This window comes from Mesobacillus boroniphilus JCM 21738, assembly GCF_000517385.1.
GTDB lineage: Bacteria > Bacillota > Bacilli > Bacillales > Cytobacillaceae > Mesobacillus > Mesobacillus boroniphilus.
In genome coordinates this window covers 1-55,072 of record NZ_BAUW01000010.1, presented here as the reverse complement: position 1 = coordinate 55,072, position 55,072 = coordinate 1, and the positions used below count along the sequence as shown (strand labels likewise).

The window sequence follows — 55,072 nt, the reverse complement described above, 5'->3', positions numbered from 1 at the left end:
AACTGGAAAAAGGAAAGGTTGTGGCTACAATGCCTGTCGATGACCGTACAAGGCAGCCATTTGGCCTGCTGCATGGTGGTGCCTCTGTAGCCCTGGCAGAAACGGTCGCCAGCGTAGGAGCATTCGAACTAGTCGATAAGGAAAACGAAGTGGTGGTCGGCCTTGAAATCAACGCGAACCATATAAGGGCAAAAAAGGACGGACAGGTTACCGCTGTCGGCACTGTTCTCCACCAGGGAAAAACAACTATGGTTTGGGATATAAAAATTACCGATGAAGAAGAAAAGCTTGTGTGCATTTCAAGATGTACGATAGCTGTCATAAAACGCAAAAAATGAACCAGCCAATTTTGGCTGGTTTTGCTTTTGGACAGGCTTGGAAAGGAATTGTGCCTAAGTCGGCGATGTCCGGTTGTAATTGTGACAGGTTTGGAGGGGGAGGAGAAAAGCTGTCAAAAAAAGGTGGTGATTGTAACAGGTTGGGAGATGAAGGAGCAAAGCTGTCAGAAGTCAGCTCAAGTTTAGACAGCTTTCACGGGAAATCAAGGAAAGGTGTCAAAAGTCATTCCTGTTACAATGCATCCATATCTTCTTCAAGTTCAACCACCCGTCTCAGCTTTGCATTATGGTATGAACCAGGTGTCATCTTAAGAAGTTTATTACGGAGTGAGCAAAGTACAGGGAAGTCCATCCTTGCAGCCAAACCGTAAATTTTCATTTCATCTTTGACTAACTTCTTGCGCTCCTGCCTGTGTGTTTCATACTTGAAGAATGCCTTTCATGGACAAAAAAAGCCATCAGGTGGATATACCTGATGGCTGTTCATAAACTTTATTTCAGATGTCCTTCAGCTTTCATCTTTTTCCGTGCTTTTGCAAGGTCGTCCTGGACAGTACGGTCCGACAGCTTAGCCCCGCTGTTATAGGCGGCCCTTGCAATCAGATGTCCAGCAACAGGAGAGGTGAGGAAGATGAACAGAACTCCCAGCAATAAACGGGAATTGAAATGATGTTCAATCAACCAGAAGTAAAGAAAGGTACCGAGCAATACGAGCATGACTCCCATAGTGGCACTTTTCGATGCTGCATGGTTCCTTGTATAAACATCTGGAAGCCTGATCAGCCCGAAAGCAGTCACAAGATTTAGGAAGGCACCGAGCAGGATGAACAAGCCTGCAAAAAACTTAACGATTTCTATTTCTGTCATATTCCATGATTACTCCCTTCTCAAGGAATTTAGAAAAGGCAACTGTTCCGATGAATGCTAGGATACCGATCAATAAGATGATATCAAGAAAAGCACTGGTTTCCAGAACAATTGATACTAGAGCAATCACAGAAACAAGGCTGATGCCGATGGCGTCAAGGGCAACTACCCGATCTGCTACGGTAGGCCCCTTAATCACTCGATAAATTAGGCCGATCATCGCAAGTGATATGAAGGTAACTGAAATCCACAAAATCGCTTCAAACATTATCGGCTCACCTCCATAATCGCTTTTTCAAAGGTATTTTTGATACTTTGGATCGCTTCTTCCGCATTATTCATATCCATGGCATGGATATATAAAACTTTGTTGTCAGATGAAACATCAACGACAAGTGTACCAGGCGTCAAAGTGACCAGGATTGAAAGCATCGTAATCTCCCAGTCTTCCGTCAATTCTGTCGGAAATGCGAAAATGCCAGGCTTGATATTAAGTTTTGGCCTAAGTACAGCCTTTATAACTGCTATATTCGAAAGAATCAGTTCCAAAGTAAAAATATAAATCAAGTTCAACACGGCCACTACCCTCAGTAAATAGAAGCGGGAAGTGAAGAACCGCCTGAAAATATAAATGATGAGCAGGCCGAAGAAATACCCGACAAAAAAGGAGGCCGGGGAGTAGGATGTCTTAAGGAACATCCAGACAAAGGCCAGTATAAAATTCAGCAAGATTTGAAAAGCCATGGCTCATCACTCCTTCAAAACAGCATTGATGTAGATTTCCGGATTGGCAAGCGTTTCGGCGGCTGTTGAAATAACCGGATAAATAGCCTCAGTTCCGAAGCCGTATAACACAGCGAACACAGTCAGAATTGCAGGTGCAACGAGCAGCCATTTTACAGGAGCTCTTTCTTCATTCTTATAGGGTATTGGTGTTCCCCAGAAGCCTCTGATAAAAATCCTCATGACTGAAAACAGAACTAGCAAGCTCGACATCAGTACCACGAAAGCACCAACATAGTTCTCAGTTTCAAATCCAGAGCGCACAATCATCAGTTTGCCTGCGAAACCGCTAAGCGGCGGAATGCCGGCAAGTGCGGCTGTAGCAATGAAGAATGTCCACCCAAGTGCAGGGTATCTGTTGATCAGACCGCTGATTTTCTCAAGGTCGCTTGTTCCGGTAATCACGACGATAATCCCAATCAACAGGAATAATGCGGCTTTGATGTTCATGTCGTGCATCAGGTAAAAGACAGATCCAGTGAGAGATTCAGGTGTCAGGACAGATACCCCGAATAAGATGACACCGACTGCAACGATGATGTTATAGATAATGATTTTTTTGATATCGGTATAAGCCAGTGCCCCGATGACTCCGGCAATGATTGTCATGACAGCGAGGATTTGCAGCAATTGATGCGTATAGCCGACATCATGGTAAAAGAACAATGTGTATGTCCTGGTGATCGAGTACACGCCAACCTTGGTCAAAAGTGCACCGAACAGGGCCATTACTGGAGCTGGCGGTGCATAATACGAACCTGGCAGCCAGAAATAAAGCGGGAAAATCGCGCCTTTCAGTCCGAATACAATCAAGAACAATACGGCAATCACCGTGATGATCCCTGCATTCCCAACTTCGCTTAGTCTCACCGAGATATGTGCCATATTCAGCGTCCCTACCACAGAATACAAATAGGCGACAGCGATAACGAACAAGGCGGATGAAATAACGTTCACGAGTATGTATTTAATCGATTCGCGGAGCTGTATTTTCGTCCCGCCCAATACTATCAATACATACGAAGACATCAGCATCACTTCGAAAAATACAAACAAGTTGAAAATATCGCCCGTCGTAAAGGCTCCATTAACTCCGACGATCAAGAAGTTGACGACTGGGTAATAGAAAAATCTTTCACGAGCTTCTCCTATTGATTTGAAGGAGTAAAACAATGCCGCAAAAGCATGATACTTGTCGTCAATACAAGCAGGGCAGAAAGCATATCCGATACGAGTGTGATGCCGTATGGTGCTTCCCAGTTACTGAGATCCATCGTCTGGATGCCATTCCGATAAACATGGTTTGCCAGCATGAAGGAAGCAATAATCGTGAGCAGTCCGCTTATTGCTGAAATCCATCGCTGTGCCATGATGTTCTTTGTGAAAAAAATAAGTACAACCCCTGTAATCAGAGGAATCAAGATGGGTAATATGATTAGATTATTCATGTCCTTCCTTTCCTCTCAAGCGATCCATATTATCGGTTCCAAGCTCCTGGTAGGCGCGGTAGGCCACAACCAGGAAGAATGCTGTAACACCAAAGCTGATGACAATCGCTGTCAGGATCAATGCCTGTGGCAGCGGATCGGCATAGGATGGGGCATTTTCACCCAGGAGCGGGGCTGCACCTCTTTTTAATCCTCCCATTGTCAGGAGGAGAAGGTGGGCACCGTGACTTAACAGCCCTGTCCCGATAATGATCCTGAGCAAGCTTTTTGAAAGCATGAGGTAAGTGGCTGTCATAAATAAAATGCCAATTAGAAAAGCCATTAAGATTTCCATTATTCGCTCTCTCCAATCGTTTGAATAATGGTCATTGTCACACCAATGACGACAAGGAAGACCCCTGTATCAAACAAAACCGCTGTATGCAAAGATGTCTTGCCAAGGAGCGGCAAATAAGCGTAAGTATATGCATGTGTCAGGAACGGCATATTGAAAAATAACGCACCAGCACCTGTTCCGATCGCAATGAGCAGACCGACAGCGACAACTTTAATATAATCAAACGGCAAAATCATTTTGACTGTCTTGATATCGAATGCCAGCAAAAGCAATACAATCGCTCCAGAGGTCATCAATCCGCCGATGAATCCACCGCCCGGATAGTAGTGGCCTGCGAAAAACAGATGGATCGAAAACAGGATGATGACGAACAGGACGAACTTTGTAACAGTCTGGAGTATGACATCATTTGTTTTCATCCAATTCTCTCCCCCTTGTCAGCCGAAGCTTGATCATCGCAAAAATACCAAGGGCAGCAATGCCAAGAACGGCAATTTCAAACATTGTATCGAAGCCGCGGAAATCAACGAGGATAACGTTGACCATATTTTCACCGCCAGCTTTTTTATAAGTATTTTCAACATAATACTCTGAAATTGAGCTAAACATCTTATTGCTGTGAGCAGATAAGGCGATCATCGTCACAATTGCCCCTACGCCAATAGAAATCAGCGCGTTTGTAGCCCTAAAGCGGATACGCTCCTCATCTCTCCTGATTTGCGGCAGGTGATAAAACGCCAGAAGGAACAGTGCTACAGATACAGTTTCAATGACCAGCTGTGTCAGTGCCAGGTCAGGCGCTCTGAATAGTACGAAGAACAGAGCTACCGTATAGCCAACAGCGCCAAGGAGGATGATAGAAGTCAGCCTTGATTTGGCAAACAAGATTGTAATCGCTGATACGGCCATGATCAACACGAGCACGACTTCAAAAAAGCGGATTGGTGCAACATCGCTCAAATCCAGTTTGAATGCGTTTTTGAAAATGAGTGTCGAAGCAAGAGCCAAAATAAAGAATGAAAAAATATAAACGAGATACGTCCGGATAAAACCCGTCATATAAGACTTCGTAATATTTTTAGACGCTATCTCAATAAGTTCCAGTCCGCGGTCATAGAAACGGTTGAATGACATGCGTGAAGGAAGCTTGCTATAAATCCCTGCCCATTTAGGCATGAACTTGTAGAGCAGCAACCCGAATGTAATAACGCCGATTGTCATGAACAGTTCAGCTGTTGGCCCGTGCCAATGAGAGATATGGACATCGAATCCTTCACCGTTTTCAAGCAGCGATGGAAGAATGGCCCCCATTGCAGGCGAGATGATGTTATGTGACAGTACATTTGGAAAGATACCGAAAATGATGACAAGCGACGCAAGAATAACCGGTGAAATCAGCATACCGATCGGTGCCTCATGTGGTTTCTTTTCCAATTTCTCAGGCTGGTACTTGCCTGAGAAGGTCTTGAATACATACATCATACTATAAAGGAATGTGAAAACACTTGCTGACCAGGCAATGATAGGGAACAGTATGCCCCATGTGTCCATATTGAAAATATCCATTTCCGCAACGCGCAGCATGCCGGTGAAGAACATCTCCTTGCTCAGGAATCCATTGAATGGCGGAATTCCAGCCATTGAAAATGTTCCGATGATAGCAAGTGTAAATGTGATTGGCATGAAATTCATCAAACCGCCAAGCTTGCGAATATCCCTTGTCCCCGTTTCGTGGTCAATAATCCCTGTCACCATGAACAAACTTCCCTTGAATGTCGCATGGTTGATCAGGTGGAAGACCGCGGCAGTGACCGCAACAATATAATAGCCGTCTTCTATCGTGCCATAATGAAGTGCTGCTGCACCTGCTCCAAGAAGTGACATGATCATTCCCAGCTGGCTGACAGTTGAAAAAGCGAGGATCGCTTTTAAATCGGTTTGTTTTACAGCTGAGAAAGAACCCCAGAATAGCGTGAGTACCCAACTCCGGCAACGAGCCAAACCCATGTGCCTGAATGTGCGAACACTGGCGTCATACGGGCAACAAGATAGATACCCGCTTTTACCATCGTTGCAGAGTGCAGGTACGCACTGACAGGCGTAGGTGCTTCCATCGCGTCAGGCAGCCAGATGTGGAATGGAAACTGAGCTGACTTTGTAAAAGCCCCGAGCAAGAACAAAATCAGTGTCGCCGTAAATAATGGATGGTTTACAACTTCGTTGGACATTTGGATTGTTTCAGTAATGCTGAAGGTCCCTGTAATGATATAGAGCATCAGGATTCCGCCGAGCATGGATAATCCCCCGAAAACAGTGATAAGCATTGACTTTTGGGCCCCATAGCGGGAACGCTCACGATGGTTCCAATATCCAATCAGCAAGAATGACGAAAAGCTGGTCAACTCCCAGAAGGTATAAAGAACAATCAGGTTGTCGGATAAAACGACTCCGAGCATCGCACCCATGAACAAAAGCAGATAGACATAGAAAGTATTCAGCCTTTCCTTGTCCGGATTTAAATAATAAATCGAATACAGCACAACCAATGCGCCGATTCCGGTGATCAGCAGGGCGAATAAAAGCCCAAGTCCGTCAACTTTTAGCGTGAAATCAATCCCAAGAGAAGAGATCCAAGGAACAGTTTCCATAACAGTCCCGCCATGGCTTGTCGTGCTGATGAATTGCAAGAAATAGGCAAACAGCACGGCTGGCAGCGGCAAAAGAAACCAGCCTGTATGGATGTTCTTGAAATACTTATGTAAAAATGGAATTAATATCGCGAGTAAAAGCGGTGATAAAACTGCAAGGTGAAGTAAAGACAAGTGATAATACCTCCTTATTTAATTCCAAATACATGGCTTAACATTATATTTTTTGCCAATTTAATCAAGTTCATGCCCCCAACTCACTGATGTAAAAATTATATCGTAAAAAAGTTGCAGATGCATGTCATCGACCTTGATTATTAAGGCTTTTGTCAAACCTTGAATAAAAATGTCGTTCTTTCTGCATACTAATAGTGAATAGGGGGGATAAGCCATGGCCCGAAAGCTGATTGTATGCATTGGGATATTCCTTAGTTTATTTTCGGGGTTCATGTTTCTTGATAACAGGGATGACAAAGGGTTGTCAAAGCAAGGACCTGGGGTGCTGAAAGTCCAGCAGACAGAGTTGGACGAGGTTGAAACTGCCAAATATGTACCATTCGGTTCAAGAGAATACGTCCGGATTGTGCCACAATAACGCCAAACTGTTCATACGGACGAGGTGCTAAAAAGGTTTCAAAAAAATTAAAGTTCCTGAAAAGGGGCTTTTTTTCTTTTTGTTGCCGGTCTGTAGGATTTCTTTCATAATACTTAGTAGGAAATGAAAGAATTGAGTGAAGTGTCCTATGAGGAACCCATATTTAACAAGCTACTTCCCGCTGCTGTCCATCATTATGTTTAGTTTATCATTATCTGTGCGCACGGAAATCGAGTTGGTCTCCATCCTGAAAAATGCAGGGATATATGATGGAATGCTTGAATTCTTTTCTGACACGGGGATTAAATTATCACTGCTGGCTTTACTGATGGTGGTGTATTTCATGGTGTTTGCGGCCATGAAGCTTATTGCCGATACGATAAACGAGGTCAGCCTCTTGTTTTTCTCGAAGGATCATGAAGGGAGAGCCTGTATCTGATTCGCCATGGCGCAACGATTTATTTTGTGGGCAGCGTATTATCCTTGCTCAGTTTCTGCACCTTTATCGGAATAATGGCTATTTTCGCTGTTGCAACAATGGTATATTTCATTTATTTTGTCTATAAAATAAGCCCCAAGCTCACAATGGCTGGATTGATCGGAATCGTGTTCTTCCAGGTCATTCTCTGGAGTACGCTTGTCCTTGGCATCATTTATCTTGCGGTAAAAGTGTATAACAGCCTTATTGCAAGCTTGCCTATTTAAGTGCCGATGTTAATTGGTGGAAACAGTTTTTATACACCCAGAGTAGCTTACCTGTAGTCGCTCTAGTCATAAGGGCGATGACGGACAAAAATGGGCGAGAAGCAAGAAAAAGTGTCCGTCATAAGGGTGATGACGGACAAAAATGGATGAGAAGAAAGAAAAAGTGTCCGTCATAAGGACAATGACGGACAAAAATGGGCGAGAAGCAAGAAAAAGTGTCCGTCATAACGGTGATGACGGACAGAAATGAGCGAGAAGCAGGGAAAAGTGTCCGTCATAAGGGTGATGACGGTCAAAAATAATAAACCCAATGGAACCGGGCGGAAACTCTGCCCGGTCTATTTTTTACGATGTCGCTCCAGATTAAAAGATGTGGCGACTGATGATTGATATTTTCCATGCTCTCTGGCTTGTCTTTGCCCACCCACACGCCTGCAGTCAGCGGCCCATTGAAGCCTATGAACCAGAAATCTCTGAAGTCATTGGTCGTTCCGGTCTTCCCTCCAGCACCCTGGCCGGCACCCGCCACTTTTCGTGCTGTTCCTGAAGTTACAGTCTTCTGCAGGAGTCTTCTAACTTTTTCGGCGGTGCTGGGATTCCAGACCTGGACAGGTTCGTCTTTCCATTTATAAAGTACTTCTCCGTTAAAACCTGTTACCTTCGAGATTGCCCTTGGCTTTAGGAAAAGCCCTTTATTGCTGAAGACGGTATAAGCTGATGTCATTTCAAGCGGGCTCATTCCAGTTGTGAACCCGCCGACTGCTGCCGCCAGCACATGGTCTTGCTCTGTAACTTTTCCAAATTTGAATGCTTTAAGGTCGCCGAATGCTTCGTCTGCGCCAACTTGCTGTAAAATTCTCACGGCAGGTGTGTTGTAGGAGTTAATGAACGCCCTTTCCAGTGTAACCATGCCATAATTGGAACCTCCGTAGTTTTTCGGACAATATCCTCTGATGCAAAGGGGACCTGCGTTAACTCGAGAATCCCGGTTTGCATCAAACCTTTCAAAGTATGGGGCATAAACAAGCAATGGCTTGATTGACGATCCCGGCTGGCGAAAAGCCTGGTAGCACGATTGAAGTCGCCGGTCTTATAACCCTTTCCACCTGAAATAGCGACAATCTGCCCAGTCTCATGGTTGATCACCGTGGCAGCTCCCTGCACCTTTGCGTCTGGCAGATGATCTGTGACTGCCTGGACTGCCCGTTTTTGCATACCAATATCAAGATTTGTATGGATGGTCACCCCTGAACGAAGCAACTCCTCAATTCTAGCGGTTAAATCATCAATGCTATCGAAACTCTCCTGTTCAGAAATCAGTTCTCTCAGTTCATGTAATGCAAAGGAAGAATAATCAGGATATGAATTTTTCCGGGAATCGACTTTCAGGGTGATTGGTTCCTTTTTAAACTTTTCAGCAGCTTCAGGTTTGATTTTTCCATGTTGGGCCATCCGGTCAATCAGCTGTTCCTGGCGCTTCTTTGTTCGTTCAAAATGGTTGATTGGGTCATAATAGGACGGATTATTAGGTATGGCAGCGAGAAATGCCTGTTCTGCTTCTGTTAATTTTGCAGGCGTTTTTCTAAAATAAAGATCCGCCGCAGTCTTAATTCCATAAGCATTATTGTGGAAATAAATCGCATTCAAATACTGCTCGAGAATTTCTGCCTTTGAAAAAGACTTCTCCAGCTGGTATGCATATAAAACTTCGCTCAGCTTGCGATTATAAGATTTGTGATGGTTTAAGTATTGATTCCGTGCCAGTTGCTGGGTAATGGTGCTCGCACCCTGTTCAATGTCGTCAGAGTGAATATTGATTGCCAGAGCGCGGCCGATAGCCGGCAGGTCAAAGCCAGGATGCTTTTCAAAATTACGGTCTTCAGAAACAATAAACACATCTTTTATAAAATCAGGGATTTCATGCCCCGCAGCATAGCTCCTGTTCATCGGTCGATAAATCTCGGTGATGACCTCACCGTTATTGGCAAGGATTAAACTGGTTTGAGAAAGTTTCGTCTCTGAAAGATCGATCTTTTCATCAAGAGTATCGCTGAAGCTGACGGCATTGCCTGCTTCGGTATAAGTTAATATGACAACTGCGATAAACGCTGGAATCAATAGTAAAATCAAAAGATAGCCTGCTATAATCCTCACGGTAATTCCTTTCTGCCTCAAAGTATTTTTTATTATTCAACATACTATCGGAACGAAAGAGCAATTTTTCACTTCTTTTTCTGATTTACCTTCCGTTCAAAAAAATGTAAAGTCTAAATTGCAGAAAATTTAAAAATTTATCAAGAAACGTGATATAATAGAAAAAATAATCGACCGAAAAGCATATACTGGTTACATACAACTACTGGCTTTTCAGAAAGTTGGGGAAGCATGAGCGAAAAAGAAAGGACAACATTATTTATTGATTTTGAGTTTACGATGCCTGACCGCAACAGCAGGAGAAGGGGCTTTTACCCGGAAATCATTGAAGCTGGCGCAGTTCTCGTCGAGGGCGGCAAGGTGGTGGAACAATTTTCTTCCTATGTACGGCCGCTGGCTTTTCCAATTTTGACAGAACGCTGCCGTTCTTTCCTGAACATCTCTCAGGAGCAGGTGAATTCAGGTATCATGTTCAAGGCTTTGGTAGATAAGCTTAAGTCAATGGGTGGAAACAAGAATTGCCAGATTGTCACCTGGGGCAATATGGACATGAAGGTATTGCAGCAAAATTGCCAGCAGGCTTCTGTCGCTTTTCCGCTGCCAGGGAAGCAGATCGATCTATCGATGGAGTATAAGCGTTTCTTTGGCGACCAGAATCAGACGGGTCTATGGAAGGCCGTTCAGGAGTATGGAAGAGAAGGGACAGGAAAACATCACCGCGCGCTCGATGATGCTTTGACGACCTACCATATTTACAAGCTCGTGGAGAAAGATAAACAATATCTTCAAAAACCAGAACCTGCAACAATTGGGGACATGGTCGATTTTTCCAAACTGCTCAATAAATTCGCATAAAAAGCCAGATTGGATAATACAATCTGGCTTTTGGCGTTGTTAGTCTTTATTTCTAATTTTTAAAATAGTCCTTTTCCAGTGACTCTAAATTTCTCAGGCTTTGCTGTGCCCAGGCAGAATCGTCGCCTTGCAGTTCGGCACGAAGCTTGCTGGTGGCTTCTTTCAATGACTGGGTGTACTCAGGGATGTCCCCATCGAATGGCTTGACCATTTTTTCCGGAATGTTTGCTTGTTCGCGGTAGGAAAGTGCTTTTCTTTCATGGAAAAAGCCAACTGCCGCATCCTTTGGGTTATGGAGGTCGCCCTGCATCGGGTGTTTTGCGACAGCCAATACTCGGACAAGGTAGTGCTGTGGCCTGCGTTCCGTGATTTCGCCTATGTATTTGCCGGTCTTATAAATGGCGGTTACCTGATCGCCAATGTTCAATTCTGCCATGTTGGAGCTCCTTTCGGGTTCGAGTTAATTTCTTTTATTATAGCAAAAAAGACAGATGCAAAACATTTTGTAATCGTTTAAAGTGTCTAATAGGAGGGATACATACAATGACTAAAAAAATAATCTCAATTTTATTTGCAATGATGGTTGTACTTGCAGGCTGCGGAACGGCTGATGAGAAGCAGGAAGCAGACAAGCAGAAGGAAGAAACGACTAATGGTGGACAAGCTGGCGAGGCCGAGGAAGATCTTGATTACCCTCAAGCGACAGCCGAAGTCCAGGATAATGAAAGACTTGTGGAAATGGTTACTTCAATGGGGACTGTTAAAATCAAGCTTTTCCCTGAGCAGGCTCCAAAGGCAGTTGAGAATTTTATCAAGCACAGCGAAGAGGGCTATTATGAAGGAGTCATCTTCCACCGGGTTATTGATGGGTTCATGATTCAAGGCGGCGACCCTGAAGGAACTGGAATGGGCGGCGAAAGTATTTACGGCGGTCCGTTTGAAGATGAATTTTCACGGGAGCTTTTCAACATCCGCGGAGCACTGTCGATGGCTAATTCAGGACCGAACACGAATGGCAGCCAGTTCTTCATCGTCCAGAATAAAGAGCTTGATGCTAGTTTGCCAGAGAAGATGAAGCAGGCAGGCTACCCCGAAGAAGTGCTGAAAATGTATGAAAATGGCGGGACACCACATCTTGATGGCGGACATACCGTCTTCGGCCAGGTTGTCGAGGGAATGGATGTTGTTGATAAAATTGCCGCTGCTCCAACAGGTGCTGGGGACAAGCCAGAGGTCGTCATCAAGAAAATCAATGTATTGAAATAGGCGATGGCATCTTGTTGGACGGATTCGTAAAGCTTGATATAATGTTTTGAGAGCTTAAGAAAGGAAGATGAGAATGAGTAAGTGGTTTGTCATCTCATTGTTTTTATATTTTCCAGAAGACAAGTCTGAATATATACCAGCCGCGATCACTTCACTCGTTTTCCTGATTGGAGCGATCCTGACGATGAGATACATCATCAAAGTTTCCAAAAGGGAAGCACAGAAAGCAAAGGAACACGAGCAGGCAATCATGAAACAAATGAATGATACAAAGGAGAACAGCTGATTTATTGGCTGTTCTTTTTTGGATACAAATATAACTGGAAAAAAACGCGCGGAATTTCCAGTTCGCGGAATTATGATGGAATTTCGCGGAATTCCGTTTGTTTTTCGCGGAATTAAGCAAAGATTTCGCGGGATTATCTTCCTTTTTCGCGGAATCAAGCACAGACTCAGGGGATAAACCTCCATTTTCGCGGAATCAGGCAATTATATTGTTCCAAAAAAGGTTTAACGCATTAAAAACCGGGGTAAAAGTCATGTTTTAATTATTTTACAAAAGCGTTATAATACAATTTATATTCTAAAATCAAGAGTAGGGGTATAAATTGAAGAACTTACAGATAGAGAATATTGTCGAAACAATTCTAGTTCGATCTGGCAGCAGTGTTCAAGTTGAACTTGAGGATTTTTTCCCCGGAGACCGGTTTGCGGGCGGAAAATATAATTTTGGGACTCATACAATTACTTTATATATTGAAGAGATCAAGGCTCAATGCCTGCAGCTCTTTAAGTCATTAGATCACTTTGAGGACTATCTTGAGGTCGTCTTTGCACATGAAATTGGCCATGCCGAGGACCGCGAACTTGCGGAATTAGTTCAGAAGATGAACGAAACCAATCATGACTTCACGCGGAAGGGTATCGCCCTCAATATTGAAGAAAATGCATGGAATTATGCACGAAAGCTGATTCCGCAAAACCTTCATCCATTTATGGATACCATCATCCATTACTCATTGCAGCCATATTACGAAGCGCTGGAAGTGAGCGCATAAAAATGGAGCCTGCCCGAATGGGACGGCTCCATTTTTGTTTTCTAAAAGTCTAACTGAATGCCTTTTTCAGCCTTTCCAGTCCATCATTCAACGTTTCGCGCGGACATGCGAGATTCATCCGTACAAAGCCTTCTCCGCCTTCACCGTACTTCGTTCCAGGTTCAAGTCCAAGCTTGCCTTTATTGAGCAGCGTATCCTTTATCTCCTCGTCACTCAACAAGTTCGCGGCAGTCGATCCATAAAAGGTAAGTGGCATCAGCTTCATCGGCTTGAGTGCAGGCAGGTGTTCTGCCATGAAGTCTGTAGCTATTTTCATATTCTCATCCAGATAAGCTAATAGCTCTTCAAGCCATTGCTCCCCGCCGCGATAGGCTGCCTCCATTCCGGCGACCGCAAAGGCATTCAATGTGAAAAAGCCCTGCTGCTCCTGGATCTCCTTGAACTTGGCCTTCAAATCCTTGTTGGGAATCAATGCGGCGGATGCCTGCAGGCCAGCAAGGTTGAAGGTTTTACTTGGCGCAACGAATGTTGTCGTGATTTCCTTGAACTCATCTTTAATTGAAGCAATCGGGATGTGGACGTTCGGCTTGAACACTAAATCGGAGTGGATTTCATCAGAAACGATCAGACAGTCATGCTTTACACACAGGTCGCCGATTTTCTCCAGTTCTTCCCGTGTCCAAACTCTGCCGCCCGGATTATGCGGGTTGCAAAGTATGAACATCTTGACTCCATCTTTCAGCTTTGCCTCAAAGTCGCAAAGTCGAGCTCGAATCGCCCATTTTCATATAGCAGGTTGGACGTTACAAGTGTTCGCTCATTATTTTTAATCATGTTGAAAAATGGTGTGTACACAGGCGAATGAACAAGCACCTTGTCGCCTTTTTCTGTAAATGCCCGAATTGCGGTACTGATAGAAGGGACGACCCCTTCACTAAAAACGATAGATGATTTCTTGAACTCGCAATCGTGGCGATTTTTCATCCAATCCTGGATGGCTTCGGTCACAGACATCGGTACAAAGGTATAGCCGAAAATTCCGTGTTCAATCCGGTCCTTCAGCGCATCGGTAACTGCCTGTGGAGGATGGAAGTCCATATCCGCGACCCACATTGGCAGGACATCATCTTTGCCAAAAACTTTGTCAATTGCATCCCACTTCACTGAATGCGAATTGTTCCTGTCCACGATCTTGTCAAAATCTATTCTTTCCATATGTACGCACCGCCTTTTCCTGAAAAATTTATCTCTCACTAGCTTTATGATAAGATATTTTTAAAAAATAATCAGGTGATTGAATTTGGAATCTAGAGAGCTTAGCTATAAATTGATTCATGTTTTAAATAAATGGGACCCTTTCAAAGTAGGAGAAGGAGAATTCGACCCGGAAATCGCTGATATTCTCCAGGCTGTCCACGATTATGACGAAGCAGATAAAATCGCCCGCAGGATCCAGTCTATATTTGAATTTTCTTTTGAACAAGTTTTGCCATACCAAGAGTGTCATTCAATAGCAAACACCTTGCTGGCCATCAAGAACGAAGACGTTTGTTCCTTATAAAACTGCACATAACGCACTAGCAGAAACGGCAGCCATCAAAGGCTGCCGTTTGCTGTTGCTTCTGTTGTTTCCTCAGCTGCCATGAACCTGTTGATCAGCTGATGGACATCTTCAGGGCGTTCCTCCGGGACAAGGTGGCCAGTTTCCTTTAAAATGACCAACTCAGAATTCTTCAAATCCTTATTCAACTTCCTCCCGATACGGACCGGGACAACTTTATCATGTTCACCCCAGATCAGCAGGCATGGTGCATCAATTTTTCGCAATTCCTCAGCTGTAAGATCGCCCTCCCGGTGGCGGATCATCATCGTCAGTGCTTTGAAAATATCATCCTCTAAAAATGGAGAGAGATAGCCATACAGCATCTCATCATTGATCATTGAATGGTCATAGACGACGTTCTGCAAATTCTGCTTTACCCCAGAGCGTGCCAGATGGAACTTCACATAGAGGTGGAAATATGGAATGTAGCTTGAAAGTACAAGCGGCAGCTTTGCCTTTTTCAAATATCCTGAACTGCAAAGCAGAATTCCCTTTTTAGCATATTCCGGGTGGTGCAGCAGAATGTTCATGCAATTTGGCCGCCCATTGAATGCCCAACGACATTAAACTCCCGGATGCCAAGGGATTTCATCAATTCAACAACAGTTGCGGCAAGGTTTTGATAGGAATATTTAAAGCTGGAAATCTTGCCGCTTTTCCCAAAAGGGGGAAGGTCTACAGAAATGACGTTATAATCCTCTTTTAACAAGGGGACCAAATGCCTGAAGCTGAAAGTGGAGGAAAGAAATCCATGAAGCAAAACCAGTGTTTCCTTCGAATCCGAGTTCTGGTAGTGCTCATAGTAAAGATCGATTCCTCTTACGGTTTTATTCCTGGCGAATTCCATTGGCTTTCACTCCTGACATTATTAGCGAATTAGGCAAGGTATGCCATTTATTTTCCCCGCAAATTCCAACTTCACACAAAAAATACAAAAAATATGGACACCAGTACTGGTGTCCATTAAAAAGGGGGGAATACTAGAAAGCCTTATGGGACTAGGATAGCCAGATTGGCAGAATAGTATACATTAATTTTCGAACCTTTTTTTTATAAAAAATAAAACAGGCAGAAAGTCTGCCTGCTAAGGTGTATGATGATATTCAGATTACAGGCTGCTTGGTCTTTGGTCGAGTTCTGGCGGTGCAGCGTGATAAATTTCTCCCATTAACTCTGACGCAGGGACATCGAGGCTGTCGAGATCTTTAAAATCGTCTGCAATGTAGGTGTCTGCTCGCCGCTTTCGTATCTTTGGATCGTTCGCGTACCTACCCTGATTTTCAAAGCGAGCTCCTCCTGTGAGATTCCGATTCGTTCACGGCACATCTTGATATTCTGTCCAATTGCAGTCATCGCTCATCACCTCCAAAAATTAAATTTCTCTTACTATAAGTTTATCATTAAATTTTTGAATATATCGACAATAATGTGAACGTTTTCTTAACTTTAGATTATACCAATCGATTGTAAAAACACAATGCCAATACCTATTGGCACGATGTAGCGGATGGCAAAGTACCAAATGTTGAATAATAACGGACTTTTCTCAGTGCCTTCTTCCATTTCGCGTCTGACCATTTTTCGAGGGAGTACATAGCCAACGAATATGGCGATGAAAAAGGCGCCCAGAGGCAGGGCGATATTGCTCGTCAGGAAGTCAGCAAGATCAAAGAAGGTTTTCCCGAAGAATTTCACATCAGACAAAACACCAAAGGAGAGGGCATTCGGAATTCCTGCGGCAAAAACAAGCAAACCAGCAATCCATGAAAACTTCTTACGCTTATTTTTGTCTCCTTTAGACAGGACTGCGACGATGATCTCAAGAATCGAAAATGCTGAGGTCAGTGTCGCGAAAAGCAGCAAAATCAAGAAAATCGTCAGGAACAGCCCGCCAAAAGCTATTTCATTAAAAACGGCAGGCAGGACAACGAATACAAGTCCAGGTCCTGCTTCCGGCTCAAAACCAAGAGCGAATACAGCCGGGAAAATGACTAGGCCGGCGAGCAGCGAGATAAGAATATTCAACCCCACTACAGAAAACGCGGATTTTGCGAGGCTCTCACCCTTGGATAAATAAGAAGCATAAGTCACCATTACTGACAGTCCGACACTTAAAGCAAAAAAGGATTGTCCCAGTGCCATCAAAATGGTTTGCCCGGTTACAGCTGACCAGTCAGGCTTCAGGAAGAACTCTACCCCGGCCATCGCTCCATCCAGTGTCAAAGACCTGATTACGAGGATGATAAATAGGATGAACAGAGCAGGCATCATGTATTTGCTCGCCTTTTCAATGCCCTGCTGGATGCCGCCCTGTACGACCCAGATAGTTAGAATCAGGAATAAAAGCTGAACTACAACTGCCTCAATAGGATTGGATATGATGCTTTCAAATGTTGCACCGTATTCTGCCTGGGTCAAACCTGAAAGTGATCCGGTGAAGCTCCGCGCTAAATAAGAAAGGATCCAGCCGCCAACTACACTGTAGAAAGACAGAATCATGAAGGAAGCAATGACACCGCCATATCCAAGCAATGGCCATGCACTTTTCGGTGCCAGGTGCTTATAAGACATAACGGCGTCCTTTTGGCTGTTGCGGCCAATGATGAATTCAGCCAGCAAAATAGGTGCCCCTATAAAAATAGTCATCAGTAAGAAGAAGATAAGAAAAATGCCGCCTCCATTTGTACCTGCCATATAGGGGAATTTCCAGATTGCCCCGAGCCCAATGGCTGATCCCGCTGCAGCCAGGATGAATCCGAGCTTTGAAGTCCATTGTTCGTGCTGTTTCATAAGAAAACTCCTTTTGAAAAAATCTGAATATTAATATTTTCTGACAAAATAAAAAAATACCTTTTCATGTTACTATTTTTTAAGGTAAAAGCATAGCATTTTCAGGCTTAAAACAAATATTAAGCTTTTTGTTATTTTTTTGAAACAAAAACAAAAACGCGCCGTTTTATAGATAAAGTGATTCTCGCTTGAAGAGATGGAAGTGCAAGGGGCGCGCAACGGTCTCCGTTAAAAAGAAAAAAGATAAGTTATTTCAATGATCGCCCAGATGCTCCATTCTTTCAGATTGTTCAGGAGGACGGCTTCTGGAAAGTCCAGTTTTTTCCATTACAATAATGGAAACACTCTTATAGAATTATCTTATTCCTTTTGATAAATGCTATAGAATATGATATAATTTTTAATTGCGTATTAATGAGATAAAATAAAACAATATTTAGGAGTGTTTCCATGTCAGAAAATATTCAAGTAGGCAGCGTTTTAACAGGTAAAGTTACAGGAATCCAGCCATACGGCGCTTTCGTAGCATTAGATGAAAATACACAAGGTCTAGTGCACATTTCAGAAATCACACACGGTTATGTTAAGGATGTTAACGAGCACCTTACAGTTGGCGATGAAGTGAAAGTGAAAGTTTTGTCAATTGATGAAGCTGCTGGAAAAATTGGTTTATCAATCCGTGCTACTGAAGAAGCACCAGAACAACCACAACGCGCTAAGAAGCCACGGAGTGCTAAGCGTCCAGCTGCTGTAGTTCAGTACCAGGATGACTCAGCTCAAGGCTTCAACACTTTGAAGGATAAGCTTCAAGAGTGGATCAACCAGTCAGATATGGCTAAGAAATAAGTTTTAATGCAAAAACCGGACATTTCGTCCGGTTTTTTTTATGCATGGAAATGCAAAACTTGAGGTAACTTCGGACAGGTTCAGGAAAGTCATGAAAAGCTGTCCGAACATATAGCTGCTGCAGACAAGTTCCGCGGAAAAACTGCCCATAATCTTTTTTAGGGGGTTAAAATGAAAGAGCTTACAGGTTACAATATGATTGTCTAACCAATTTTTTCATTGGAACGGAGGAAGGTTCATGGCAACAAAAACTAGTTCTTTGATCGAGCAGACTCAAAAGTATGGTGCGAATAACTATCATCCGCTGCCAATTGTTATTTCAAAGGCAGAGGGAGTTTGGGTAGAGGATCCTGAAGGCAACAAATATATGGACATGCTAAGTGCGTATTCAGCTGTCAACCAGGGGCACCGCCATCCTAAGATAATCCAGGCGCTTAAAGACCAGGCTGATCGTGTGACTCTTACTTCAAGAGCATTCCACAATGACCAGCTGGGTCCATGGTATGAAAAGATTTGCAAGATGACGAATAAAAAAATGGCTTTGCCGATGAACACTGGAGCGGAAGCAGTTGAAACGGCTATTAAAGCTGCTCGCCGCTGGGCATATGATGTAAAAGGTGTTGCGGACAACCAGGCTGAAATCATCGCTTGTATCGGCAACTTCCATGGCCGCACAATGACAGCGGTCTCGCTATCATCAGAAGAAGAGTACAAACGCGGCTTCGGCCCAATGCTTCCAGGGATCAAACTGATTCCTTACGGCGATCTTGATGCACTGAAGGAAGCGATTACTCCTAACACTGCAGCATTCTTAATCGAACCGATCCAGGGTGAAGCAGGAATCGTGATCCCGCCAGAAGGGTTCATGGAAGCTGCATACGATGTATGTAAAGAAAACAATGTCCTGTTCATCGCTGATGAAATCCAGGCTGGTCTCGCAAGGTCTGGAAAAATGTTCGCATGCGAATGGGAAGGAATTCAGCCTGATATGTACATCCTTGGAAAGCGCTTGGCGGTGGAGTATTCCCGATTTCCTGTGTTGTTGCTGACAATGATGTACTAGGTGTATTCAATCCTGGTTCACACGGTTCTACTTTCGGCGGTAATCCAATGGCCTGCGCTGTTTCGATCGCATCCCTGGATGTATTGATCGACGAGAAGCTTGCAGACCGCTCCCTAGAGCTTGGGGAATATTTCATTAGCAAGCTGCGGGAAATCGATAATTCTATCATCAAGGATATTCGCGGCCGCGGCTTGTTCATTGGCGTTGAGTTGACGGAACCAGCACGAAAGTATTGTGAGGAACTTAAAGAAGAGGGACTGCTTTGCAAAGAGACACATGATACGGTCATCCGCTTCGCACCGCCGCTTGTCATCAGCCAGGAAGAACTGGACTGGGCAATCGAGCGAATCAAGAAAGTATTATCATAAACATGAGAAAACCCGCCTATATGGCGGGTTTTTCCATTTCTCTTTTAGTTTCTCTAGTTATCGAGTAGCCCTTGGTTCTGCCGCTCTTTCCTCTCTTTCGCTTGGTGCGAAAAGAAGACCGATGTTTATTAAACCAGCAAGACCAACCAGGCCATAAATGATTCGAGCCAATGCTGAATCCTGTCCGCCGAAAATTGCTGCAACAAGATCGAATTGGAAGAATCCTACTAACCCCCAGTTGATGGCCCCGATAATGGTAAGGACAAGTGCTGCACGTTGAATACCGCTCATGGGTGTTTCCTCCTTAAAATAAATTTGTTCTTTTATAGAGTGATTCAGCAGATGATGAATTATTCATCCTGAACATATTAAATCTCTATCGGTATGTAAAAAGATGAAACATTTTGGAGCACATTGGAGAACATTAAGAAGTGTATTTTTTGCATTGCTTTTTAAAAAGGAACATAATTAGCCTTGAGGAAGGTGATAAAAATGGATAACTTTACATTTTATAATCCAACTAAACTTATTTTTGGAAAAGGTCAGCTTGAGGAACTGAAGAATGAAGTCCCTCAGTATGGCAAGAAGGTTCTGCTTGTGTACGGAGGCGGCAGCATCAAGCGAAATGGGCTTTATGATTCCGTCATGAATTATTTAAACGAAATCGGAGCTGAGGTATTTGAACTATCGGGTGTTGAACCGAATCCTCGTCTGTCGACTGTTCATAAAGGCGTGAAAATCTGCAAAGAGGAAGGCATTGACTTCCTGCTCGCAGTGGGCGGCGGCAGTGTAATCGACTGCACGAAAGCAATCGCAGCCGGAGCCAAATACGATGGAGATGCATGGGACCTTGTCACGAAAAAGGCTTTTGCATCAGAAGCACTTCCGTTCGGAACTGTGCTGACATTAGCGGCTACAGGTTCTGAAATGAATGCCGGTTCCGTCATCACCAATTGGGAAACTAATGAAAAATATGGCTGGGGTAGCCCTGTGACGTTCCCTAAGTTCTCTATTCTGGATCCTGTAAATACATTTACCGTTCCTAAGGACCAAACAATTTACGGTATTGTTGACATGATGTCACATACATTAGAGCACTATTTTCATTTGACTGAGAACACCGAATTCCAGGACCGCATGTGCGAATCCTTGCTTTTAACAGTGATGGAAACAGCTCCAAAACTGCTTGAGGATCTGGAGAACTACGAGTATCGTGCAACGATTCTTTACTCTGGTACGATGGCATTGAATGGAATCCTTAATATGGGTTACCGCGGTGATTGGGCTACACATAATATCGAGCACGCCGTATCAGCGGTGTATGATATCCCTCACGGAGGCGGACTGGCCATCCTGTTCCCGAACTGGATGAAGCATAACCTTAAGGTGAAACCAGAACGCTTCAAGAAAATGGCTGTAAGAGTTTTCGGCGTGAATCCTGAAGGCAAGACAGACGAGGAAGCAGGTTTGGAAGGAATCGAAAAGCTGCGTGAATTCTGGAACAGCATTGGTGCACCATCAAGACTTGCTGATTATGACATTGATGACAGCAAGCTGGAAGTTATGGCTGACAAAGCAATGGTCAATGGTGAATTTGGCAACTTTGCAAAATTAAATAAAGACGACGTACTGGAAATCTATCGTATGTCGTTATAAAAAGCTTAAGGACCCAGGGGTATCCCCTGGGTCCTTTGTCTTTATATGGGCAAAAAATCTTATGTCTTTTTTAAAAAAGGGTATCCAAAACACTGAAATAATCATACTTGTCGGGTAAATAAAGAAACATAAGAAAAATTTACCAATAAATTTTCTAGGACTAAATGTTTAAGCAGCTGGGTAACTGTGGTAAGTCTCTAAATGTAAGACAATGGAGCAGTAGGAATTATTTACACAATAATTACATTAACACCAATCATGCTCAGGGCAAACTTGTTGAAAGACAAGGACGCAAAGCAAGGGATCTAAGGCTGGAGCTTTCCAGCTAAGATTGTCCTGGCTGCCATGAAATTAGAGATATTCTGGCTGTTGTTTTGTCTAATGAAAAGAATGAATACAAGGAAAAGGAGGCGAGAACTCTCTTTAAATAACTGAATATTCAGTCTATTTATTGTGCACAATTTTATTCGAAAAGGGGTAGAAATGTTGAAAATTAAAAAGCGCTTGTCCATCTTAGTTGCATTCATGCTATTGTTTATGATTACCTTCCCGATTACTGGTGCGTTTGCTGCGGAAAATAGCGAGCAAAAAACAAACTCCCAGCAAGAAAGTGCTGGTAAACAAAAAAGTAGCAAAGTAGCTGCAAAGACAACGGGTCAAAAAGAAAAATCTAATGGTATTGTAAAAGCAGCATCTACGGAAAATGAAACAAATAATGAGGAAGATTCAAAATCTGAAACAACACACGACCAAGAGGAAAGAAACTCTGAACAAAAAACAACAAATCAACCTGAAGCAGCTGAGAATAGTGACAACCAGGAAAATAGTGATTCAGAGGGAAATAATGCTTCGGAGGAAGATAATGCATCAGAAGAAGATAATGCTCCGGTAGAAAATAATTCTTCAGATGAAAATAATTCTTCAGATGACAGCGAAAATGAGTCAATACCAGCAGATGATGGAACCGTACCGGCCAATGAAAATAGAAGCACTCAAATCCACCTGCACATCGACAAATGTGTCAATCCTGTTGAAACAGCCTTTGTCCAGGTTAATGGTCAGTGGGAGGAAATGACCAATCCAGGTTCCTCTCCATTATTTAAGGCATTTGATGATGGTGAGTTCGTAAAAGATGATATTACGGCTTTCAAACTGATTTTTACAACAGGTGAAGAGCTTGTCGTCCCGGTCAGTGAAGTAAGAGTGGGAGTCGAAGCAGAAGGATCCGTTAATTATTGGCTGGATCATTGTGAACTTCCTGCAGAAGAACTATCTGAACCGGATGATTCAGAAGAGACTGAGGAAACTGTTAACATTCTATCAATGATCAGAATCATGATAGACGAGACTCCGCGTTCAATTGAAAAAGTGACATTGGTAATGATGAGCGGCAAGAGAATTGATCTTGAAAGAATCAATGAACTATTCAGCCTCACGCTGACGGAAGAAATTGAACTGGAATTGATTCGTGGCATTGAGATTACTAGCATTGGTGAAACAAAATTAATCCTGCTTCCGCAAATCGAGTCCCTGAAAATTGTGGAAAGTGTGCTTACACTACAATTAAACTGGGATATGGAAGGTGAAATGGTCGAGGAAGAAGCAGAAGAGGTGGAATCAGATGAGGATACTGATACGACAGCACCAGGAAATAATTCAGGATCCGGAAATACCTCTGATGGCACAACAAAAGAACAGGCGTGGAACGGCGAGGTCCTTCCTCAAACAGGTGAAAGCAGCAGGACAATGTTCTATGTACTTGGCTTCCTGATTGCGGCAGGAGGAGCTATGCTAAGTATCAGGAATCCACTGAAGAACTAAGCTCGAGTTGGAGGGGAAGAGATTCCCCTCTTTAATTTTTTATAAGGTGTGAAGTTGATGAGAAAAGTATTGTCGTTATTAATGATTTTTGCTGGTATATCAATCTTCTTTTATCCAGCTGCAAAAGATTATTACATCTCCTACAGTCAGGAGAAAATGATTGAAAACTGGGAGGGCAGCGGCAGTCAGGGGAATAAGGTGGCTGCTGAGAGTCTGAGGGAGTTGGAGGAGGTATTCAGTACCGAAACTCTGGCAGAGAGCAGTGTGGATAAAAAACAAGAGTTGGAGGATGCACCAGCGGCTGAAACACCAGCGGATTATCAGAAACTGTCCGCTGGCATGGTCGGTGTCATTGAAATAGACAAAAATTGGCGTGAAGCTGCCGATTTTAAATGGTGCGTCGGATGCGAATTTGGAAAAGGGAGCTGGTCTGCTGGAAGGAACGTCAGCTCCAGGAATGCCAGGGAACAGTGCCATTGCCGCCCACCGAAACCGAGCCTATGGAAGTATGTTCAACCGGCTAGATGAAATAGGCAAAGGGGATACGGTAACGGTAAGGGATAAAGGCAACACCTACCAATATGAAGTATATGAAACTTTAGTGGTGGAACCGCATGAAACTTCCGTACTCAAAGGGAGTGAAGATGAAAAGGTACTCACCCTTATTACATGCACCCCAATTGATACGGCCACACACAGGCTGATTGTCAAAGCGAAAATCAAGCCATAATGTTTCGTGGTGTTTTTTGCCATTCATAAGAGAGTGAGGGGTAAAACGGAAACAATCTATCTGGGGTGAGTATGGAAATTAACGTCTGACAGTTTCATCCCATTCCAGTCATGAATGAGGTGCCCAATCGTGATAAAATTTTTTTATACGTTTACTTAAAATTTCACAATTGGGCACGCTTACATCTGAGGGTGTTTCTTGATTATTGGGATTCTTTTCGATAAAGTGATAGAGAATATAAAATATTGGAGGATCAGACATGACACATGTTCGTTTTGATTACTCAAAGGCGCTAAGCTTTTTTGGTGAACACGAAGTTACATACTTAAGGGATTTTGTAAAAGTAGCCCATCATTCATTACATGAAAAGACTGGTGCAGGCAATGACTTTTTAGGCTGGATCGACCTGCCGGTAGACTATGATAAAGAAGAATTCGCACGCATCCAGAAATCCGCGGAAAAGATCAAGAGTGATTCTGATGTCCTGCTTGTTGTAGGGATTGGCGGCTCTTATCTTGGTGCACGTGCTGCGCTTGAATTTTTACAGCACAGCTTCTATAACGCTCTTCCAAAAGAAAAGCGGAAGACACCGCAAGTCATTTTTATCGGAAACAATATCAGCTCAACTTATATGACTGATGTTATGGATCTTTTAGAAGGAAAAGATTTTTCAATCAATGTCATTTCAAAATCTGGAACAACGACGGAGCCTGCAATCGCATTCCGTATCTTCCGCAAGCTTCTTGAAGAGAAGTATGGAGTGGAGGGAGCCCGCAAGCGTATTTATGCCACAACGGATAAGGCACGCGGTGCATTGAAGACTCTTGCTGACGAAGAGGGCTATGAATCATTCGTGATTCCTGATGATGTTGGCGGACGTTATTCTGTATTGACGGCTGTAGGCTTGCTGCCAATCGCTGTCAGCGGTTCAGATATCGAAGCGATGATGAAAGGCGCGGCACAGGCAAGAGATGATTTCGGAAAGTCAGAACTTGAAGAAAATCCTGCCTATCAGTACGCTGCAGTCCGTAACGCGCTTTACAACAAAGGTAAAACAATCGAAATGCTGATCAACTACGAACCAACTCTTCAGTACTTCTCAGAGTGGTGGAAGCAGCTGTTCGGCGAAAGCGAAGGAAAAGACCAGAAGGGAATCTATCCTTCTTCAGCGAACTTCTCTACTGACCTTCACTCACTAGGTCAATATGTGCAGGAAGCCGTCGTGACTTGTTCGAAACAATCATCAAGGTTGAGAAACCTCGCCATGAAATGACAATTGAAGAAGCAGCAAGCGACCTTGACGGCTTGAACTATCTAGCTGGCAAGACTGTTGATTTCGTCAACAACAAAGCGTTCGAAGGAACAATGCTTGCCCATACTGATGGCGGCGTACCGAACCTTGTTTTGACAATCCCTCGGCTTGATGAGTATACATTTGGATACCTTGTATACTTCTTTGAAAAAGCATGCGCAATGAGCGGCTACCTGCTCGGCGTAAATCCATTCGACCAGCCAGGCGTTGAAGCGTACAAAGTGAACATGTTCGCATTGCTTGGAAAACCAGGCTTCGAAGAAAAGAAAGCAGAATTGGAAAAGCGACTTAAATAATGGTGAAAAAGGAGTACCCTGTTGGGTGCTCCTTTTTTATGAGGAAATAGTCGTGTTAAAACTGGGAAAAATCGCATGAAATTTCCAGTTCGCGAATAAATTCAGATTTTCGCGAATAAAGTTGTGAAAACCGCGAATAAATTCAGATTTTCGCGAATAAAGTTGTGAAAACCGCGAATAAAAATAAATTATCGCCAATAAATGCAAAAACACGAGAGAAAATGTCCGTCACAAGGCCAATGACGGACAAGAATTGCCTGAAACCTTGGGAAAATGTCCGTCATCCAGCCCATGACGGACAGAAATAGCATATTCACCAAATAAAGTCTCTGTGGTCACCAACCTCCATTATGATTCCAGCTTGAGTTTAACTTTCACCGCTCATTAAATTATCGCTTTTGGTTAAAACTAAGCGAAAATGAATGGAAAGGCGGAACGACCATTGATTGAGATACAATCTGAGCTTGAGGGCAAACATTTTGATCTTTTTAAACTGGAGCAGCTGCTAAAACCTTTAGGATATTCCATCGGAGGAAACTGGGATTATGACCATGGTGCTTTCGATTACAAAATAGATGACGAAGTGGGTTATCAATTTTTGCGTCTGCCATTTAAGGCAATTGACGGCCAGCTTGACTCCAAAGGCTGTACAGTACAATTGCAGCGTCCTTTTCTTCTTTCGCATAAATATCAGCGAGGGATCGATGACCATGCGGAAATCGGGAATGCCAGCGCTTCATTCAATCAGTTCCAGGAGCCTGTGGACAAGGATGCGAGCTTTCCGGAAAAATACATCGAAGTCGGAAAGTCGCTTGTCCGAGAAGTAGAATCTGTGTTATTGCATTAATCGTTTGAAATGGCGAGAAGCTGATCATCATAGTGAATTTTGATATTGTTATTGGGGTTGACGATTATGTCATCCCCTCTTTTGCGTCCAATCAAAATAATATTGCGCTCTTTTAGCAGAAAGTTCCCTGCTTCCTGGAAATTTTTATCAATAATAGAAGCTTCAGGTTCAATATATGACAAGCGCTTTCCATTCAATTGCCCCAGCAGATCCAATAAAGGATCCACGACCTCCGCGGAGGCGATGCTATTTAAAAGTACCGCACTGGTCAGAGCGTTAGCAGGAATCAGCTCATCAGCCCCCGCTCTCCTCGCATTATTTATTTGTTCGCTCGTCTGGATTTCAGCGATGCAGCGAATGTCAGGATTCAATCCTTTGATGGCGAGCAGCGTGAGGATCGTATTCATATCGGCTTGCAGCTCATCCAGATTCTGATCTGATGTAATAATCACTTTCCTGGCTGTTTGAATACCGGCATTCAGTAAAGTTTCATCCTTGTTCGCCCTTCCTCTGATGAAATGGACATTGTCATCCATAATGGGATTTGACCCCAATGAATCATCCACCAATATGATTAATTCATCAGACTCTATGAGAGATCTTATAATCGAACGAGACCTCTCGTTCCACCCGATGATGATAATCTGATCATTACCTTTAAAGCCTACTTTCCCCTCTGCATATGCATTTTGTTTGGTAACAGTTGCTGCTGATAGGTGGATAAAATACGAGGATAAAAACCCTGTACCGATCAAGAGTAGGAGGATTGCTGTTATTCGTCCCCATGTAGAAACGGGATAGTAATCTCCAAACCCTACTGTTGATGCAGTAATAATAGCCCACCAGACACCATCAAAGATCGTCGGGAAGCTTTTCGGTTCAATAAAATGAATGATGACGCCAAACAGAGTAATCATCATAGAGGCAATCATCAGGATCCTCAACAAAATCGGAAGTTTTACGAAACGCATATAAAAATGATTAGTCATCATAGTCCCCCTTCTTATTTCTCGCTATATGTATGAAAACAATAATTACTTTTCCCTTGTTTTTCTAATCAAAAACTGAAATACGTAATTCTATTCTTGTCGAGCAAAAACTTTTTTACACAGAAAATAAGTAATTGTTCATTAGCCCGTACCAAAATTGCTGTACATACATATGTTGGGTAGTAAAGGAGGGATTATCAATGTCGTTTAATAATACTAACTTGTTTGTATTCTTGGCCGCTATTCTGGCTGGATGGGTACTTTTCAGATTTGCTCCGGCATCACTTGCTGTACTTTTAAACTTGCCATTCTTACAAATTGTCGGACTTGTTGTAATCCTTATCTTCGCACTGGTGATTATTTACATCGGCCTCAGGATTTTGCTGAAAGGCGGCTGGCGCTGCTGACATATCTCTTGAAAAAATAACCTGTCATATGGCAGGTTATTTCTTTTTCATAATAAAAGACATGCCCAAATATATTTTAGAAGGATGCAAAAAACTGGAGTGGTATACATGCACGAATTTATTATGATTGTTTTGGACTGGCTGGCTAGTCTTGGGTACATAGGGATTGCGCTCGGATTGATGCTTGAGGTCATCCCGAGTGAAATTGTCCTTGGTTACGGAGGGTATATGGTTTCTGAGGGGTCAATTGGTTTTATCGGTGCGGTCGTTGCTGGAACAATTGGCGGGACCATCGCGCAGTTATTTTTATATTGGATCGGATATTATGGCGGCCGACCGATGCTGGAGAAATACGGGAAGTACCTGCTGATTAACCAGCACCATTTGGAGGTTTCGGAAAAATGGTTCCACCAATATGGACCAGGTGTCATTTTCTCAGCAAGGTTCATCCCGGTGGTCAGGCATGCGATATCTATTCCTGCAGGCATTGCCGGGATGTCAGCCATCAAATTCACGCTGTATACAATAGCGGCGATGGTTCCGTGGACAATTTTCTTCCTCTATCTAGGCATTGTCCTCGGCGAAAATTGGGCAGGCATCAAGGAAGTGGCCCAACCTTTCATAATACCTGTCAGCATTATTGCATTGGGTGCTGGAGCTGTTTATTTACTGGCAGCAAGCAAACGAGTATAAGGGTAAACGAACTCAGGAGCTTTCCTGAGTTTTTTCATGCTAAAAACTCATAAAACATAGCAGATTAGTAAAAGTTAAGAAAAGGAAGGAATATTCCGTGCGGCAGGGAGAAGGTTCACGATGCTAAAGGAAATGCTCAGGCTGATTACGAAACAGCAGAGGAATACGGCACCCGCAGAGGGAAAGCTGGAGGGAGAGCAGAACTCCCTTAAGGAAAAGGGATTCAGCAGGCATCTCCAGGAAAATCTATCGTTATTAAAGCAACTTTACAGCATTCCTGATAATAAAGATATTAAATTGCGAGAATTGTACCTTGGAGGGTTTAATAAGCAAGCAGCCTTATTATTTATTAGCACAATCACGGATGTTAAGAGTATTGAAGAAAATATCCTCAAGCCATTAACGGAAAATACTGCTTCAGATAAAAAGGTGAAGGATATAGTTGCTATCCAAATGGTAAAGGAAATCACCTTATTCAAGGATGCAGTCAAGGATATCAACAAAGGAAATGCGCTCCTCATACTAGATGGAGAATCGAAGGCATACATTATGGATTGTCCTGATTTTCAAAGCAGGGCGATCGAAAAGCCGGACAGTGAAATACTTATCAAAGGCCCTAAGGAAGCCTTCAATGAAAAGGCTGTAGCGAATATATCATTGCTCAGAAAAAAAATCAGGAACGAAAACCTTATTGTTGAAGCAGTGGAAGTCTCGCGACGTTCACATAATGATGTTTTTGTACTTTATATTCGCGGTCTCGCTAATGAGAAATTGATCGACAATATCAAGGAAAGACTGGGCAGTCTTGAAGTGAATTCGATTCAAAACCTATCGCTGCTGGAGGAATACATTGAGGAACGGAATTATTCATTATTTCCCAGCATTCTTTCGACAGAAAGGCCTGATAGGGCAGCCTCATTTTTAGAAGATGGCTATATCGTCTTATTAATGGATAATTCGCCCGATAGTCTCGTTCTTCCTGCGACATTTTGGGCTTTTTTTCATAGTCCTGAGGATCACTATCTTAGATTTTTTTATGGGAACTTTACGAGGGCGTTAAGAATGACTGCCCTTTTCATCACAATTTTTACATCAGCTATTTACGTGGCAATCACCACTTATCATGCTGAAATGATTCCGCCAGACTTGCTGCTGGCAATTGCTGCGTCTCGCGAAAAAGTTCCTTTTCCTGCGGCAATCGAAATATTGATCATGGAGCTGGCATTTGAGCTGATCAGGGAAGCAGGGTTACGTGTTCCCAGTCCGATAGGACCGACCATCGGGATTGTTGGAGCCTTAATCCTTGGACAGGCAGCCGTCGAAGCAAATATTATCAGTCCGATTGTTATTATTGTTGTCGCACTCGGAGGACTTAGTTCGTTTGCAGTCAGTGATCTAAGTCTGAATTTCGCGGTAAGACTTAATCGCTTTCTATTTATCCTGAGTGCAGCAATGATGGGAATTTACGGGATGACTGCAGTCTTTGTTGGAGGCTTATTCTACATGGTTTCGATTAAGTCCTTTGGCGTACCGTATTTAGCTCCTATGTCACCAAACTACAAGTCCTCGAAGGATACGATTTTCCGCAGGTTAACAAAAAATGAAACGTTAAGGCCTGGTTTTTTAAAATCGACGGATTTACAAAAAAAGACTACTGGAGAATAGGCGATGAGACAGGATAAGGGAAAAATTGGCATAAAAGAATATTTCGCGCTAATCTCGTTGACTATTGGGGCCAAATTAAGTGACGACACACCTGCGATCATTTATGAACATGCAAAAAATGCAGGCTGGTTGGCAGTGTTGCTAATCGGGATTTTGTCATTACTTCCTATAATATTCTTGATAAAAGTTTATTCAGCGCATAAAGGAAAAAACCTGCATGAAATTCTGCTGCATCTTTTTGGCAGGTTTTTTGGAACGCTCTTATCTATTTGCCTGTTAATCACTGGAACAACGGCAGTCATTGCTGACTCAGGTACCTACGTGGACATTATTGGCTCGATGTATTTTACGAAAACGCCAGCTATCATCCTTTACATCATCCTGATGTTTATTTGTGCTTACGGAGCAAAGAGGGGGATTGAACAGATTGGCGCCGTATCCTGGCTTTTGCTGCCATATATTAAAATCACTTTGTTCTTTGCCCTGATTTTTACTTTTAAAAAAGGTACACTAGGCTACCTTTTCCCGTTCTGGGGTGAAGGACCTCTTGAAGTCGCAAAAGCGTCTGTAAAAAATGTTTCGATATTTGTCGATTTTTTCTACCTTGCATTGATCATGCCACTCATCTCATCATATAAGGATATGAAAAAAGGAACACTCATATCTCTGGTATTTATAACAGTGGAACTGAGCCTGGCACTGGTGGCGTATGTTGTTTTATTTGACTATACGACTGCTGAAATGCTGAACTATCCTTTTCATGAAACAATCCGATTTATTCAAATTGGCTTTTTAGCAAACGTTGAAACATTATTTTTCCCCTTTTGGCTGGTTGCAACTTTTATCCGTTTTTCGTTTTATCTATATCTAATTGCTTCATTGATGGCAGGGATTCTGAAGATTAAGGAGTTTGAATATCTCATTCCTTTGATCGCGACAATCATTTTGCTAATCGGATTATCACCTGACGCTCCATCTATCACACTCTACAATGTAAGGGAAAAAATACTTGTATTATTAAGTCCTGCCTTCATGATTCTTCCGCCATTTATGTGGATCGTGGCAAAAATTCGGGGGGATTTTAAGAATGATACTTCACTCTAAAATGATTAAAGTGATTTTCCTGACGGCAGTTACATTGAGCCTGTCAGGCTGCTGGGACCATAAGGAACTGGATGAGAAAGCATATGTCATTGGTATAGGACTTGATAAACATAAGGTAGAGGGAAAGGTCAACGTAACCTATCTGATTGCAAACCCGGAGGTGGGTTCACAGCAGACTGCGGGAGGATCGAATGAACCGTCGCAGGAAATCGTGACTTTGGTCGCGGATGATTTTATCTCATCGCGTAATACAGCTAATACTATAGTGGCGAAGGAAATATCCTATGATCTTCTGCAGGTTCTTATCGTTTCAGAAGAATTAGCCAGGGATCCTGATTTTATCAGGATAATATACAATGCAACCAAGGACCGGGAAATTAAACGAAGTGCACAGTTCATTGTCTCTCGGGAAAATGCCGCTGATTTCATAAGAAATAATAAACCCAAGATTGAAACCAGACCCCATAAATTTTTGGAACTAATGATCGAAAGAGGACAGGAAACAGGCATGATTCCCGAAGCTGACCTGAATGGATTTTACCGTGTAACGGAAAGCGATGCAGATTTATTTCTGGCGATTTACGCAACAACAGAAAAAATAAAGAAAGATGAAGTGCAAACAACAGATGACGACTTGCTGGCCGGGGAAATTCAAGTGGAGGGTACAACCAACAGTGCCCAGTTTATCGGTTCCGCAGTATTTAAGGAAGGAAAAATGATCGGCAAAATAACAGGAGAAGAGACAAGGATATCGAGTCTGTTGAACAATACATGGAATACTGAGGATATCCTGACTGCCATTCAAGATCCGTTTGACGAAAGATATAAGCTCTCCATAAGGATATCTCAAAAAAGAGAAAATAAATATAAGCTGATACCTGAAAAGGGCAGGCCAACCATTGAAATAGATGTTCCGTTATTTATAGAAGTATACAGCGACCCAAGCATGATCAATTACGCAAAGAACCTAGAAAAGGTTAAAGAGCTTAAAAAGTCTCTTACAGCTGGGATAGAAAAAAATTTCACGGAATTTATTCTTTATACACAGCAAGAGTTAAAAGGAGATACATTTGATTTATCGATCCCCATGAGGAAAGAGTTTGCAACTCTAAAGGAATTCAGGAAATTTGACTGGATGAAGACATATCCTGATGCAAAAGTGAAGGTAAATGTCTCCATTCGATTTGGTGAATTTGGACGCCAGTCGAAACTGCCTAAGCTTGAAGAAGTGAGGGATTAGATGATAGTAATTATGTGGATTGCCATTGCTTTAATCATTATGTACTATCTATTATTTGGCATAACGCTCTGGCGGCAAAAAAATAAAATAGGATCTATTGTTGTCATTTTTTTAGCATTAGCGTGTATCGCATTGCACTACATTTCTTATCAATGAATGAAGGCCCATTGCCATTCCGGTCTCTGCCCTTCTACAAATTTTTAAATTTTACAAACACTATGATAATATATAAATAATTACGTTTAAATGGGGTGTAGGGATGAGCCTGGTTGGGTATAACTTCGGAGAAATTCTAAGGTCTTCAAGAGTTTTTAAAGGATTGACTGAGGCACAGTTGGCTGAAGGTATATGTTCTGAAGTGGATATCATTCAATTTGAAAAAGAAGAGAAATATCCAACAATCGATCAATTATTCAAGATGGCTTCAAAGCTTGAGGTAGAGCTTAACCATTTCTTCGATATTGCTTCCACTGATACATACAATTACGCAATCGCTGTCACGGAATTAATCAAAAAGTATAAAAGAGAGCGGGATTATGCTGCCATTAACGAAATAATCCAGAAGGAGCAGGATAATCCGCTGTTCAAACATACATCCTTCAATCAATTTTTGGTATGGCACCAAGGGATTTGCACCTACTACCTTGAAGGAGATAGAAAGCAATCAATTGGGCTGCTTGATGAGGCATTGAATATGACGCATCAGGAACAGACTGGAATGTCAGAGCGCGAAATTGAGATTTTGACCAGTATGGCCATCATCGAAAAAGATAGCGGGAACCTGGACAAGGCTGTCGAACTTTTTCAGAATGCCCTGAATGAGCTGACGGGGCTGCCTCAAGTCCTGGATTCAAGAATCTGGCTAAGGATTCTCTACGGCCTTGCCCAGGCACTGTCAAAGCTTGAGAGATATGAAGAATCCCTCATCTACTGTAGTAAAGGAATCGACAATTGTATATATGAAGAAAATATGTATTTATTTGGAGAACTTTATTACCAAACAGGCATGAATTATATTAAATTGGGTAAAGAAAACAAAGGCAAGGAATATCTAGAAAAAGCGGTCATGATTTTCAAGCTGCAGAAGAATGAGAAGTTTGTCAGCTTAGTAACGAATGAAATGGAAAAATTATTGAAATATTGTTGATTGTATTTTATGAAAGATTGCCTAGGCAGAGGAGGTTTATAATGAAGAAGACATTGATATTAACCCTTTTTGCGGCGTTTGTTGCTGGTGTTATCGGTTTGAATTCTGCGGACAGGAACCTGGCCGACCTGCCATCACAGCACTCGCAGAGCGGCACAACAATAGCTGACCTGCCGTCCCAGCACTCGCAGAGCGGCACAACAATAGCTGACCTGCCGTCCCAGCACTCGCAAAGCGGTACAATCGTAGCTGATTTGCCGTCCCAGCATGATTATAATGAAGTGTTTGTTTAAAGAAATTTTGAGACAGCCTGGACCGTTTTGGTCAGGTTGTTTTTTAATGCGGCTATAAATTCATGTCAATTTTCCTTCTTCGTGTTTTCAGCAACATCTTAAGCTAAAATAGATAAGAGAAAGGCTCTGGATTTTACCAGAACCTCTCTTGTCAGTCGTTAACAACACCTAGAATGAAATGTTGGAAATGTTATTACAGATTATTCATGTGATTGCTATCCATCATATTAAAGTTCTTGCTCGGCATAGAACCGTTTGTTCCGTGGCAGTTATTGTACATTTGCTTGACTTCTTCATCGGACAAGTTTGGGTGCATCTTTTCGATTAACGGCTTCATCTGGCCAAAATTAAAAGTACCTTTACCTTCTGTCCCTTCTTCTGCAAAGGCAGCAGTACTTGCTCCAAGTATCAATGCTGCGCCCAAAAACTTAACGATAGTTTTTTCATGTCTGGTCAGCTCCTTTCAGGTATACATAAATCTTACCGGGACAGTTTGCAAAAACTAAGCAGAAGCAGTGACAAAGTTTTGAAATTTGACTGGAGGCTGGCTTATGTCATTATTAGAAACTCTATCTGGCCAGCCGGTTTGGCTCGCCATTATCATTAGCCTTGCAGCCAGTATAGTGATCGCCATAGCCGGTATTATTCCGAGTGCTTTTGTGACAGCTGCGAACATCGTTTACTTCGGATTTGTCTGGGGGCTCGTGCTTTCTATTTTCGGTGAAGCTTTAGGAGCGGTCATAAGTTTTATTCTGTATCGGAAAGGTCTTAAAAAGCTGAGCGGCAATAAAGATTCATCAAGAACGATTAAAACATTGGAAAGGCTTAAACAAACACATGGCATGGAGGCGTTAGTGCTAGTGATTTTATTAAGGCTTTTCCCGTTCGCACCGTCCGGACTCGTCACCCTGGCCGCTTCATACAGCGCAATGGGGACGGGGAATTTTACCGTATCAAGTACAATTGGCAAAGTCCCGGCTCTCTTTATCGAGGCATATTCAGTTCATACTGTACTTGGCTGGGAAACACAATACCAGCTTGCGGCGGCAATATTTGTGGGGTTGGCCGGGATCTCATATTATTATTGGACAACAAGGAAGTAAGATGGAGTCAAGACATGGAATCTGCTTTTGGTCAACGGGAGAATTGAATAGGGGAACCACGGCATCGTTTGCTGTGGGTCTTTGGCCACTTTCGCTATTGCAATAGCCTTGCAATTAGCCAGGCACCATCCTCCCTGGGGTACATATCCTGACTATTGGGAGGTGAACGCAATGGCAACAAGCAGAGCTATTGTGTATGTGGGACAAATGGGAGCTGATACGTTTACCCAGGCCCTTAATGGTGTTTTATATACAGAAGATCAGATCGGATTCATGGCTGACAGGATTTTATGGACAGAAGGCCAAATTGGGTGATGGCAGACAGAATCGTCTATGTAGTTGAGCTTTCGCAGTTCAATACGATCAAAGCAATGTACATGGTAATGAATATGTCCTTTATGGGGACCGACAGTATGATGAACAATATGTTCAAGTATGCAATCAGTGTGAACCCAGTGAGTTATATTCCATGGTTGAGCAGGAACGGATATGCCAATCCTTCTTATCCAAATACCTATTATGGCAAAGAATAAGCATGGAACAGCAGCCAAGACAAATTGGTTGCTGTTTTTTTAAAGTTTTTTTACAATATAAGCATAGTTTTTACCTTAGGAGGTATATAAACTAGGGAGTATTTTTGCAGTATGGATTCCGCGAATTCATTAATACTAATGTTTAGGAAGGGGGATTACTATGTCAATTTCTGCGGATAAAGTACTGGACGCAAAAGGACTTGCGTGCCCGATGCCGATTGTCAAAACAAAGAAAACTATGAATGAACTGGAGCCTGGCCAGGTCATCGAGGTGCAGGCTACTGATAAAGGATCAACAACAGACCTTAAAGCATGGGCTGAGAGTACAGGCAATCAATACCTCGGTACTATAACTGAAGGAGATGTGCTTAAACACTATCTCCGTAAAGCTAGTGAAGATGAACTAAACAATGAATCACCTCACCCACATACGGCCACACTCGAAGAAGTGCTGGCAAAACTTGAGGGTAATGAAAAAATATCGATTCTTGATGTCAGGGAATCAGCTGAGTACGCCTTTGGGCACATCCCGAATGCGAAATCAATTCCACTTGGGGAATTGGAACAGCGTTTTAATGAACTGGACCCTGAAGAGGATGTATATATCATTTGCCGCTCCGGCTCAAGAAGTGACATGGCAGCAAAGAAGCTGTCAGAAAAAGGATTCAAAAAAACAATTAATGTTGTTTCGGGAATGAAGGACTGGACAGGCCCTACGGAAACATCAGTTGAAAAATAAGGAGGAACCAAAAATGAAAGTAGCTATCATCGCCTCTAACGGCGGAATGTTCGATGCATACAAAGTATTCAATATCGCAACTGCTGCAGCGGCAACAGACGCAGAAGTAGGAATCTTCTTCACATTTGAAGGGCTGAACCTGATCCATAAGGAAGCGCATAAGCAACTTCCTATGCCAGCGGGAACAGAGCATTTCCAGGAAGGCTTTGCAAGAGAAAACGTTCCTCCAGTAGAACAGTTGGTTGAAATGGCTGCAGAAATGGGCGTTAAAATGATTGCCTGCCAGATGACAATGGACGTTATGTCTCTTCAAAAAGACCAGTTCGTAGATGGCATTGACGTTGGCGGAGCGGCTTCATTCCTGCACTTTGCCAGCGATGCAGACATTACATTGACATTCTAAAATATCAAAGCAAAACAGGAGGAATCAAATGGTAAAGACAATCTCAGCAAAAGAAATAGCGCAAAAAGTCATTAACCATGAAGACCTGTTTATCCTTGATGCAAGAAATACAGATGACTTCGATGATTGGAAAATCGAAGGCCGAAATGTGAAAGTCCATAATGCTCCGTACTTTGATCTGCTTGAAGGAATCGATCCAATAAAGGATGTATTGCCTAAAGACCAGGAGATTTACGTTGTATGTGCAAAAGGTGGATCGTCAGAGTTTGTTGCCGAACAAATTGAAGAGGCTGGCTATCCGGATGTCTACTCTATTGAAGGCGGCATGAAGGCTGGAGTGAACATTTAGAGCCTGTGAAAATCGGCGACCTTAAGGACGGAGGTTCCCTTTACCAGTTCGTCCGTATCGGTAAAGGATGCCTTTCCTATCTCGTTGAATCAAATGGAGAGGCAGCAATTATCGATACAAACCGGATGATTGAACAGTATGAGGAGTTCATGTCAGGTAAGGATTTCAAGCTTGTTGCCTTGCTTGATACACACCTTCATGCAGACCATATTTCTGGCGGAAGAAAGCTGGCTGAACAAGTGGGAGCTAAATATTACCTCCCGCCAAAAGATGCTGAAGAAGTGACATTCCACTATGAACCTCTTCAGGATGGCGATGAAATCAAGGTTGGAAACACCGTTATCCAGGCGTTGTATTCTCCGGGTCATACCATCGGAAGTACTTCTTCATCATTGATGACCAATATTTGTTGACGGGTGACATTCTTTTCATCGACTCAATTGGACGCCCCGACCTGGCCGGATTGGCTCAGGATTGGGTAGGAGACTTGAGAAACACTTTATACAAACGATATAAAGAACTTGCCGACGAACTCCTTGTCCTGCCAGCACACTATATGGGAATCAATGAAATGAATGATGACGGCAGCATTTCAGAAAAACTTGGCGTCCTGTACGCCGAGAACCACGGTTTACAAATCGACAGTGAAGAAACGTTCAGGAAGACAGTAACCGAGAACCTTCCTCCTCAGCCTAACTCCTACCAGGAAATCAGGCAGATGAATATGGGTAAAATCAACCCGGATATCGATGAACAGCGAGAAATGGAAATTGGTCCAAACCGTTGTGCAGTTAGATAAATAGAAAAGCGCAAGCGCTTGGTCAGCCCCGACAATCGTTGCCCGCCAAAGAACGCCACGTCCTGTGGCTGGCGGGTCTAGCACATCGTGTGCCTCGGAGGGCCGACCAGTGAAGTCGTTCTTTGACTTCAAAGGGCGGACCGAAATCGAAAAGCGTAGGCGACTGTCCAACTCCGACAAGCGCTGGAGGTCCTGCCAGTGAAGTCGTTCTTTGACTTCAATGGCAGGACCGAAGCGTCTCGAGGAGTTAGGAGCCGCAGCTAGACAAACGATCGAGGGGCTAGGCGCTGGAGCTGGCCAATCATAAAGGGGGTACCTAATAAAGGTACTCCTTTTGACTATAAAGGCTTTCCATAAGCTTCATGCCCAATCAGGAGGTTTATGGAAAAGCCTAAACGGAGGAGAGGATACTATGACAAAGTTGACAATAATACAGCAAAACGATACCCATGGAAGCCTGGAACTCCATCATGAACTGTTCTGGATAGATAACAAACCTGAGTTGCATAAAACAGGCGGGTTGCCAAGGATAGCTAAGTATATCAAGAATCTTAAATCAAAATCAGAAAATGTTTTATTCCTGGATGGAGGAGACCTGTTCCATGGGACACTTCCTTTAGTGGCGTCGAAAGGCGAAGCCATTTTACCAGCATTGGAAAAAATGGCGCTGGATGGCTGGGTCCCTGGAAACTGGGATTTCGCCTACGGAAAAGAGCAGCTGTCTTCTCTGATAAAAGCATTGCCTTTTCCATCTGTTGCTTGCAATGTAAAGGATCAAGACACAAATGAATCGTATATGAAGCCATTTATCATCAAGGAGCTAGAGGGCGTCAAAGTGGGCATCATTGGACTGACTTATCCGTATGTTGATGAGACCATGCCTGAAAGCTTCTCAAAAGGCCTTGCGTTCTCTAGAGGTGTGGAGGAAACGCGTAATTGTGTGGAAGAGTTAAATGGCCAGGTGGACCTAGTTGTGTTGTTAAGCCATATGGGGCTCCCTCTTGATGTCGAGCTGGCAACCCTTGTAGATGGCATTGATATTGTCTTGTCGGGACACAGCCATGACAGGTAGAAGTGCCGATCACCGTCAATGATACGCTTGTCGTGCAGGCTGGTTCAAGTGCATCATTCCTTGGAAAACTGGATATTACCCTTGAAGGCGGAAGGATGGAGGACTATCGATACGAATTGATGGAAATCGATGAAAGCTACCCTGAGGATGAGGAGATGGCGGGAATCATTGCTGATGTATTAGAACCGTACAGTAAGGTGAGGGGCAATATCGTTGGCAAGACAGAATCGATTTTACACAGGATGACCTTGACTGAGGCACCGATGGATCAATTGATCACAGATGCCTATCTCCATGCCTATGATGGCGATTTGGCATTCTCACATGGGTGGAGGTACGGCACTCCTTTCCCAGCAGGGGATATTACCGAGTATGACCTGCATACCATCATCCCGGCGAACCCGGAAATGTTCACACTGGAAATGACGGGAGAGCGCCTGATGAATGCCCTCGAGAAGAATCTGGAGATGGTTTTCTCCAAAAACCCGTTCAAGCAAAAAGGCGGATATATACTGAGGTCCTCCGGATTATTCATGTCCTTCAAGCCATACAATCCGGAAGGAAACAGGATTCAAAAGCTGCTCATAGGCGGACAGGAGATCGATCTGACGAGGAAATACAAGATTGCGGGTGCAGGCAAGCAGCTATTCAAAGGCGCTGAAGCAGATAAAACCTACCATGTGTCCATGCAGTTGATGTTATTAAGCAATTTTTAAAAGAAAAGGGAACGTTCAAAGCTGATGGAGAACCAAAAATCCTGAGCACCTAAAATCTTTTTAGTTTAATGGACATTTCGAAGGCGAAGCAGCGCCAAAGTGTCTAATAAAGAGGTTTTAATGGACATTTCAAAGGCGAAGCAGCGCCAAAGTGTCAATAAAGAGGTTTAATGGACATTTCAAAGGCGAAGCGGCCCCAAAATGTCCAAGAAAGAGGTGTTAATGGACATTTCAAAGGCGAAGCAGCGCCAAAATGTCCAAGAAAGAGGTGTTAATGGACATTTCAAAGGCGATGCAATACCAAAATGTCCAATAAGAAATAAAAAAGTCACGGCCGCGACTTTTTACTTAACACCCGTAAGTTCCTTCATCATTTTTTCATCCATAGGGCCAACGATTTTCTTGGTGATTACGCCGTTTTCATCAAGGATGTAGCTGGTTGGGATGGTAAACGCCTGGTAGGTCGTTCCGGCGTTCCCTTCTTCATCCATAGGAATCGTAAAGGTCAAACCATATTCCTCGATGAACTTTTTGACTTCATCCTCACCTTTATCCATATTTGTCAGGTTGACTGCGAGAATTTCTACGCCCTGGTCTTTGTATTCTTCGTAGAAATTCTGCATATGCGGCATTTCAGCCTTACAAGGAGGACACCATGTAGCCCAAAAGTTGAGAATCACTTTTTTGCCACGGTAATCTGATAACTTGATTGTATTTCCATCAAGGGTGTTCAATTCAAAATCAGGTGCCTCGGCTCCTTCACGCAAAGAAGAAAGCTTCGCGCCAGGAATATCTTCGGTTGTTTCTACAGATTCGCCTGCTGGAGCTGTTGTGTTTTTTTCACTTTCTGTTGATCCCGGTTTCCAGATATTCACGACAAGAATGACGACAGCAAGTGCTAAAATCGCAAATGATAAAAGGTTTTTATTCAATGCTGAACTTCCTCCTTATTAAAACGCTGTAAAATGATTAAGTAAATTCCGAGTGCGAAAATCAATAGATTTTCCACAGAGAGCATATCGGAAAAGAGGCTAAGTATCAATGCTTCAAGCATGAGAAACAAAATTGCATACTCAGCAGTAAGCTTAATGTTTTTGAAGAAAAACAATAGGAAGACTAATAAAAGGACCGCCTGAATAGCAGTTGCGAGATAGTCCTGTGAGAATGCAAATAACCCTGTCCAATACAGCAAAAAGAATTTAAAGTACCCATAGAGATAATCCTCTGCTTTAATAGTGCTGCCCTTTTTTCTTGTTAGCAAATATAAATAGATTGTGATTCCGATATATGCAAGAATCTGGCCTTCTGTACCGCCATTAAAGTAGACAAGTGAGAAGGGGGTGTCAATGAACAGCTTGAAATTGAAAAGTATATAGCTGAGTTTATAAACCGCTATGTAGAGGAAAAAGCTGTTCCAAAACCAATCATCGATACTCTTTTTTTCTCTGGCCCGGTAAATCAGGGCTCCGATAAAAATAGCGGCAAATGCTGCAAGCAAATCTGCAGGCAGCGTGAATCTGCCGAAAGTTATATAGTTCAAGCAACATCACCTTTTTTTGGCTGGTCTGGCGTGAACTCAATTTGATAACCGATGTCGATACTATCGATTACAGATTGAATCATGCCGCAATTTTTCAGGACAAGTCCGGCAAGCTTTTCAGCCTGATCAGCCTTGTCAATAGTATCAGTTTGAACACTTACATTGAAAATCAGCTTTTCAATCCGGTTTGCTTCTTCGGAATTCCTGGTTGCTGACACTTGTACGTCGATTCTTTTATAGTCTATTCTCTTTTTGGTAAGAATATTTGCGAGCACCGTGGTGCTGCATCCAGTTAAAGAGGCTACGAACAGCTCCATAGGCCTGTAACCCATCTCCGTGTTTGGAGATATTGGCAGGAATCCATATTCAAGCTGGCCAATTAGTTTTTCATTATAATACGTAAAATCCATCACAATCGCTCCTTTTGTACGAAAACATCATTTACCGTTCAGTATGTAATCGTATTGTTAAGGAATGATTAAGAATTGTGGTGGAGTGGAATCGTTATCCAAAAAGTGTGATCATGCCCATCTGTATCAACGCCGATTTTTCCTTGATGGGCATCAATGATACTTTTGGCAATGGCAAGTCCGAGTCCTGCACCATCAGCTTTTGTGCTGCGGGATTCTTCAAGCCTGTAAAATCGTTCGAAAATGAGTTCTTTCATCTCCGGATCAATGTATTTCCCTTGATGGGAAAAAGTAATTTTGTACATCTTACCATCAGGTTTTGCAGCAATTGTAAGGTTCCCGCCAGTATCATAATCTATGATATTTTGCAGCAGATTGGATAGGACTTGCTTTAAGCCGTCTTCATGGCCAAAAATGGGGGCATGTTCTATATGCTGATTGACGGTGTCAAATTTGTTTGACAACTTCAGCTGGAAGGCTGCCAGTGATTCTGCCATGACTTGTTTCATATCGGTTACTTCAAACTGTTTCTCAAGGAAGTAAACCTCTTTATTCCAGGCGTCAAGCTCAGCAATCAGGTCGACAATCCTCGTAATACGCTTGGATTCCTCCAAAAGAGAGCCGAATAGCTCACGGTCGCCCGCCAATACACCGTTATGAAGGGCTTCAAGATAGCCGTTGATATTCGTTAACGGAGTCCTCAACTCATGGGCGATGTCTCTTAACATCTCTTCCCGTCTTGTCTGCACAGCAGAAAGAGTTTCTGACATTGCGTTAAAATTCGTTACAAGTTCACCCAATTCACCGCTTGCCGTGACATCTATTCTCGAAGGAATCTTGCCTTCTTTAATCTGGTTGGCGGCAAACGCCATTGTTTTTACCGGTTTTACGATCCGCTTTACTGAAAAATAATGCAAAAGCCCGGCAATGACAAATGCAATGATGCTAACTTTGACAAGGAATGAATTCAATGTGTCCACCAGCTGTGTCCCAGTCACCTGCTGGTTATTGACAAGGAAGCATGCGTAATCTTTGACGGATATACCTGCAAGCATGATGACAAGCAGGATGACGACGCTGTTGACTGCCACAAGCTTAGATAGTAACAAATTCGCCATGCTTTTAATTCGCCGCAAATTTATACCCCATTCCTCTTACTGTCTGGATATAATCTTTAGGCGTTTTTTCTTTTATTTTCTCCCGGAGATTTTTGATATGGACGTCAATCGTCCGCTCAGTCACGGCTTTTTCGTTGTTTTCATAAATCGTGTCGAGTATTTGTGTCCTCGAAAGGATTTGACCTGGATGCTGCATGAACATATGAAGAAGCCTGAATTCGAAATTGGTCAATTCGAGCGGCGCGCCATCAACCTGTGCCTCGCCTTTTGCAGGCTTGATTGTAAGGCCTGTAAAAGTCAGTTTTCCGCATCTGCTTGCCGTCCTTCTTAACACCGCTTCAATCCTGACCATCAGCTCAGCCGGGCTGAAAGGTTTTACAACATAATCATCGGCGCCAAGCTTGAAGCATCAATCCTGCTTTTCTCAGAAGCCTTTGCGGTCAGCATGATGACAGGCATCATGCTTTCCAGGTCATTGCGAACCCAGCGGCAAATCTCCTCACCGCTTTTGCCGGGGAGCATCAGGTCAAGGATGAGGATGCATGGATCATATCTTTCAATCATTTCCTGAGCAGCAATGCCGTTGTCAGCTTCCAGCACCTCATAGCCTTCATTTGTCAAATAAATCTTAACAAGTGTGCGGATTTTAGGGTCATCTTCAACGACGAGTACACTTTTGCCAATCAGTTCTTTCTTCACTGTATAGATCACTCCTTAACGCTGCCTTGCATCACCTTTTTAAAAAAGCTATACATCAGGGTTCTTAAATTCCGAATAAGCTGTAAGCAGACAGCCAGGCGCTGATTTTCTGCATCTGCCCGGATAGGACAAGGAAGCCCATTCCTACCATTATCATACCATTCACGAGTGCAAGCTTAGAAAGATATTTGTTGATCTTTTTGATTGCTTTTAATGAATAAGAAATGACAAATGATATGATAAGGAAAGGAACTGCCATCCCAAGAGAATAAGAAGTAAGCAGGTACATTCCCTGATATAAAGTATCGGAAGAGCTCGCCAAAAGCAGGATTGAGGAGAGTGCAAGTCCGACACAAGGTGACCATCCGCTCGCGAACGCCATACCAAGGAACACAGAACTGAATGCACCTTTTGGTTTAGTTTCAGATTGGACCTTTTTCTCCATCATCAGGAACTTGATATTCAGCAAGCCAGCCATCTGAAGGCCGAAAATGATGATCAGCAAGCCAGCAATTTGCATCACGATTGTCCGGTAATTTGCGAAAACCTGCCCAAGGAACGATGCAGACGCCCCCATGACGATGAAAATCAAGCTAAAACCGATAATGAATCCAAATGAACGGGTAAAAAGTGTTGCACGATCGACAGCTACTTTAGATCCCTCAATCTTCCCGCCAGTCAAATGTGTTATGTAAGCAGGGAGAAGAGGGAACACACATGGAGAAAAAAATGATAAGATTCCAGCAGTAAATGCAAAGAATAATCCGATTTCTGTCATTATAAAAAGTCACTCCTTTTCTGTTATCTATATTGTGATATTTTTGTTAAGGGTTAATTAAGGGAGTTAAAAAATATACCCCTGTCAGTATTATGTATTATATTGTATAATTACTGTAGTGAACTTTCAAATTTAATTTCTTCATTTGATTGCTAGTATACTGTTTCAAGGGAAAAAATAAAACCTAGGAAATCCTCCTAGGTTTTACATCTGTATTTTTCCCGCACATTTTAAACCCTCTGTGGTATAATGCGAATTAATGTTCTAAATTTCTTCTGATACCGAAATAAGTGAACAGGGAAACAGTGGTTAAAATGGCCAATGAGGCAATTTCGAATTTCACGTCGCGGTATGTGACGGAATCATCCTTGGTAAAATACATCAAACCGAAAATAAAAACAGATAATACGATAACGGTAATGACGATATCTACTTTTTTCATTTTTTACCCTCCAATTCTATAGTAAAAAGGGGTGCGATCATATTGAATCTGGAACATTTAAAGACATTCATAGCTGCTGCTAAATATGAGAGCTTCTCCCAGGCAGGAAGATGCTGAACCTTTCCCAACCAGCTGTCAGCCATCAAATCAGTCAGCTAGAAACATATTATAATAAACAATTGTTCATCAGGGCCAATCGCAAAATCAAATTATCTGAGGCTGGCAAAACATTATATGAACATGGCCAGCAGTTGATAGCATTGAATGAGAAACTAGAGAATCTTCTGGCAGAAGGGGACTCAAGTCAATCAATCAAGATCGGCTGCAGCAATACGATCGGTGAGTGCCTGATCTCAAAGGTGGTCCAGGATTTCATCAAGCTGAATCCTGATATAACAAGCAACCAAATTCAGATTACCATCGGCACATCTGTGCACATTACGGATTTGCTTTATGCTTCTGATATTGACCTTGCGCTTGTCGAGGGACAAGCTGGCCGATATGACTTTATTTCTCATGAATTCTATGACGACTTGCTTGTTCTTGGTGTATCTCCTCAGCTTAGGGCAGATCCTGGAAACCAGGACCTGCTAAGCTTGAGAAAATGACCTGGCTGATCAGAGAGCCGGGCTGTGCGATGAGACAGGCTACCCTGGATTTATGGAATGGCTTGAATATCAAACCAGAATCCGTCCTAGTTTACAATAGCAACACACTCATCAAAGAAGGTGTAAAAAATGGGCTTGGTGTCGCTGTCTTTTCCAAGCTGGCAATTTGTCCCGAGATTCACTCAAGGCAGCTTATTGTCAGTCCTTTCAAAGACAGGGACCGTTTCCGCCCATTCTTCCTGTTAAGAAAGGATAAACAGTTCAAGTCCAATCTGCATGAAAGATTGTGGAACTTCATAAGAGATTTAGATGAAAACCCTAATGCTTCCTGTTAAGAAGCATTAGGATTTTTTCTTTTCTGCTCAGTGACGGTGCTGAACGATGCCTGAGCCTTATTCTTTATCCTTATTTTGTTCTGCTATTTCTAGCTCAAGCTCTGTTTGGATCTTGAGGGCTTTATGTTCGTCAGTAGCAAGGTAATCGATGATTTGCTGTCTTTGCTCATCGGTCATTTTCGCTCCATTGCCTGCCATACGGTCAACAACAGATGTCCATTGCTCGGCGCCTTTACTTGAATTCTTCATGATACGGCCGATATCATGACACTGAAGGCAAGTACCGAGGAAAGCTTCCTCATTAACATCCTTTGCCTCTGGGAAAACTAGAGTGGATGCTTTCTTGATTCTGTTAGCTTCTTCCTCATTGCCTTTTTGGTAAGCTAAAATTTGGTCTTTAGGTACATTTGTTTTAATAGCGATTCCATTTGGATTCAAACCGACAGGAATTGTCTGTCTGAAATCCTTTTTCTTAGTAAGATCGATTTTTGTTAGGGTCTTATCTCCCCAGTTTGAACCGAACATCATACTGCCATCAGGGCTCCACGCGAGCCAGTGGATATTCTGTACGCCCCAGATTTTCCTTACGATCTTATAGTTGTCTTCAGGGTCCAGGACAGTCAAGAAGCCTGCACCGTTCTGGGAAGTATACCAGTATCCGTCCGGACCAAGGTAAGGGATGTTCGTTCCGGCCCCAGTTTTTACGGTTTTGATGAACTTCAGTTTTTCTGCATCAATGATGGAAATGGATCCGTCATTACGATTGCCTGTTACAAGATCATGGGTGTCACCCATGAAGTGTACGTTAACGGGTTTAGGAATATCTCCAATTTTCTTGAGGAGCTTTTCTGACTTCGCATCATATATTGCAACTTCATTGTCTGCTGTGTTTGAAACAGCTACATATTTTCCATCATTTGACATATCTAGTCTGAACCTGTTCCTTTTCCGTAGTCAGTCTCGGTTCTTTCAAGGTATCTTATTTCACCTGTTTCGATGTCGATGACTGTTATGAATGGTTCAGCCTGCAAGCTGACAAACAGCTTCTTGCCGTCAGGAGTGACATTCAAATCCCTTGCTTTTTGCCAACATCTTTGAAAACTTTCACAAGTTCGGCTTTTTCAGCATCAATCATTCCAACCGCGCCAACGCCGTTAAGTGAAGTAAATGCATATTTGCCATCTCTTGAAAACGTCATGTGCTGTGGTGCAGGAGGGTTATCAAACCCTGGGAAATCGATGTCATGTGATTCAAGAGTTTCCATATTGATAGCCAGCACGCTTGTTCCATAACGCTGTGTCGCAAACGCCCATGTCTGGTCTTTGTTCAGGTGCACATGGTGTGGTGTTCCTGAGCTCTGAATGTATTTTACTGGATTGCCGGTTTTGATATCAGCGATGGCAATACCGTTACTAACTTCGTTGGCAGACAGGATCCAGCCTTCGCGTCCCAATCCATATTGGTATCCGCATTTCCGTTCGGCTGGTCTTTCCACCAGTTAGAAGAATAGTCTTCGTGGATAGGAGGAAGATCCTTCTCGTTCTTATTATCAAGTGATGCATCTTTTACTGCGGCTTCAGAGCAGGCAGTAATTGAGATTGAAAGAAGTGCGAATGCTGACAGTTTCATTATTTTATTCATTTATGTTCTCACCTCGCTTTAGTTTTCTTTAGAACCATCCAACAAGCAGGACTAGTACAAGGGCAGCTGTTGTACCCCAGGTAATCCATACTCCTGGATGTGTAAGCCATTGAGTTTTGTCATCCACACGTGATATGCCCTGGGCAAGTCCGTATGGACAAACTTTACAGAAAGAGTTCCTTGCCTTGTAAGATAGAGCTGTATATAAAACAGCAGTTGAAGTTACAAGGAAGAAGTATTTGTTCATTTTAAAGTTAACGAGTGATTCCCAGATCGTAATAGGGCTGTAGAAGTAACTTACAGTCGCGTAAGCCATGAATATGCTTACGAACAGGGCAAGCAAAAATGTTACTGCTTTGCCTTTATCGCCTAATTTTGTTTCAATCTTGTTCAAAAGCATGCTGAACGTGTTGTGCGGGCATGCATACTGGCAAAACGCCCTGTACACGATCAATGAAAGTGCAAGGAAAGCCATCAGGAACAAGAACAAGAAAACGAAAAATAGATAGCCAGCTTCATAGGATAACTCAAAGCCGAATAAGAACAGCTTTTCGTTGTCGATATCCATCCTGAAGCCGTTCCAGAATGGCAGTGTGAAAATAATGATGAAAAATGCCCATCTTGATATAGTTTTACCCACGAGAATCCTCCTTTCCTTATCTGTAGTCCTCTAAGTATTCATAAACTTTGTCAATTTCCTTCTCTGTATAAAGGTGTCCGATTGCAGGCATCGTGTTACGGCCTTTTTTTGATGACATTTTTAATGTCTTCTTCCGTCATCCTGTCAGTTACCCCGCTTAGGTCAGGTGCTGCACCAGTGGCGTGGCAGCTCAGACAAGTACCTTCAAAAATCAGCTCTCCTTTATTATCCTGAGGAGCGGCAGCAGGTTCGACTGCAAGCTTTCCAGGCATGAAGATCGCATATCCGATGGCCCAGATCGCGACAATATAAAATACAGCTACCAGGAGTTTTGGCACTCTATTGTGTTCAATTTTAATATCAGAGACAATATCCGCCTCTTTGCTATCATGTTGCTGATATTCTTTTTTCATTTTTTACACCTGCCTTTTAAAATGCTGTTATAGAAAATCATTACCTTAAACCGCGGGGGGTTAAGGTAATGATTATGAAAATAGGCTTAGTTAGAGCTTGACTTTGCGTCGTTCAATTCTTTCTTGTATTCTTCCAATCTCTCTTCTGTTGGCTTGAGGCTCATCAAGTATGCGACAAGATCATCAAGCTCCTGGTTGGATAGATAGTCGAAAGAAGGCATGATTGTTCCAGGGCTTGTTGATTGTGGATCAATCAAGTGCTGGCGCTGCCAGTCTTCGTTATATTTCAAGCCAACCCACATCAAATCCGGGCCTGTACGGTTAGATCCCAATAGATGTGGTAAATCATATTTATAGTCTCCGCCTTTAGTAACTGGACCAAGATTCTGGTTCGTATCAGCAGGCAGTGCTCTTACGAATTGTGTATGGCAAGTCTGGCAGCCGTTCTGGACATAAATTTCTCTTCCTCTTGCTTCAGCGGAATCTTCTGGATAGTTGCGGAGCTCACCGCTCGCAGTCGCAGAATTGATTTCCTGATCGAAGAGGGGAAGGATGACCGTTCCGGCTACACCGAAAGTCCATAGAATTAAAGCGACGATTAATACAGCTGATGGTTTACGTTCCAACGTGTTCCCTCCTCATTAAGCAGTAGCAGCTTGCTGCTGTGCTTGCTGTTTTTTTTCAAGTTTTGCTAGTTTGATAGTCTTATACATGTTCCATGCCAGGAAGAATTGAGCTACATACATCATTGTTCCACCGATTGCCCGGCCTTGTACGTATGGTTCCATCATCAAGACAGTCTGCAGGAATGGAACACCTTCGATCCATGCGAAACCTTGGACGACCCCTGCGATCCACAATGAGAATGCGAATACTAAGAAACCTACAGTAGAGAACCAGAAGTGTGCTTCCATTGCTCTCTTGCTGAACATTTCGCGTCCAACGATTTTAGGCAGGATGTAGTAGATTGCTGCGAATGATGTGAAAGAGAACGCACCGAATGGTCCCATATGTGCATGCCCGACAGTCCAGTGAGTAAACTTAATGACTGAACTTACTGATGGAAGCTTGTAACGGTCCCTGAAGACATGCGAACAGGTAAAAAATTGTTCCCGCAACGGTAAAACGAAGCGGCACACTTGTTCTTGTCTGTGACCAGGATCCTTTCATCGTTCCCCAGAAGTTAGCTAAAACTGCCCATACCGGAATCAATAGAACGATTGAAGGAATAACCCCAGCTTTTGAAATCCATCCTGGGATCGGTCCATTCATCAAGTGGTGAGGACCATTCCATACATAGAAAGTTGCGATTGCCCAGAAACCAATCATGGATAACTGGTGGCTGTATAACGGACGTCCAGTCAATTTAGGCAGCAAGTAGTAAATCTGTCCAACACCGACCGTTGTCATCCAAAGGCCGATTGCGTTATGTCCAAGGAACCAGCCCATCAAACCCTGCTGTACACCACTTGGAATCCATTGAGCCGGGAAGTTTCCGACAATCCAGGTCAATGGCAGCCATAGCAATGAGCCAAGGAAATACCAGAGGCTGACATAAAGCATTTTTTCCTGGCGGCGTCCAACTGTCTTGAAAAGGTTATATGCTACAAGTCCAATTGCGACAAGAAGCTGAACGTCTACCCATAACGGGAATTCGCCATACTCGATAACCTCGGTTTGGCCTAACAGTAGTGCGAAGAAACCTTCCAATATGACAATGTTATAAAATACAAGTGCAAAATTCCCAAGCTTTTCACTGTAAACTTTCGTTTTAGCAAGCTTTGGAATCATGTAGAACATAGATCCTACATATGCCATCGATAACCATGCATAGATGACAAGCATAACGTGGGCAGAACGGACATGCCCGTAAGTGAACCAGCGATTGTTCAACAATTCTGGCCAGATTTGTTTTGTTGCAGTAAGAAGTCCCATGGTCATGCCGATGATAATCCAAAAGACAGCAGCGATGAACCAGTTCTTCGAAGAACTCCATTTTTCGTCTGTAAACATTTTGACACTCCCTTGTTCATAAAATAAACACATAAATTTCACAATTTCTTCACAATCTGCTATGTTTCATGATACATCTCATAGAGAAATAAAGTGATTCAAGTTTTTTATAGAGTTATCCAATTGTTTTATACTAGCTCTCTAACTGGAAAAAAGCTTCGTTTATTTACATTTATGGCAAAAAAAACAGAGCGACGAATTTGGCTCTGTCAGGGGTATATTTAATTCTGCTCTTCTTTTTTATTATTTTTTTGCGTAAAGTATCAAGGACAAAGATAATGAGGATAGCACTCCGATGTAATAAAGGAAATCGAAGTAAAAACCCAGGGATTCATGATCCATTTTCAAACCTCCCAAATTATTTTGACCACATTGTAATCCTAAAGGCTTCTTTTTACAACCCCCTAAAATATACTCTGGACGGTTTCGGGAATTTCTGTTAGAGTAATTCGGTAGTATAGGATATCAAGCAATAGGAGGTGTAAAAATGGCACCAGGAGCATGGATCTTACTATTGGTTATGATTGCATTCACTGCGTCTGCGGGAATCATCTGGGCATGGAGCAAGAAAAACGGGCTTTATGATGAAAGCGTAAAATATAGGATGCTTGATGAAGACTGATCAACCTGGATCACAATCTTTACAATCTGCTAATTATAAAGATTTTTGGAACCCGGGCTTTTATTTCTTTTATTATTCCACTATTACTTCCACTAGTTCATTCTGCGTTATTTCTTATTATATTCCCTGCATATTTCTACTTATCATTATCTCACAAAACTTTTTTCTTCTATATAATATGTCATCATTGGCATTTTCTTCTTTTTAAAATTCACTACTATTCAAATCCACGTTACAAGCAACTATCAGCAAAAGGAACATATCATAATCAGACGGCATTTTTTACGATTTGAAAATCACAAAATAAAAAGTCATAAAAAATTCATAATTACAGTTGACAAAAGGATTGATCTTTTATAATATATACCCTGTTAGGTATTTAACAACATAAACATGTTAGAAAAGATATAATATTTTTTGCAGTCATAAATACCCATTGCCGTAATTAAGAAGGGGAGATAGAGAATGGGAGAACAGAAAAAAACAACAATCATTTTATTCAGTGGGGATTATGACAAAGTCATGGCTGCTTATATCATTGCTAATGGTGCTGCTGCCTATGATCATGAAGTGACAATCTTTCACACATTTTGGGGTTTGAACGCTCTAAGAAAAGATGAGCCAATCCAGGCTGACAAAGGCTTCATTGAAAAGATGTTTGCGAAGATGATGCCAAGAGGCGCGAATAAATTGGGATTATCAAAAATGAACTATGCAGGTTTTGGACCAAAAATGATCAAGGACGTAATGAAGAAGCACAATGCAATGCCGCTTCCAGACTTGATTGACATGGCAAAAGAACAGGATGTAAAGCTTGTTGCCTGCCAGATGACAGTAGACTTATTTGGTCTTACTCATGAAGAGATCATGGAAGGCGTTGAGTTTGCTGGGGTAGCAGCTTACCTGGCTGATGCAGAAGACGGAAACGTCAACCTGTTCATCTAATAGATTCTATTAATTGGAGGTAGAAAAATGGAAACTGTTAAAACAAATGCTACAGTCGACGCAAAAGGGCTTGCTTGCCCAATGCCGATTGTCCGAACTAAAAAAGCAATCAACAATTTAAATCCTGGCGAGGTTTTAGAGGTGCTCGCAACGGATAAAGGTTCTAGAGCAGATATCCAGGCTTGGGCTAAAAGCTCTGGTAACCAATACCTTGGAACGATTGAAGAAGGCGACGTCCTTAAGCACTATATCCGCAAAGGCGGTTCAGGTGAAGAACAGGAAGAAACAAAATATCCAAACGTTGTTTCAAACGATGATGTCATCAATAAGCTTGAAGCAAATGAGGATGTTGTTGTCCTTGATGTAAGGGAACCGGCTGAATATGCTTTTGGACATATTCCAAATGCTGTATCCATTCCTTTTGGTGACCTGGATAACCGTTTGTCTGAACTTGATAAGTCTAAAACAATCCTGGTTGTATGCCGTACTGGCAACAGAAGTGACATGGCTTCACAAACACTTTCAAGCAACGGCTTCGAAAATGTTTGGAATGTGGTTCCAGGTATGTCTGAGTGGAATGGCCCAACTGAAACAAAAGTACAGTAAAAATTTTTTTGAAAAAAATCATACCCATGGAGGTACAATGAATTATGAAAGCAATGACGTCTAAAGAAGTAACTAAAAAAGTTTTCAATAAAGAACCACTCTTCATCCTTGATGTCCGTAACGAGACTGACTTCAACGACTGGAAAATCGAAGGCGAAAACTTCGAATACCTTAACATCCCTTATTTCGATCTTCTTGACGGAGTAGAAGAAATCCTAGATAAAGTACCAACTGATAAAGAAGTTCTTGTTGTATGTGCAAAAGAAGGTTCATCAGTGATGGTGGCTGAAATGCTTGAAGAAGCAGGCCGTGAAGTATCATATCTTCAAGGCGGTATGAAAGCATGGAGCGAACATCTTGAGCCAGTCAAGGTTGGCGATCTCAAAGATGGCGGATCAATGTACCAGTTCGTCCGTATCGGAAAAGGCTGCCTATCTTACGCAGTAGTTTCAAACGGTGAAGCTGCTTTGATTGACGCGACAAGAATGACTGATGTTTACCTTGATTTCGCTAAAGAGCTTGGCGTTGAAATCAAACATGTATTTGATACACACCTGCACGCAGACCACATTTCCGGCGGCAGAAAAATTGCTGAAGCAACAGGTGCAACTTACTGGCTGCCTCCGAAAGACGCTGATGAAGTAACATTCAGCTACCAGTCTTTAGAAGACGGCAACAATGTGAAAATCGGTGAAACAAACATCGACATCAATGCACTATACACTCCAGGTCACACAATCGGCTCTACTTCTTTTGTGGTAGATGAAAAATATCTTCTTTCCGGGGATATACTATTCATTGACTCAATTGGACGCCCTGACCTGGCTGGAAAAGCTGAAGACTGGGTAGCGGACCTTAGAAACTCTCTTTACAATCGTTACAAGCAGCTTTCTGATGAGCTAGTTGTTCTGCCTGCACACTTCATGATCATTGAAGAGTTGAATGAAGATGGCAGCGTTTCTGAAAAATTAGGTACACTATTCGCGAAAAACCACGGATTGAACATCGAAGACGAAGCTGAGTTCCGCAGACTTGTAACTGAGAATCTGCCACCGCAGCCAAATGCATACCAGGAAATTCGTGAAACAAATATGGGTAAAATCAGCCCGGACGAAGAAAAGCAAAGAGAAATGGAAATCGGACCAAACCGCTGTGCAGTAAGATAAATCTGTTGAGGGGTTTTGCTCCCTGATCGCTTTCGAATAAATATAATTTTTCATACAACCAAGGAGGATTTTAACATGAACGTAGCAAAAGTATTAGACGCAAAAGGACTAGCTTGTCCAATGCCAATCGTTAAAACGAAGAAGGCAATCACTGATCTTCAATCTGGAGAAGTACTAGAAATTCATACAACTGATAAAGGCGCTGTAAAAGATCTTGCAGCTTGGGCACAATCCACTGGTAATGAACTTCTGAAGCACGAAGAAGAAAACGGTGTGTTCAAGTTCTGGATGAAGAAGGCGTAATTGAAAAAGGGGGAGCTTGTCTCCCTTTTCTTTTGCATTTTCATAGGATTTTTGTGAATAGGGATTGCCTAATAACGGCCTGTTTTTTATAGTTTGTTAAATAAGGAGGAAGCCTGATGGATTTGACTTATCTTATCGTCATATTTTTAATTGGTTTTATCGGGTCTTATATTTCCGGGATGGTTGGAATCGGCGGTTCCATCATTAAATACCCAATGCTATTATATATACCGCCATTGTTCGGCATCGCAGCATTCAGTGCCCATGAGGTTTCAGGAATCAGTGCTGTCCAGGTATTCTTCGCCACTATCGGGGGCGTCTGGGCATACCGTAAAGGCGGATACCTAAATAAGACATTGATCATTTATATGGGTGCCGCAATCCTTGTCGGTTCCTTGATTGGAAGCTACGGATCCCGCTTCATGTCTGAAGGCGGAATCAACCTTGTTTACGGTATTCTTGCCTTGATTGCAGCTGTTATGATGTTTGTTCCTAAGAAAAACGTCGATGATATCCCGCTAGACCAGGTAACATTCAATAAATGGCTGGCAGCATTCTTCGCGTTCATCGTTGGGGTTGGAGCAGGATCGTAGGTGCTGCAGGCGCATTCCTGCTAGTGCCAATCATGTTGGTCGTGCTGAAGATTCCTACTCGTATGACAATTGCTACATCACTTGCCATTACCTTCATTTCTTCAATTGGATCAACAGTAGGTAAGCTTGCCACTGGCCAGGTAGCATTTTGGCCAGCATTGATCATGGTTGTTGCCAGCCTAATCGCATCACCACTCGGCGCAAATGCAGGTAAGAAAGTAAATACGAAAATCCTTCAGTACATCCTTGCAGTATTGATTTTGGGTACCGCGATTAAGATTTGGATGGATATTCTGTAAGGATATATTTAAACAAGACTTCGCTTCTGCGGAGTCTTGTTTTTTTAGAAAAACTCACATCGTCATTTAGACAGTTTTTGAGGTGGATAGTTTAAAGCTATCAAGAAAACATCGTTATTATGACAGGTTTTAGGGTGTGGAGCCCAAAGCTGTCAAGAAAACATGATTATTATGACAGGTTTTAGGAGTAGAGCCCCAAAGCTGTCAAGAAAACATGATTATTATGACAGGTTTTAGGAGTAGAGCCCAAAGCTGTCAAGAAA

66 protein-coding genes, 9 pseudogenes and 1 riboswitch (1 of these 76 cut by a window edge) are annotated in these 55,072 nt (G+C 42.7%); of the genes and pseudogenes, 40 read left to right on the top strand and 35 right to left on the bottom strand.

The features are described 5' to 3' along the window. Window positions 1-338, top strand: the 3' portion of a protein-coding gene (locus JCM21738_RS05195; RefSeq protein ID WP_023626637.1) for a PaaI family thioesterase. 49 nt of this gene lie to the left of the window's left edge; 338 of the gene's 387 nt are visible here — the last part of the coding sequence; its start codon lies beyond the left edge, outside the window; the stop codon is at window positions 336-338. 232 nt (window positions 339-570) lie between these two features. Here JCM21738_RS05195 and JCM21738_RS24195 read toward each other — a convergent pair whose 3' ends face one another. From JCM21738_RS24195 to JCM21738_RS05155, 8 genes and pseudogenes are all read right to left on the bottom strand, one after another. Next, window positions 571-717, bottom strand: coding sequence for a hypothetical protein (locus JCM21738_RS24195; RefSeq protein ID WP_156315501.1), 147 nt, complete (start codon window positions 715-717; stop codon window positions 571-573). Window positions 718-830: 113 nt separating this feature from the next. Continuing rightward, a complete protein-coding gene (gene mnhG / locus JCM21738_RS05185) occupies window positions 831-1,205 on the bottom strand; it encodes a monovalent cation/H(+) antiporter subunit G (RefSeq protein WP_023626639.1) in 375 nt (124 codons plus the stop codon). Continuing rightward, window positions 1,183-1,473 (bottom strand): Na(+)/H(+) antiporter subunit F1, encoded by a 291-nt coding sequence (locus JCM21738_RS05180; RefSeq protein WP_023626640.1) that lies wholly within the window; start codon window positions 1,471-1,473, stop codon window positions 1,183-1,185. The genes mnhG and JCM21738_RS05180 overlap by 23 nt, the downstream gene beginning before the upstream one ends. Further along, on the bottom strand, window positions 1,473-1,949 hold the full coding sequence (locus JCM21738_RS05175) for a Na+/H+ antiporter subunit E (RefSeq protein ID WP_023626641.1): 477 nt from the start codon (window positions 1,947-1,949) through the stop codon (window positions 1,473-1,475). Before JCM21738_RS05175 ends, JCM21738_RS05180 begins: the two co-directional genes overlap by 1 nt. Window positions 1,950-1,955: 6 nt before the next feature. After that, a pseudogene (locus JCM21738_RS05170) lies at window positions 1,956-3,436 on the bottom strand (Na+/H+ antiporter subunit D). Continuing rightward, window positions 3,429-3,770 (bottom strand): Na(+)/H(+) antiporter subunit C, encoded by a 342-nt coding sequence (locus tag JCM21738_RS05165; protein WP_023626643.1) that lies wholly within the window; start codon window positions 3,768-3,770, stop codon window positions 3,429-3,431. Before JCM21738_RS05165 ends, JCM21738_RS05170 begins: the two are co-directional and overlap by 8 nt. Further along, the gene (locus JCM21738_RS05160) at window positions 3,770-4,192 is read right to left on the bottom strand and encodes a Na(+)/H(+) antiporter subunit B (protein WP_023626644.1); all 423 of its coding nucleotides are present in this window, start codon (window positions 4,190-4,192) and stop codon (window positions 3,770-3,772) included. Before JCM21738_RS05160 ends, JCM21738_RS05165 begins: the two co-directional genes overlap by 1 nt. Further along, window positions 4,179-6,595 (bottom strand): annotated as a pseudogene (locus JCM21738_RS05155) (Na+/H+ antiporter subunit A). Before JCM21738_RS05155 ends, JCM21738_RS05160 begins: the two are co-directional and overlap by 14 nt. 217 nt (window positions 6,596-6,812) lie before the next feature. On the opposite strand from JCM21738_RS05155, the gene JCM21738_RS05150 reads away from it, so the two are divergent. From JCM21738_RS05150 to JCM21738_RS27655, 3 genes are all read left to right on the top strand, one after another. Then, a complete protein-coding gene (locus tag JCM21738_RS05150) occupies window positions 6,813-7,016 on the top strand; it encodes a hypothetical protein (RefSeq protein WP_023626646.1) in 204 nt (67 codons plus the stop codon). Between the two features lie 148 nt (window positions 7,017-7,164). Beyond that, the gene (locus JCM21738_RS27660; RefSeq protein ID WP_439645986.1) at window positions 7,165-7,455 is read left to right on the top strand and encodes a DUF5366 family protein; all 291 of its coding nucleotides are present in this window, start codon (window positions 7,165-7,167) and stop codon (window positions 7,453-7,455) included. Between the two features lie 26 nt (window positions 7,456-7,481). Then, complete coding sequence (locus JCM21738_RS27655; protein ID WP_439645985.1) at window positions 7,482-7,721, top strand: DUF5366 family protein; 240 nt, start codon at window positions 7,482-7,484, stop codon at window positions 7,719-7,721. Between the two features lie 292 nt (window positions 7,722-8,013). Here the strand turns inward: JCM21738_RS27655 and JCM21738_RS25360 are convergent, their stop codons facing one another. Continuing rightward, window positions 8,014-8,751, bottom strand: a complete 738-nt coding sequence (locus tag JCM21738_RS25360) for a penicillin-binding transpeptidase domain-containing protein (RefSeq protein ID WP_243462895.1) — start codon at window positions 8,749-8,751, stop codon at window positions 8,014-8,016. A gap of 479 nt (window positions 8,752-9,230) precedes the next feature. Beyond that, window positions 9,231-9,668: pseudogene (locus JCM21738_RS25355) on the bottom strand (transglycosylase domain-containing protein); the annotation flags it as partial. A gap of 438 nt (window positions 9,669-10,106) precedes the next feature. Between JCM21738_RS25355 and kapD the strand changes: the two are divergent. Next, window positions 10,107-10,730, top strand: coding sequence for a 3'-5' exonuclease KapD (gene kapD / locus JCM21738_RS05135; RefSeq protein WP_023626650.1), 624 nt, complete (start codon window positions 10,107-10,109; stop codon window positions 10,728-10,730). A gap of 52 nt (window positions 10,731-10,782) precedes the next feature. Here kapD and kapB read toward each other — a convergent pair whose 3' ends face one another. Further along, window positions 10,783-11,166 (bottom strand): kinase-associated lipoprotein KapB, encoded by a 384-nt coding sequence (gene kapB / locus JCM21738_RS05130; protein WP_023626651.1) that lies wholly within the window; start codon window positions 11,164-11,166, stop codon window positions 10,783-10,785. A gap of 107 nt (window positions 11,167-11,273) precedes the next feature. Here kapB and JCM21738_RS05125 point away from each other — a divergent pair, with 107 nt between their 5' ends. The 3 genes from JCM21738_RS05125 (at window position 11,274) to JCM21738_RS05115 (ending at window position 13,054) form a co-directional block, all read left to right on the top strand. Next, window positions 11,274-11,996, top strand: coding sequence for a peptidylprolyl isomerase (locus JCM21738_RS05125; protein ID WP_023626652.1), 723 nt, complete (start codon window positions 11,274-11,276; stop codon window positions 11,994-11,996). Between the two features lie 73 nt (window positions 11,997-12,069). Then, the gene (locus tag JCM21738_RS05120) at window positions 12,070-12,282 is read left to right on the top strand and encodes a hypothetical protein (RefSeq protein ID WP_023626653.1); all 213 of its coding nucleotides are present in this window, start codon (window positions 12,070-12,072) and stop codon (window positions 12,280-12,282) included. Between the two features lie 322 nt (window positions 12,283-12,604). After that, the gene (locus tag JCM21738_RS05115) at window positions 12,605-13,054 is read left to right on the top strand and encodes a M48 family metalloprotease (RefSeq protein ID WP_023626655.1); all 450 of its coding nucleotides are present in this window, start codon (window positions 12,605-12,607) and stop codon (window positions 13,052-13,054) included. Window positions 13,055-13,103: 49 nt separating this feature from the next. On the opposite strand, the pseudogene JCM21738_RS05110 reads toward JCM21738_RS05115, so the two are convergent. Continuing rightward, window positions 13,104-14,152: pseudogene (locus JCM21738_RS05110) on the bottom strand (MalY/PatB family protein). 202 nt (window positions 14,153-14,354) lie between these two features. Here JCM21738_RS05110 and JCM21738_RS05105 point away from each other — a divergent pair. Beyond that, the gene (locus JCM21738_RS05105; RefSeq protein WP_023626657.1) at window positions 14,355-14,615 is read left to right on the top strand and encodes a DUF1871 family protein; all 261 of its coding nucleotides are present in this window, start codon (window positions 14,355-14,357) and stop codon (window positions 14,613-14,615) included. Between the two features lie 35 nt (window positions 14,616-14,650). Here the strand turns inward: JCM21738_RS05105 and JCM21738_RS27115 are convergent, their stop codons facing one another. The 4 genes from JCM21738_RS27115 to JCM21738_RS05090 all read right to left on the bottom strand — a co-directional run bounded on the left by JCM21738_RS27115 (window position 14,651) and on the right by JCM21738_RS05090 (window position 17,447). Continuing rightward, complete coding sequence (locus JCM21738_RS27115) at window positions 14,651-15,187, bottom strand: alpha/beta fold hydrolase (protein ID WP_369385645.1); 537 nt, start codon at window positions 15,185-15,187, stop codon at window positions 14,651-14,653. Continuing rightward, window positions 15,184-15,504, bottom strand: coding sequence for an alpha/beta fold hydrolase (locus JCM21738_RS27110; RefSeq protein WP_369385644.1), 321 nt, complete (start codon window positions 15,502-15,504; stop codon window positions 15,184-15,186). The genes JCM21738_RS27115 and JCM21738_RS27110 overlap by 4 nt, the downstream gene beginning before the upstream one ends. Window positions 15,505-15,824: 320 nt before the next feature. After that, window positions 15,825-16,010 carry a helix-turn-helix domain-containing protein gene (locus tag JCM21738_RS05095; RefSeq protein ID WP_439645984.1) on the bottom strand — a complete coding sequence of 62 codons (186 nt, stop codon included), beginning with the start codon at window positions 16,008-16,010 and terminating at the stop codon, window positions 15,825-15,827. Between the two features lie 93 nt (window positions 16,011-16,103). After that, window positions 16,104-17,447, bottom strand: a complete 1,344-nt coding sequence (locus JCM21738_RS05090) for a sodium-dependent transporter (protein WP_023626660.1) — start codon at window positions 17,445-17,447, stop codon at window positions 16,104-16,106. 450 nt (window positions 17,448-17,897) lie between these two features. Between JCM21738_RS05090 and yugI the strand changes: the two genes are divergently transcribed. Beyond that, entirely contained in the window at window positions 17,898-18,293 is a 396-nt protein-coding gene (gene yugI, locus JCM21738_RS05085; RefSeq protein WP_023626661.1) for a S1 domain-containing post-transcriptional regulator GSP13, read from the top strand. Between the two features lie 238 nt (window positions 18,294-18,531). After that, window positions 18,532-19,724, top strand: a pseudogene (locus JCM21738_RS05080) (ornithine--oxo-acid transaminase). 57 nt (window positions 19,725-19,781) lie between these two features. On the opposite strand, the gene JCM21738_RS05075 reads toward JCM21738_RS05080, so the two are convergent. Then, the gene (locus tag JCM21738_RS05075) at window positions 19,782-20,015 is read right to left on the bottom strand and encodes a DUF378 domain-containing protein (RefSeq protein ID WP_023626663.1); all 234 of its coding nucleotides are present in this window, start codon (window positions 20,013-20,015) and stop codon (window positions 19,782-19,784) included. A gap of 201 nt (window positions 20,016-20,216) precedes the next feature. On the opposite strand from JCM21738_RS05075, the gene JCM21738_RS05070 reads away from it, so the two are divergent. The 6 genes and pseudogenes from JCM21738_RS05070 (at window position 20,217) to JCM21738_RS05050 (ending at window position 26,386) form a co-directional block, all read left to right on the top strand. Next, window positions 20,217-21,380 (top strand): iron-containing alcohol dehydrogenase, encoded by a 1,164-nt coding sequence (locus JCM21738_RS05070; protein ID WP_023626664.1) that lies wholly within the window; start codon window positions 20,217-20,219, stop codon window positions 21,378-21,380. A gap of 256 nt (window positions 21,381-21,636) precedes the next feature. Continuing rightward, window positions 21,637-21,728, top strand: a riboswitch (cyclic di-GMP riboswitch). 138 nt (window positions 21,729-21,866) lie between these two features. Further along, window positions 21,867-23,201, top strand: a complete 1,335-nt coding sequence (locus tag JCM21738_RS05065) for an LPXTG cell wall anchor domain-containing protein (protein ID WP_023626665.1) — start codon at window positions 21,867-21,869, stop codon at window positions 23,199-23,201. Window positions 23,202-23,258: 57 nt separating this feature from the next. Continuing rightward, window positions 23,259-23,729: a hypothetical protein gene (locus tag JCM21738_RS25350; RefSeq protein ID WP_052019565.1), complete on the top strand. Its 471-nt coding sequence runs from the start codon at window positions 23,259-23,261 to the stop codon at window positions 23,727-23,729. Then, window positions 23,614-23,931, top strand: coding sequence for a class D sortase (locus JCM21738_RS23030; protein WP_243462898.1), 318 nt, complete (start codon window positions 23,614-23,616; stop codon window positions 23,929-23,931). Before JCM21738_RS25350 ends, JCM21738_RS23030 begins: the two co-directional genes overlap by 116 nt. 259 nt (window positions 23,932-24,190) lie before the next feature. Continuing rightward, a pseudogene (locus tag JCM21738_RS05055) lies at window positions 24,191-25,539 on the top strand (glucose-6-phosphate isomerase). A 442-nt stretch (window positions 25,540-25,981) separates the two neighbouring features. After that, window positions 25,982-26,386, top strand: a complete 405-nt coding sequence (locus JCM21738_RS05050) for a YugN-like family protein (RefSeq protein WP_023626668.1) — start codon at window positions 25,982-25,984, stop codon at window positions 26,384-26,386. Here JCM21738_RS05050 and JCM21738_RS05045 read toward each other — a convergent pair. Next, window positions 26,383-27,375: a potassium channel family protein gene (locus JCM21738_RS05045; protein ID WP_023626669.1), complete on the bottom strand. Its 993-nt coding sequence runs from the start codon at window positions 27,373-27,375 to the stop codon at window positions 26,383-26,385. The genes JCM21738_RS05050 and JCM21738_RS05045 overlap by 4 nt on opposite strands. Window positions 27,376-27,575: 200 nt before the next feature. Here JCM21738_RS05045 and JCM21738_RS05040 point away from each other — a divergent pair, with 200 nt between their 5' ends. The 7 genes from JCM21738_RS05040 (at window position 27,576) to JCM21738_RS05010 (ending at window position 33,924) form a co-directional block, all read left to right on the top strand. Continuing rightward, window positions 27,576-27,782, top strand: coding sequence for a hypothetical protein (locus JCM21738_RS05040; protein WP_023626670.1), 207 nt, complete (start codon window positions 27,576-27,578; stop codon window positions 27,780-27,782). A 108-nt stretch (window positions 27,783-27,890) separates the two neighbouring features. Continuing rightward, window positions 27,891-28,475, top strand: a complete 585-nt coding sequence (gene uptA / locus JCM21738_RS05035; RefSeq protein ID WP_023626671.1) for an undecaprenyl phosphate transporter UptA — start codon at window positions 27,891-27,893, stop codon at window positions 28,473-28,475. A gap of 120 nt (window positions 28,476-28,595) precedes the next feature. Beyond that, window positions 28,596-30,140 (top strand): spore germination protein, encoded by a 1,545-nt coding sequence (locus JCM21738_RS05030; RefSeq protein WP_023626672.1) that lies wholly within the window; start codon window positions 28,596-28,598, stop codon window positions 30,138-30,140. 3 nt (window positions 30,141-30,143) lie between these two features. Further along, a complete protein-coding gene (locus tag JCM21738_RS05025) occupies window positions 30,144-31,244 on the top strand; it encodes a GerAB/ArcD/ProY family transporter (RefSeq protein WP_023626673.1) in 1,101 nt (366 codons plus the stop codon). Further along, complete coding sequence (locus JCM21738_RS05020; RefSeq protein WP_023626674.1) at window positions 31,228-32,484, top strand: Ger(x)C family spore germination protein; 1,257 nt, start codon at window positions 31,228-31,230, stop codon at window positions 32,482-32,484. The genes JCM21738_RS05025 and JCM21738_RS05020 overlap by 17 nt, the downstream gene beginning before the upstream one ends. Before the next feature lie 259 nt (window positions 32,485-32,743). Continuing rightward, on the top strand, window positions 32,744-33,631 hold the full coding sequence (locus JCM21738_RS05015; protein WP_023626676.1) for a helix-turn-helix domain-containing protein: 888 nt from the start codon (window positions 32,744-32,746) through the stop codon (window positions 33,629-33,631). Window positions 33,632-33,672: 41 nt separating this feature from the next. After that, window positions 33,673-33,924 (top strand): hypothetical protein, encoded by a 252-nt coding sequence (locus JCM21738_RS05010; RefSeq protein ID WP_023626677.1) that lies wholly within the window; start codon window positions 33,673-33,675, stop codon window positions 33,922-33,924. A gap of 193 nt (window positions 33,925-34,117) precedes the next feature. Here JCM21738_RS05010 and JCM21738_RS05005 read toward each other — a convergent pair whose 3' ends face one another. Further along, window positions 34,118-34,336 (bottom strand): hypothetical protein, encoded by a 219-nt coding sequence (locus JCM21738_RS05005; protein WP_243462894.1) that lies wholly within the window; start codon window positions 34,334-34,336, stop codon window positions 34,118-34,120. Between the two features lie 139 nt (window positions 34,337-34,475). Between JCM21738_RS05005 and JCM21738_RS05000 the strand changes: the two genes are divergently transcribed. The 8 genes and pseudogenes from JCM21738_RS05000 (at window position 34,476) to JCM21738_RS25340 (ending at window position 39,638) form a co-directional block, all read left to right on the top strand. Further along, window positions 34,476-35,027 (top strand): TVP38/TMEM64 family protein, encoded by a 552-nt coding sequence (locus tag JCM21738_RS05000; RefSeq protein WP_023626679.1) that lies wholly within the window; start codon window positions 34,476-34,478, stop codon window positions 35,025-35,027. A 171-nt stretch (window positions 35,028-35,198) separates the two neighbouring features. Next, window positions 35,199-35,342, top strand: coding sequence for a hypothetical protein (locus JCM21738_RS24710; protein ID WP_162232609.1), 144 nt, complete (start codon window positions 35,199-35,201; stop codon window positions 35,340-35,342). Then, a complete protein-coding gene (locus JCM21738_RS24705; RefSeq protein WP_162232608.1) occupies window positions 35,339-35,560 on the top strand; it encodes a hypothetical protein in 222 nt (73 codons plus the stop codon). Before JCM21738_RS24710 ends, JCM21738_RS24705 begins: the two co-directional genes overlap by 4 nt. Window positions 35,561-35,720: 160 nt before the next feature. Continuing rightward, the gene (locus JCM21738_RS04990) at window positions 35,721-36,299 is read left to right on the top strand and encodes a sulfurtransferase TusA family protein (protein WP_023626681.1); all 579 of its coding nucleotides are present in this window, start codon (window positions 35,721-35,723) and stop codon (window positions 36,297-36,299) included. Window positions 36,300-36,312: 13 nt separating this feature from the next. Then, window positions 36,313-36,702, top strand: coding sequence for a DsrE/DsrF/DrsH-like family protein (locus tag JCM21738_RS04985; RefSeq protein WP_023626682.1), 390 nt, complete (start codon window positions 36,313-36,315; stop codon window positions 36,700-36,702). Between the two features lie 28 nt (window positions 36,703-36,730). Beyond that, window positions 36,731-37,850, top strand: a pseudogene (locus tag JCM21738_RS04980) (MBL fold metallo-hydrolase). Window positions 37,851-38,262: 412 nt separating this feature from the next. After that, on the top strand, window positions 38,263-38,922 hold the full coding sequence (locus JCM21738_RS25345; protein ID WP_243462893.1) for a bifunctional metallophosphatase/5'-nucleotidase: 660 nt from the start codon (window positions 38,263-38,265) through the stop codon (window positions 38,920-38,922). A 2-nt stretch (window positions 38,923-38,924) separates the two neighbouring features. Beyond that, complete coding sequence (locus tag JCM21738_RS25340; protein WP_052019561.1) at window positions 38,925-39,638, top strand: 5'-nucleotidase C-terminal domain-containing protein; 714 nt, start codon at window positions 38,925-38,927, stop codon at window positions 39,636-39,638. Between the two features lie 344 nt (window positions 39,639-39,982). On the opposite strand, the gene JCM21738_RS04970 is transcribed toward JCM21738_RS25340, so the two are convergent. The 8 genes from JCM21738_RS04970 to JCM21738_RS04940 form a co-directional block, all read right to left on the bottom strand. Beyond that, on the bottom strand, window positions 39,983-40,570 hold the full coding sequence (locus JCM21738_RS04970; protein ID WP_023626687.1) for a redoxin domain-containing protein: 588 nt from the start codon (window positions 40,568-40,570) through the stop codon (window positions 39,983-39,985). Next, window positions 40,567-41,178: a hypothetical protein gene (locus tag JCM21738_RS04965; protein WP_023626688.1), complete on the bottom strand. Its 612-nt coding sequence runs from the start codon at window positions 41,176-41,178 to the stop codon at window positions 40,567-40,569. The genes JCM21738_RS04970 and JCM21738_RS04965 overlap by 4 nt, the downstream gene beginning before the upstream one ends. Further along, entirely contained in the window at window positions 41,175-41,588 is a 414-nt protein-coding gene (locus tag JCM21738_RS04960; RefSeq protein ID WP_023626689.1) for an OsmC family protein, read from the bottom strand. Before JCM21738_RS04960 ends, JCM21738_RS04965 begins: the two co-directional genes overlap by 4 nt. Before the next feature lie 68 nt (window positions 41,589-41,656). Beyond that, complete coding sequence (locus JCM21738_RS04955) at window positions 41,657-42,724, bottom strand: HAMP domain-containing sensor histidine kinase (protein WP_232215916.1); 1,068 nt, start codon at window positions 42,722-42,724, stop codon at window positions 41,657-41,659. Beyond that, on the bottom strand, window positions 42,711-43,058 hold the full coding sequence (locus JCM21738_RS27105) for a winged helix-turn-helix domain-containing protein (protein ID WP_369385640.1): 348 nt from the start codon (window positions 43,056-43,058) through the stop codon (window positions 42,711-42,713). Before JCM21738_RS27105 ends, JCM21738_RS04955 begins: the two co-directional genes overlap by 14 nt. Before the next feature lie 23 nt (window positions 43,059-43,081). Then, on the bottom strand, window positions 43,082-43,405 hold the full coding sequence (locus tag JCM21738_RS27100) for a response regulator (protein WP_369385639.1): 324 nt from the start codon (window positions 43,403-43,405) through the stop codon (window positions 43,082-43,084). Window positions 43,406-43,469: 64 nt separating this feature from the next. Further along, a complete protein-coding gene (locus JCM21738_RS04945; RefSeq protein ID WP_023626692.1) occupies window positions 43,470-44,183 on the bottom strand; it encodes a cytochrome c biogenesis CcdA family protein in 714 nt (237 codons plus the stop codon). A 256-nt stretch (window positions 44,184-44,439) separates the two neighbouring features. Then, a complete protein-coding gene (locus tag JCM21738_RS04940) occupies window positions 44,440-44,625 on the bottom strand; it encodes a hypothetical protein (protein ID WP_023626693.1) in 186 nt (61 codons plus the stop codon). Window positions 44,626-44,735: 110 nt separating this feature from the next. Here JCM21738_RS04940 and JCM21738_RS26610 point away from each other — a divergent pair, with 110 nt between their 5' ends. Together JCM21738_RS26610 and JCM21738_RS26605 are read left to right on the top strand one after the other, a co-directional pair. After that, on the top strand, window positions 44,736-45,233 hold the full coding sequence (locus JCM21738_RS26610) for a LysR family transcriptional regulator (RefSeq protein ID WP_035208987.1): 498 nt from the start codon (window positions 44,736-44,738) through the stop codon (window positions 45,231-45,233). A 29-nt stretch (window positions 45,234-45,262) separates the two neighbouring features. Further along, complete coding sequence (locus JCM21738_RS26605) at window positions 45,263-45,568, top strand: LysR substrate-binding domain-containing protein (protein ID WP_256360174.1); 306 nt, start codon at window positions 45,263-45,265, stop codon at window positions 45,566-45,568. A gap of 57 nt (window positions 45,569-45,625) precedes the next feature. Here the strand turns inward: JCM21738_RS26605 and JCM21738_RS04925 are convergent, their stop codons facing one another. The 8 genes and pseudogenes from JCM21738_RS04925 to JCM21738_RS25330 all read right to left on the bottom strand — a co-directional run bounded on the left by JCM21738_RS04925 (window position 45,626) and on the right by JCM21738_RS25330 (window position 50,197). Beyond that, entirely contained in the window at window positions 45,626-46,492 is an 867-nt protein-coding gene (locus JCM21738_RS04925; RefSeq protein ID WP_035208983.1) for a hypothetical protein, read from the bottom strand. A 2-nt stretch (window positions 46,493-46,494) separates the two neighbouring features. Then, window positions 46,495-46,638 (bottom strand): hypothetical protein, encoded by a 144-nt coding sequence (locus JCM21738_RS24190; RefSeq protein ID WP_156315500.1) that lies wholly within the window; start codon window positions 46,636-46,638, stop codon window positions 46,495-46,497. After that, entirely contained in the window at window positions 46,635-47,021 is a 387-nt protein-coding gene (locus JCM21738_RS04920; protein ID WP_148296059.1) for a YncE family protein, read from the bottom strand. The genes JCM21738_RS24190 and JCM21738_RS04920 overlap by 4 nt, the downstream gene beginning before the upstream one ends. Beyond that, window positions 46,937-47,209: a hypothetical protein gene (locus tag JCM21738_RS04915; RefSeq protein ID WP_035208980.1), complete on the bottom strand. Its 273-nt coding sequence runs from the start codon at window positions 47,207-47,209 to the stop codon at window positions 46,937-46,939. Before JCM21738_RS04915 ends, JCM21738_RS04920 begins: the two co-directional genes overlap by 85 nt. 28 nt (window positions 47,210-47,237) lie before the next feature. Next, entirely contained in the window at window positions 47,238-47,849 is a 612-nt protein-coding gene (locus JCM21738_RS04910) for a 4Fe-4S binding protein (RefSeq protein WP_023626696.1), read from the bottom strand. A 95-nt stretch (window positions 47,850-47,944) separates the two neighbouring features. Next, window positions 47,945-48,262: a c-type cytochrome gene (locus JCM21738_RS04905; RefSeq protein WP_035208979.1), complete on the bottom strand. Its 318-nt coding sequence runs from the start codon at window positions 48,260-48,262 to the stop codon at window positions 47,945-47,947. A gap of 86 nt (window positions 48,263-48,348) precedes the next feature. After that, the gene (locus JCM21738_RS04900; protein ID WP_023626698.1) at window positions 48,349-48,888 is read right to left on the bottom strand and encodes a cbb3-type cytochrome c oxidase subunit II; all 540 of its coding nucleotides are present in this window, start codon (window positions 48,886-48,888) and stop codon (window positions 48,349-48,351) included. Between the two features lie 15 nt (window positions 48,889-48,903). Next, a pseudogene (locus JCM21738_RS25330) lies at window positions 48,904-50,197 on the bottom strand (cbb3-type cytochrome c oxidase subunit I). Window positions 50,198-50,762: 565 nt separating this feature from the next. Between JCM21738_RS25330 and JCM21738_RS26600 the strand changes: the two are divergent. The 6 genes and pseudogenes from JCM21738_RS26600 (at window position 50,763) to JCM21738_RS04865 (ending at window position 54,809) form a co-directional block, all read left to right on the top strand. After that, on the top strand, window positions 50,763-50,897 hold the full coding sequence (locus JCM21738_RS26600; protein WP_023626701.1) for a hypothetical protein: 135 nt from the start codon (window positions 50,763-50,765) through the stop codon (window positions 50,895-50,897). Window positions 50,898-51,362: 465 nt separating this feature from the next. Beyond that, window positions 51,363-51,842 carry a DsrE/DsrF/DrsH-like family protein gene (locus tag JCM21738_RS04885; protein WP_023626702.1) on the top strand — a complete coding sequence of 160 codons (480 nt, stop codon included), beginning with the start codon at window positions 51,363-51,365 and terminating at the stop codon, window positions 51,840-51,842. A gap of 27 nt (window positions 51,843-51,869) precedes the next feature. Then, window positions 51,870-52,448, top strand: a complete 579-nt coding sequence (locus tag JCM21738_RS04880; protein ID WP_023626703.1) for a sulfurtransferase TusA family protein — start codon at window positions 51,870-51,872, stop codon at window positions 52,446-52,448. Window positions 52,449-52,492: 44 nt separating this feature from the next. Beyond that, the gene (locus JCM21738_RS04875; protein WP_023626704.1) at window positions 52,493-53,614 is read left to right on the top strand and encodes an MBL fold metallo-hydrolase; all 1,122 of its coding nucleotides are present in this window, start codon (window positions 52,493-52,495) and stop codon (window positions 53,612-53,614) included. A gap of 75 nt (window positions 53,615-53,689) precedes the next feature. Further along, a complete protein-coding gene (locus JCM21738_RS04870; RefSeq protein ID WP_023626705.1) occupies window positions 53,690-53,917 on the top strand; it encodes a sulfurtransferase TusA family protein in 228 nt (75 codons plus the stop codon). A gap of 116 nt (window positions 53,918-54,033) precedes the next feature. Then, a pseudogene (locus JCM21738_RS04865) lies at window positions 54,034-54,809 on the top strand (sulfite exporter TauE/SafE family protein). Window positions 54,810-55,072 lie beyond the last annotated feature (263 nt).

Coding starts and splice junctions, on each gene's coding strand:
- JCM21738_RS05010 (WP_023626677.1), top strand. CDS start 33,673: ATGAAGAAGACATTGATATTAACCCTTTTTGCGGCGTTTGTTGCTGGT.
- JCM21738_RS04960 (WP_023626689.1), bottom strand. CDS start 41,588: ATGGATTTTACGTATTATAATGAAAAACTAATTGGCCAGCTTGAATAT.
- JCM21738_RS05120 (WP_023626653.1), top strand. CDS start 12,070: ATGAGTAAGTGGTTTGTCATCTCATTGTTTTTATATTTTCCAGAAGAC.
- JCM21738_RS04945 (WP_023626692.1), bottom strand. CDS start 44,183: ATGACAGAAATCGGATTATTCTTTGCATTTACTGCTGGAATCTTATCA.
- JCM21738_RS05020 (WP_023626674.1), top strand. CDS start 31,228: ATGATACTTCACTCTAAAATGATTAAAGTGATTTTCCTGACGGCAGTT.
- JCM21738_RS04875 (WP_023626704.1), top strand. CDS start 52,493: ATGAAAGCAATGACGTCTAAAGAAGTAACTAAAAAAGTTTTCAATAAA.
- JCM21738_RS27110 (WP_369385644.1), bottom strand. CDS start 15,504: ATGGAATTCGCCAGGAATAAAACCGTAAGAGGAATCGATCTTTACTAT.
- JCM21738_RS04915 (WP_035208980.1), bottom strand. CDS start 47,209: ATGAATAAAATAATGAAACTGTCAGCATTCGCACTTCTTTCAATCTCA.
- JCM21738_RS04990 (WP_023626681.1), top strand. CDS start 35,721: ATGTCAATTTCTGCGGATAAAGTACTGGACGCAAAAGGACTTGCGTGC.
- JCM21738_RS24710 (WP_162232609.1), top strand. CDS start 35,199: ATGGCAACAAGCAGAGCTATTGTGTATGTGGGACAAATGGGAGCTGAT.
- JCM21738_RS05175 (WP_023626641.1), bottom strand. CDS start 1,949: ATGGCTTTTCAAATCTTGCTGAATTTTATACTGGCCTTTGTCTGGATG.
- JCM21738_RS05150 (WP_023626646.1), top strand. CDS start 6,813: ATGGCCCGAAAGCTGATTGTATGCATTGGGATATTCCTTAGTTTATTT.
- JCM21738_RS05000 (WP_023626679.1), top strand. CDS start 34,476: ATGTCATTATTAGAAACTCTATCTGGCCAGCCGGTTTGGCTCGCCATT.
- JCM21738_RS24195 (WP_156315501.1), bottom strand. CDS start 717: ATGAAAATTTACGGTTTGGCTGCAAGGATGGACTTCCCTGTACTTTGC.
- mnhG (WP_023626639.1), bottom strand. CDS start 1,205: ATGACAGAAATAGAAATCGTTAAGTTTTTTGCAGGCTTGTTCATCCTG.
- JCM21738_RS05015 (WP_023626676.1), top strand. CDS start 32,744: ATGAGCCTGGTTGGGTATAACTTCGGAGAAATTCTAAGGTCTTCAAGA.
- JCM21738_RS04880 (WP_023626703.1), top strand. CDS start 51,870: ATGGAAACTGTTAAAACAAATGCTACAGTCGACGCAAAAGGGCTTGCT.
- JCM21738_RS27115 (WP_369385645.1), bottom strand. CDS start 15,187: ATGAACATTCTGCTGCACCACCCGGAATATGCTAAAAAGGGAATTCTG.
- JCM21738_RS26610 (WP_035208987.1), top strand. CDS start 44,736: ATGCTGAACCTTTCCCAACCAGCTGTCAGCCATCAAATCAGTCAGCTA.
- kapD (WP_023626650.1), top strand. CDS start 10,107: ATGAGCGAAAAAGAAAGGACAACATTATTTATTGATTTTGAGTTTACG.
- JCM21738_RS04870 (WP_023626705.1), top strand. CDS start 53,690: ATGAACGTAGCAAAAGTATTAGACGCAAAAGGACTAGCTTGTCCAATG.
- JCM21738_RS26600 (WP_023626701.1), top strand. CDS start 50,763: ATGGCACCAGGAGCATGGATCTTACTATTGGTTATGATTGCATTCACT.
- JCM21738_RS05030 (WP_023626672.1), top strand. CDS start 28,596: ATGCTAAAGGAAATGCTCAGGCTGATTACGAAACAGCAGAGGAATACG.
- JCM21738_RS05045 (WP_023626669.1), bottom strand. CDS start 27,375: ATGACTAATCATTTTTATATGCGTTTCGTAAAACTTCCGATTTTGTTG.
- JCM21738_RS25350 (WP_052019565.1), top strand. CDS start 23,259: ATGAGAAAAGTATTGTCGTTATTAATGATTTTTGCTGGTATATCAATC.
- JCM21738_RS05160 (WP_023626644.1), bottom strand. CDS start 4,192: ATGAAAACAAATGATGTCATACTCCAGACTGTTACAAAGTTCGTCCTG.
- JCM21738_RS04985 (WP_023626682.1), top strand. CDS start 36,313: ATGAAAGTAGCTATCATCGCCTCTAACGGCGGAATGTTCGATGCATAC.
- JCM21738_RS05075 (WP_023626663.1), bottom strand. CDS start 20,015: ATGAGCGGTATTCAACGTGCAGCACTTGTCCTTACCATTATCGGGGCC.
- uptA (WP_023626671.1), top strand. CDS start 27,891: ATGCACGAATTTATTATGATTGTTTTGGACTGGCTGGCTAGTCTTGGG.
- JCM21738_RS27660 (WP_439645986.1), top strand. CDS start 7,165: ATGAGGAACCCATATTTAACAAGCTACTTCCCGCTGCTGTCCATCATT.
- JCM21738_RS05090 (WP_023626660.1), bottom strand. CDS start 17,447: ATGAAACAGCACGAACAATGGACTTCAAAGCTCGGATTCATCCTGGCT.
- JCM21738_RS05070 (WP_023626664.1), top strand. CDS start 20,217: ATGGATAACTTTACATTTTATAATCCAACTAAACTTATTTTTGGAAAA.
- JCM21738_RS04925 (WP_035208983.1), bottom strand. CDS start 46,492: ATGTCAAATGATGGAAAATATGTAGCTGTTTCAAACACAGCAGACAAT.
- JCM21738_RS04905 (WP_035208979.1), bottom strand. CDS start 48,262: ATGAAAAAAGAATATCAGCAACATGATAGCAAAGAGGCGGATATTGTC.
- JCM21738_RS05180 (WP_023626640.1), bottom strand. CDS start 1,473: ATGTTTGAAGCGATTTTGTGGATTTCAGTTACCTTCATATCACTTGCG.
- JCM21738_RS05125 (WP_023626652.1), top strand. CDS start 11,274: ATGACTAAAAAAATAATCTCAATTTTATTTGCAATGATGGTTGTACTT.
- JCM21738_RS04885 (WP_023626702.1), top strand. CDS start 51,363: ATGGGAGAACAGAAAAAAACAACAATCATTTTATTCAGTGGGGATTAT.
- JCM21738_RS05095 (WP_439645984.1), bottom strand. CDS start 16,010: ATGACTGCAATTGGACAGAATATCAAGATGTGCCGTGAACGAATCGGA.
- JCM21738_RS26605 (WP_256360174.1), top strand. CDS start 45,263: ATGAGACAGGCTACCCTGGATTTATGGAATGGCTTGAATATCAAACCA.
- JCM21738_RS04940 (WP_023626693.1), bottom strand. CDS start 44,625: ATGAAAAAAGTAGATATCGTCATTACCGTTATCGTATTATCTGTTTTT.
- JCM21738_RS05025 (WP_023626673.1), top strand. CDS start 30,144: ATGAGACAGGATAAGGGAAAAATTGGCATAAAAGAATATTTCGCGCTA.
- yugI (WP_023626661.1), top strand. CDS start 17,898: ATGTCAGAAAATATTCAAGTAGGCAGCGTTTTAACAGGTAAAGTTACA.
- kapB (WP_023626651.1), bottom strand. CDS start 11,166: ATGGCAGAATTGAACATTGGCGATCAGGTAACCGCCATTTATAAGACC.
- JCM21738_RS27105 (WP_369385640.1), bottom strand. CDS start 43,058: ATGGTCAGGATTGAAGCGGTGTTAAGAAGGACGGCAAGCAGATGCGGA.
- JCM21738_RS25345 (WP_243462893.1), top strand. CDS start 38,263: ATGACAAAGTTGACAATAATACAGCAAAACGATACCCATGGAAGCCTG.
- JCM21738_RS05040 (WP_023626670.1), top strand. CDS start 27,576: ATGTCGTTTAATAATACTAACTTGTTTGTATTCTTGGCCGCTATTCTG.
- JCM21738_RS05165 (WP_023626643.1), bottom strand. CDS start 3,770: ATGGAAATCTTAATGGCTTTTCTAATTGGCATTTTATTTATGACAGCC.